At 62.3% G+C, this 55,991-nt stretch carries 52 protein-coding genes, 1 tRNA gene and 2 pseudogenes (2 of these 55 cut by a window edge); 26 read left to right on the forward strand and 29 right to left on the reverse strand.

Features of this window, described 5'->3' with window-relative positions:
* The 3 genes from iolD to ACWUKX_RS18925 all read left to right on the forward strand — a co-directional run.
* On the forward strand, positions 1-1,255 hold the 3' portion of the coding sequence (gene iolD / locus ACWUKX_RS18915) for a 3D-(3,5/4)-trihydroxycyclohexane-1,2-dione acylhydrolase (decyclizing) (protein WP_456008382.1). It extends 593 nt beyond the left edge of the window; 1,255 of the gene's 1,848 nt are visible here — the last part of the coding sequence; its start codon lies off the left edge, out of view; it ends in the stop codon at positions 1,253-1,255.
* 127 nt (positions 1,256-1,382) lie between these two features.
* Positions 1,383-2,282, forward strand: coding sequence for a myo-inosose-2 dehydratase (iolE, locus tag ACWUKX_RS18920; RefSeq protein WP_456008383.1), 900 nt, complete (start codon positions 1,383-1,385; stop codon positions 2,280-2,282).
* 3 nt (positions 2,283-2,285) lie between these two features.
* Positions 2,286-3,101 (forward strand): SDR family oxidoreductase, encoded by an 816-nt coding sequence (locus ACWUKX_RS18925; protein WP_456008384.1) that lies wholly within the window; start codon positions 2,286-2,288, stop codon positions 3,099-3,101.
* A gap of 60 nt (positions 3,102-3,161) precedes the next feature.
* Here the strand turns inward: ACWUKX_RS18925 and ACWUKX_RS18930 are convergent, their stop codons facing one another.
* Positions 3,162-4,037, reverse strand: coding sequence for a MurR/RpiR family transcriptional regulator (locus ACWUKX_RS18930; RefSeq protein WP_456008385.1), 876 nt, complete (start codon positions 4,035-4,037; stop codon positions 3,162-3,164).
* 997 nt (positions 4,038-5,034) lie between these two features.
* Here ACWUKX_RS18930 and ACWUKX_RS18935 point away from each other — a divergent pair.
* From ACWUKX_RS18935 to ACWUKX_RS18950, 4 genes are read left to right on the forward strand one after another with little or no spacing between them, the layout of a single operon-like run.
* The gene (locus ACWUKX_RS18935) at positions 5,035-6,591 is read left to right on the forward strand and encodes an ABC transporter substrate-binding protein (protein WP_456008386.1); all 1,557 of its coding nucleotides are present in this window, start codon (positions 5,035-5,037) and stop codon (positions 6,589-6,591) included.
* Between the two features lie 31 nt (positions 6,592-6,622).
* A complete protein-coding gene (locus ACWUKX_RS18940) occupies positions 6,623-8,425 on the forward strand; it encodes an oligopeptide/dipeptide ABC transporter ATP-binding protein (RefSeq protein ID WP_456008387.1) in 1,803 nt (600 codons plus the stop codon).
* Positions 8,422-9,285: an ABC transporter permease gene (locus ACWUKX_RS18945; protein WP_456008388.1), complete on the forward strand. Its 864-nt coding sequence runs from the start codon at positions 8,422-8,424 to the stop codon at positions 9,283-9,285. Before ACWUKX_RS18940 ends, ACWUKX_RS18945 begins: the two co-directional genes overlap by 4 nt.
* Positions 9,286-10,275, forward strand: a complete 990-nt coding sequence (locus tag ACWUKX_RS18950) for an ABC transporter permease (protein WP_456008389.1) — start codon at positions 9,286-9,288, stop codon at positions 10,273-10,275.
* Positions 10,276-10,285: 10 nt separating this feature from the next.
* Here the strand turns inward: ACWUKX_RS18950 and ACWUKX_RS18955 are convergent, their stop codons facing one another.
* A complete protein-coding gene (locus ACWUKX_RS18955; protein WP_456008390.1) occupies positions 10,286-12,133 on the reverse strand; it encodes a PAS domain-containing sensor histidine kinase in 1,848 nt (615 codons plus the stop codon).
* A 92-nt stretch (positions 12,134-12,225) separates the two neighbouring features.
* On the reverse strand, positions 12,226-12,864 hold the full coding sequence (locus ACWUKX_RS18960) for a response regulator transcription factor (protein ID WP_456008391.1): 639 nt from the start codon (positions 12,862-12,864) through the stop codon (positions 12,226-12,228).
* A gap of 553 nt (positions 12,865-13,417) precedes the next feature.
* Between ACWUKX_RS18960 and ACWUKX_RS18965 the strand changes: the two genes are divergently transcribed.
* From ACWUKX_RS18965 to ACWUKX_RS18975, 3 genes are all read left to right on the forward strand, one after another.
* Positions 13,418-13,555, forward strand: a complete 138-nt coding sequence (locus tag ACWUKX_RS18965) for a hypothetical protein (RefSeq protein ID WP_192357996.1) — start codon at positions 13,418-13,420, stop codon at positions 13,553-13,555.
* A 151-nt stretch (positions 13,556-13,706) separates the two neighbouring features.
* Positions 13,707-14,885, forward strand: coding sequence for a patatin-like phospholipase family protein (locus ACWUKX_RS18970; RefSeq protein WP_456008392.1), 1,179 nt, complete (start codon positions 13,707-13,709; stop codon positions 14,883-14,885).
* Between the two features lie 261 nt (positions 14,886-15,146).
* Positions 15,147-15,509: an SPW repeat protein gene (locus ACWUKX_RS18975; RefSeq protein WP_456008393.1), complete on the forward strand. Its 363-nt coding sequence runs from the start codon at positions 15,147-15,149 to the stop codon at positions 15,507-15,509.
* Positions 15,510-15,848: 339 nt separating this feature from the next.
* Here the strand turns inward: ACWUKX_RS18975 and ACWUKX_RS18980 are convergent, their stop codons facing one another.
* Complete coding sequence (locus tag ACWUKX_RS18980) at positions 15,849-16,472, reverse strand: TetR/AcrR family transcriptional regulator C-terminal domain-containing protein (protein WP_456008394.1); 624 nt, start codon at positions 16,470-16,472, stop codon at positions 15,849-15,851.
* Between the two features lie 81 nt (positions 16,473-16,553).
* Here ACWUKX_RS18980 and ACWUKX_RS18985 point away from each other — a divergent pair, with 81 nt between their 5' ends.
* Positions 16,554-17,573, forward strand: a complete 1,020-nt coding sequence (locus ACWUKX_RS18985; RefSeq protein WP_456008395.1) for an HlyD family secretion protein — start codon at positions 16,554-16,556, stop codon at positions 17,571-17,573.
* 6 nt (positions 17,574-17,579) lie between these two features.
* Positions 17,580-19,289 (forward strand): DHA2 family efflux MFS transporter permease subunit, encoded by a 1,710-nt coding sequence (locus ACWUKX_RS18990; RefSeq protein WP_456008396.1) that lies wholly within the window; start codon positions 17,580-17,582, stop codon positions 19,287-19,289.
* Between the two features lie 394 nt (positions 19,290-19,683).
* On the opposite strand, the gene ACWUKX_RS18995 is transcribed toward ACWUKX_RS18990, so the two are convergent.
* Positions 19,684-20,202 (reverse strand): carboxymuconolactone decarboxylase family protein, encoded by a 519-nt coding sequence (locus ACWUKX_RS18995; RefSeq protein ID WP_456008397.1) that lies wholly within the window; start codon positions 20,200-20,202, stop codon positions 19,684-19,686.
* Between the two features lie 307 nt (positions 20,203-20,509).
* Between ACWUKX_RS18995 and ACWUKX_RS19000 the strand changes: the two genes are divergently transcribed.
* Genes ACWUKX_RS19000 through ACWUKX_RS19015 form a run of 4 tightly spaced genes read left to right on the forward strand, consistent with a single transcriptional unit; the run spans position 20,510 to position 25,848 of the window.
* Positions 20,510-24,121 (forward strand): PAS domain-containing protein, encoded by a 3,612-nt coding sequence (locus ACWUKX_RS19000; RefSeq protein WP_456008398.1) that lies wholly within the window; start codon positions 20,510-20,512, stop codon positions 24,119-24,121.
* Positions 24,118-24,765 carry a response regulator transcription factor gene (locus ACWUKX_RS19005; RefSeq protein WP_456008399.1) on the forward strand — a complete coding sequence of 216 codons (648 nt, stop codon included), beginning with the start codon at positions 24,118-24,120 and terminating at the stop codon, positions 24,763-24,765. The genes ACWUKX_RS19000 and ACWUKX_RS19005 overlap by 4 nt, the downstream gene beginning before the upstream one ends.
* Complete coding sequence (locus ACWUKX_RS19010) at positions 24,762-25,151, forward strand: response regulator (protein WP_456008400.1); 390 nt, start codon at positions 24,762-24,764, stop codon at positions 25,149-25,151. The genes ACWUKX_RS19005 and ACWUKX_RS19010 overlap by 4 nt, the downstream gene beginning before the upstream one ends.
* Positions 25,141-25,848: a response regulator transcription factor gene (locus ACWUKX_RS19015; RefSeq protein ID WP_456008401.1), complete on the forward strand. Its 708-nt coding sequence runs from the start codon at positions 25,141-25,143 to the stop codon at positions 25,846-25,848. Before ACWUKX_RS19010 ends, ACWUKX_RS19015 begins: the two co-directional genes overlap by 11 nt.
* A 248-nt stretch (positions 25,849-26,096) precedes the next feature.
* Here ACWUKX_RS19015 and ACWUKX_RS19020 read toward each other — a convergent pair whose 3' ends face one another.
* From ACWUKX_RS19020 to ACWUKX_RS19055, 8 genes and pseudogenes are all read right to left on the reverse strand, one after another.
* Complete coding sequence (locus ACWUKX_RS19020; RefSeq protein ID WP_456008402.1) at positions 26,097-26,282, reverse strand: hypothetical protein; 186 nt, start codon at positions 26,280-26,282, stop codon at positions 26,097-26,099.
* Positions 26,283-26,350: 68 nt separating this feature from the next.
* A complete protein-coding gene (locus tag ACWUKX_RS19025; RefSeq protein WP_456008403.1) occupies positions 26,351-26,968 on the reverse strand; it encodes a glutathione binding-like protein in 618 nt (205 codons plus the stop codon).
* Positions 26,969-27,030: 62 nt separating this feature from the next.
* Positions 27,031-27,510 (reverse strand): CBS domain-containing protein, encoded by a 480-nt coding sequence (locus tag ACWUKX_RS19030; protein WP_456008404.1) that lies wholly within the window; start codon positions 27,508-27,510, stop codon positions 27,031-27,033.
* 53 nt (positions 27,511-27,563) lie between these two features.
* Entirely contained in the window at positions 27,564-27,986 is a 423-nt protein-coding gene (locus ACWUKX_RS19035) for a cupin domain-containing protein (protein WP_091597564.1), read from the reverse strand.
* Positions 27,987-28,082: 96 nt separating this feature from the next.
* A complete protein-coding gene (locus ACWUKX_RS19040; protein WP_456008405.1) occupies positions 28,083-28,913 on the reverse strand; it encodes an alpha/beta fold hydrolase in 831 nt (276 codons plus the stop codon).
* Between the two features lie 199 nt (positions 28,914-29,112).
* The gene (locus ACWUKX_RS19045) at positions 29,113-29,883 is read right to left on the reverse strand and encodes an SDR family oxidoreductase (RefSeq protein ID WP_456008406.1); all 771 of its coding nucleotides are present in this window, start codon (positions 29,881-29,883) and stop codon (positions 29,113-29,115) included.
* A gap of 336 nt (positions 29,884-30,219) precedes the next feature.
* A pseudogene (locus ACWUKX_RS19050) lies at positions 30,220-30,315 on the reverse strand (NmrA family transcriptional regulator); the annotation flags it as partial.
* 60 nt (positions 30,316-30,375) lie between these two features.
* Positions 30,376-31,161 (reverse strand): alpha/beta fold hydrolase, encoded by a 786-nt coding sequence (locus ACWUKX_RS19055; protein WP_456008460.1) that lies wholly within the window; start codon positions 31,159-31,161, stop codon positions 30,376-30,378.
* Positions 31,162-31,578: 417 nt separating this feature from the next.
* Between ACWUKX_RS19055 and ACWUKX_RS19060 the strand changes: the two genes are divergently transcribed.
* Positions 31,579-32,046: a GNAT family N-acetyltransferase gene (locus tag ACWUKX_RS19060; RefSeq protein WP_456008407.1), complete on the forward strand. Its 468-nt coding sequence runs from the start codon at positions 31,579-31,581 to the stop codon at positions 32,044-32,046.
* Positions 32,047-32,090: 44 nt separating this feature from the next.
* Positions 32,091-32,534 (forward strand): DUF1810 domain-containing protein, encoded by a 444-nt coding sequence (locus ACWUKX_RS19065; protein ID WP_456008408.1) that lies wholly within the window; start codon positions 32,091-32,093, stop codon positions 32,532-32,534.
* Positions 32,535-32,620: 86 nt separating this feature from the next.
* Here ACWUKX_RS19065 and ACWUKX_RS19070 read toward each other — a convergent pair whose 3' ends face one another.
* The 6 genes from ACWUKX_RS19070 to ACWUKX_RS19095 form a co-directional block, all read right to left on the reverse strand.
* Complete coding sequence (locus ACWUKX_RS19070; protein ID WP_456008409.1) at positions 32,621-33,517, reverse strand: pirin family protein; 897 nt, start codon at positions 33,515-33,517, stop codon at positions 32,621-32,623.
* Between the two features lie 2 nt (positions 33,518-33,519).
* Entirely contained in the window at positions 33,520-35,025 is a 1,506-nt protein-coding gene (locus ACWUKX_RS19075; protein WP_456008410.1) for a mechanosensitive ion channel family protein, read from the reverse strand.
* Between the two features lie 99 nt (positions 35,026-35,124).
* Positions 35,125-36,378, reverse strand: coding sequence for a cytochrome b (locus tag ACWUKX_RS19080; protein WP_456008412.1), 1,254 nt, complete (start codon positions 36,376-36,378; stop codon positions 35,125-35,127).
* A 401-nt stretch (positions 36,379-36,779) separates the two neighbouring features.
* A complete protein-coding gene (locus tag ACWUKX_RS19085) occupies positions 36,780-36,986 on the reverse strand; it encodes a (2Fe-2S)-binding protein (protein ID WP_292188178.1) in 207 nt (68 codons plus the stop codon).
* A 51-nt stretch (positions 36,987-37,037) separates the two neighbouring features.
* Complete coding sequence (locus ACWUKX_RS19090) at positions 37,038-37,997, reverse strand: MBL fold metallo-hydrolase (RefSeq protein ID WP_456008413.1); 960 nt, start codon at positions 37,995-37,997, stop codon at positions 37,038-37,040.
* Between the two features lie 558 nt (positions 37,998-38,555).
* Positions 38,556-38,631 (reverse strand) — tRNA-Ile (locus ACWUKX_RS19095).
* A 237-nt stretch (positions 38,632-38,868) separates the two neighbouring features.
* Here ACWUKX_RS19095 and ACWUKX_RS19100 point away from each other — a divergent pair.
* A complete protein-coding gene (locus tag ACWUKX_RS19100; protein ID WP_456008414.1) occupies positions 38,869-39,579 on the forward strand; it encodes an SIMPL domain-containing protein in 711 nt (236 codons plus the stop codon).
* Between the two features lie 272 nt (positions 39,580-39,851).
* On the opposite strand, the gene ACWUKX_RS19105 is transcribed toward ACWUKX_RS19100, so the two are convergent.
* Together ACWUKX_RS19105 and ACWUKX_RS19110 are read right to left on the reverse strand one after the other, a co-directional pair.
* Positions 39,852-40,214, reverse strand: a complete 363-nt coding sequence (locus ACWUKX_RS19105) for a hypothetical protein (protein ID WP_456008415.1) — start codon at positions 40,212-40,214, stop codon at positions 39,852-39,854.
* Positions 40,215-40,506: 292 nt separating this feature from the next.
* Complete coding sequence (locus tag ACWUKX_RS19110; protein WP_095491649.1) at positions 40,507-40,953, reverse strand: YcgN family cysteine cluster protein; 447 nt, start codon at positions 40,951-40,953, stop codon at positions 40,507-40,509.
* 212 nt (positions 40,954-41,165) lie between these two features.
* On the opposite strand from ACWUKX_RS19110, the gene ACWUKX_RS19115 reads away from it, so the two are divergent.
* Positions 41,166-43,217, forward strand: coding sequence for an OmpA family protein (locus ACWUKX_RS19115; RefSeq protein ID WP_456008416.1), 2,052 nt, complete (start codon positions 41,166-41,168; stop codon positions 43,215-43,217).
* Between the two features lie 285 nt (positions 43,218-43,502).
* Positions 43,503-43,631, forward strand: a complete 129-nt coding sequence (locus tag ACWUKX_RS19120) for a hypothetical protein (protein ID WP_456008417.1) — start codon at positions 43,503-43,505, stop codon at positions 43,629-43,631.
* Between the two features lie 18 nt (positions 43,632-43,649).
* Here the strand turns inward: ACWUKX_RS19120 and ACWUKX_RS19125 are convergent, their stop codons facing one another.
* The 3 genes from ACWUKX_RS19125 to ACWUKX_RS19135 all read right to left on the reverse strand — a co-directional run bounded on the left by ACWUKX_RS19125 (position 43,650) and on the right by ACWUKX_RS19135 (position 46,176).
* Positions 43,650-44,516 carry an SDR family oxidoreductase gene (locus tag ACWUKX_RS19125; protein ID WP_456008418.1) on the reverse strand — a complete coding sequence of 289 codons (867 nt, stop codon included), beginning with the start codon at positions 44,514-44,516 and terminating at the stop codon, positions 43,650-43,652.
* Between the two features lie 113 nt (positions 44,517-44,629).
* A complete protein-coding gene (locus tag ACWUKX_RS19130; RefSeq protein WP_456008419.1) occupies positions 44,630-45,295 on the reverse strand; it encodes a response regulator transcription factor in 666 nt (221 codons plus the stop codon).
* Positions 45,296-45,303: 8 nt separating this feature from the next.
* On the reverse strand, positions 45,304-46,176 hold the full coding sequence (locus ACWUKX_RS19135) for a S1C family serine protease (protein WP_456008420.1): 873 nt from the start codon (positions 46,174-46,176) through the stop codon (positions 45,304-45,306).
* A gap of 270 nt (positions 46,177-46,446) precedes the next feature.
* On the opposite strand from ACWUKX_RS19135, the gene ACWUKX_RS19140 reads away from it, so the two are divergent.
* Positions 46,447-47,394, forward strand: coding sequence for a S1C family serine protease (locus ACWUKX_RS19140; RefSeq protein ID WP_456008421.1), 948 nt, complete (start codon positions 46,447-46,449; stop codon positions 47,392-47,394).
* Positions 47,395-47,397: 3 nt separating this feature from the next.
* On the opposite strand, the pseudogene ACWUKX_RS19145 reads toward ACWUKX_RS19140, so the two are convergent.
* Positions 47,398-48,309: pseudogene (locus tag ACWUKX_RS19145) on the reverse strand (arginase family protein).
* A 120-nt stretch (positions 48,310-48,429) separates the two neighbouring features.
* Positions 48,430-48,843 (reverse strand): VOC family protein, encoded by a 414-nt coding sequence (locus tag ACWUKX_RS19150; protein ID WP_456008422.1) that lies wholly within the window; start codon positions 48,841-48,843, stop codon positions 48,430-48,432.
* A gap of 66 nt (positions 48,844-48,909) precedes the next feature.
* Between ACWUKX_RS19150 and ACWUKX_RS19155 the strand changes: the two genes are divergently transcribed.
* Positions 48,910-49,536 (forward strand): TetR/AcrR family transcriptional regulator, encoded by a 627-nt coding sequence (locus ACWUKX_RS19155; protein WP_456008423.1) that lies wholly within the window; start codon positions 48,910-48,912, stop codon positions 49,534-49,536.
* Here ACWUKX_RS19155 and ACWUKX_RS19160 read toward each other — a convergent pair.
* Positions 49,478-50,425 carry a LysR family transcriptional regulator gene (locus ACWUKX_RS19160; protein WP_456008424.1) on the reverse strand — a complete coding sequence of 316 codons (948 nt, stop codon included), beginning with the start codon at positions 50,423-50,425 and terminating at the stop codon, positions 49,478-49,480. The genes ACWUKX_RS19155 and ACWUKX_RS19160 overlap by 59 nt on opposite strands.
* 114 nt (positions 50,426-50,539) lie before the next feature.
* Between ACWUKX_RS19160 and ACWUKX_RS19165 the strand changes: the two genes are divergently transcribed.
* From ACWUKX_RS19165 to ACWUKX_RS19175, 3 genes are all read left to right on the forward strand, one after another.
* Positions 50,540-51,175 carry an FMN-dependent NADH-azoreductase gene (locus tag ACWUKX_RS19165; RefSeq protein ID WP_456008425.1) on the forward strand — a complete coding sequence of 212 codons (636 nt, stop codon included), beginning with the start codon at positions 50,540-50,542 and terminating at the stop codon, positions 51,173-51,175.
* Positions 51,176-51,340: 165 nt separating this feature from the next.
* Complete coding sequence (locus ACWUKX_RS19170) at positions 51,341-52,723, forward strand: 3' terminal RNA ribose 2'-O-methyltransferase Hen1 (protein ID WP_456008426.1); 1,383 nt, start codon at positions 51,341-51,343, stop codon at positions 52,721-52,723.
* Positions 52,720-55,296 (forward strand): polynucleotide kinase-phosphatase, encoded by a 2,577-nt coding sequence (locus tag ACWUKX_RS19175; RefSeq protein WP_456008427.1) that lies wholly within the window; start codon positions 52,720-52,722, stop codon positions 55,294-55,296. The genes ACWUKX_RS19170 and ACWUKX_RS19175 overlap by 4 nt, the downstream gene beginning before the upstream one ends.
* 7 nt (positions 55,297-55,303) lie before the next feature.
* Here the strand turns inward: ACWUKX_RS19175 and ACWUKX_RS19180 are convergent, their stop codons facing one another.
* A complete protein-coding gene (locus ACWUKX_RS19180; RefSeq protein WP_065009209.1) occupies positions 55,304-55,597 on the reverse strand; it encodes an HlyU family transcriptional regulator in 294 nt (97 codons plus the stop codon).
* A gap of 106 nt (positions 55,598-55,703) precedes the next feature.
* On the reverse strand, positions 55,704-55,991 hold the 3' end of the coding sequence (locus ACWUKX_RS19185; protein WP_456008428.1) for a PadR family transcriptional regulator. 381 nt of this gene lie beyond the right edge of the window; the window shows 288 of its 669 coding nt (coding positions 382-669); its start codon lies beyond the right edge, outside the window; its stop codon occupies positions 55,704-55,706.

The following is a 55,991-nucleotide window of genomic DNA, read 5'->3' on the forward strand; positions in this document are numbered from 1 at the left end:
GTATCCGCAAGCCTTCTTCGAACCGACGGTGCATGCGGTGCCGCGCCCCCGGCCCGATCGGAGCCGGCTCGCTGAGGCGACGCGCCTCCTCAAAGGCGCCAAGCGGCCGCTGATTATCTCGGGTGGCGGAGTGCGTTATTCCGGTGCCGAGAAGGTTCTTGGCGATTTCGCCGAAAGGCATGGGATCCCGCTGGCGGAGACGATTGCCGGCAAGGGCGCGGTCACGCACGACCACCCCGCGCATGTCGGACCGATCGGCATCGTCGGCTCAACCTCGGCCAACGCGCTGGCGGCGGAAGCCGACGTGGTCATCGCCGTCGGCACCCGGCTCATGGACTTCACCACCGGATCCTGGAGCGCCTTCTCCGCCGACGCGAAATTCGTCTCGGTCAATGCCGCACGCTGGGATGCCACCAAGCACCGGGCACTCGCTGTCGTCGGAGATGCGCTGGAGACGGTAAGCGAACTCGAGGCTGGCCTTGGTGACTGGAAAGCCGAAAGTGCCTGGACCCAGAAAGGCAAGGTCGAATTCGCCAAATGGAACTCGATGCTCGACGGCTTCCAGAAGCCGACCAATGATCCCGTGCCGACATACGCTCAGGTCGTGGGCGTGGTGAACGCTAAGGCGGGCGAACGTGACCTGCTGATCACGGCGGCCGGCGGTCTGCCGGGAGAGGTGATGAAGAACTGGCGGGTGAAGGAGCCGAACACCTTTGACTGCGAGTTCGGCTTCTCCTGCATGGGCTATGAAATCTCTGCCGGCTGGGGAGCGGCCATGGCCGACCCCTCGCGCACGCCAATCGTCATGATCGGCGACGGCACCTACATGATGATGAACTCCGACATCTATTCGTCGGTGCTCGCCGGCCATAAGATGATTCTCGTGGTATGCGACAATGGCGGCTATGCGGTGATCAACCGGCTGCAGAACGCCAAGGGCGGCGCCTCCTTCAACAACCTTATCAAGGACTGCCGGGTCAGGGAGCCGTTCTCGGTCGACTTCGCCAAGCACGCGGAAGCCATGGGCGCGCTGACACGGCGTGTCGAAAGCCTTGCCGATCTCGGCCAGGCGATCGAATGGGCGCAGACCACCGACCGCACCACCGTCATCACCATCGTCTCCGACGCCTTCACCTGGACGCCCGGTGATGCGTGGTGGGACGTCGGGGTGCCGCAAGTCAGCGACCGCGAACAGGTTCGCGAGGCCCATTCCGCGCAAACCGAAGGCCGCAAACGGCAGCGCATAGGTGTCTGAGTTTGTCGGGCGCCCCGGGGGCGTCCTCTGCCGGAACGATGCGACACTCCCTGAGCATTGTTTCGGCAGTTTTTTTCTTGGCGCCAGCAGTCAGCGGCCTCAGTTGGAATGATGATAGGAGATGAAGATGAGAGCCAAGCTTGGCATCGCGCCGATCGCCTGGTGGAATGATGACCTCCCCGAATTGAGCGACGACGTTTCGCTGGAGGAGTGCCTGCGGCAGGCCCGCGAGGCCGGCTTCACCGGCATGGAGACCGGCCGCCGCTTCCCGATGGACGCGGCCGTGCTTGAGCCCATCCTGAGGCAGCACGGCATGAGCGTCTGCGGCGGCTGGTTCTCCGGTCGCTTGCTCGTCGGCGACATCGATGAAGAGAAGGACCGCATCGCCGCGCAGATGGAGTTGTTCAAGGCAACCAACGCGCCATGCATCGTCTATGGCGAGACGGGCCGCACGATCCAGGGCGAACGCGGAACGCCGCTGGCCATGCGCCCGCGCCTCGATGAGGATCAGATCAAGGCCTATGGCCGCAAGCTCACCACATTCGGCGAATGGTGCGCGGATCAGGGCATGCCGATTTCCTACCACCACCACATGGCCGCGCCGATCGAAAACGAACAGGACGTCGATCTGCTGATGAAGCATTCCGGAGAGGGTCTGCCCCTACTCTACGATGCCGGCCACATGGCCTTTGCTGGTGGCGACGTGCTGCGGGTGGTCGACAAGCACCACGCCCGCATTTCGCATGTACACACCAAGGACATCCGCCAGGCGGTCGTGGACGGGCTCGACCGCAGCCGGGAAAGTTTTCTCGACGCGGTGGTCAAGGGAGCCTTCACCGTGCCCGGTGACGGCTCGCTCGACTTCGAAACGATTGTCAAGCGCTTGGCGAGCCACGGCTACGAAGGCTGGTTCGTCGTCGAAGCCGAGCAGGATCCCGTCAAAAGTCCGCCGCTCGAAATGGCCAAGATAGGGCACAAGGAATTGCTGCGCGTGATGGCCGCGGGTGGCTACACTGTGGAGAGCTAAAGCATGAATCGCATGGATGGAAAGGTTTGCGTTGTCACGGGTTCGACGCAGGGGTTGGGAGTGGCCATTGCGCGCCGGCTAGCGGAAGCCGGCGCTGCCGGTCTCGTCACGCTCGGCCGCAACGAGGCGAAGGGCCGTGCCGCGGCCGAGGCGATCACGCGCGAAACCGGCGTGCCGGTCCACTTTGTCAAGGCCGATCTCGGCAAAGTCGAGGATTGCCGAGGCGTGATGGCGGAAGCCGAGCGCGTTTACGGCAAGATACATGTGCTGGTGAACGCCGGTGCCCGCACGGACCGTGGCACTATCCTCGATACCTCGCCCGAACTCTTCGACGCCCTGTTCGCCGTCAATGTGCGCGGACCGTATTTCCTCATGCAGGAGGCTATCAGGCACATGATCCGCAATGGCATTGAGGGTGCGATCTGCAACATCGGCTCGATCTCGGAACATGCCGGCCAGCCCTTCATCAACGTCTATTGCGCCACCAAATCGGCGCTGGCAACGCTCACCCGCAACACAGCCTTTTCTGTCATGAAGAACCGCATCCGCGTCAACCAGCTGGATGTCGGCTGGATGGCCTCCGACCACGAGCGGGAGTTACAGGCGAGTGAGACGGGCGATCCCAATTGGGAAGCGAAAGCTGTTGCGAACCTGCCCTTCGGCCGGCTGATCGATCCGGCCGAGGCCGCCCGCACCGTCAACTTCCTCGTTTCGGACGATGCCGGGCTTATGACAGGTTCGGTGGTGGACTACGACCAGACGGTCCTAGGCGCTGCATCCGGCCCGATGGCCGTGCCTGAAAAGGCGATGGCGCTCTAGCATTCCGGCATTGATCGACCCGACGGCGGGCGGACCGCGATAGGCAAGCACGCAGCTTGCCTATCGCTCGGTAACCGTCGGGATGCGGGGATTGACCGCGTTGTTCTGAAGCCTGGCCGCCAAGGCCACGGTCAAAGCCTGGGCAAGACACATGGGAGCCGCCAGCGAACGCGAGAAAGTGTATTCGTGCTCCGGCACGGCGAAGAGAACGCGCGCGCTCTTGGCCAATGGCGACAGCGTGCTGTCCGAGATCGCCACGATGGGTATACCTCTCCCCGCGGCTTCCTCCACAACATTGACGACCTCGTTCGCATAGAAACGGAACGACACCGCAAACAGCAGGTCCGTCTTCCGCATCGCGCGGGCCATATGCGTGGCCAGTCCGCCGCCGGGATCCAGGAGCACGCAGCGCTTACCCAGCATGGTCAGTATATAGCGAAGAAGGTCGACGACCGGTGCCGAGCGAAGTTGTCCGATCAGATAGACGACGTCGGCCTTCTCGAGCAGGCTAACGGCTTCTGCCAGATCCTCGGGTTGGATATCGGTGAGCATCTCCTGCAGGGACGCGATGTCACGGACGACCAAGCCGTGCATCAATCCCATCTCGCTGCGATCCGTCCGCTCCCCAAGTTCCTTCTCCAAAGCTTTAACGCGGGCCTCGAAGCCGGGAGCCGCGGTGGACAATCGTTTCTGGAAGAGGCCCTGCAGGTCCTTGAACCCCTCATATCCCAATGCTTGGGCAAAGCGGACGAAGCTGGACGCGTGAACGCCGCTGCTTTCCCCGATCGAGTTCACCGATCGCACCGCGACGTCATTCGGATTTTGGGTGAGGTACAACGCAATTGTCTGGTACGACTTGCTCATCCCGTCATACCGGTCGTGAATCACGCGGATGAGATCCTCATAGTCCTTGGGAGCCTCGACCTTCTGGTTCACGATGCACATCCTTGCAATTTTTATTGCATGATGGCGTCTTTGAAGGTTTTTGCAATGACCGATTGGTCCTCAAACGCTGGTACTTCGCGCTAGATTGTTGCGGCGATATTCGCAATCAGACGCTCAACCCATCCGGTCCGCACGTCATCGCCGCCCTTTGCCGCACGGGCGGACCAGATGCCTTTCCAGCCTTGCGGTAGCTGCGCTATGTGTGGCTGACCGCAATCCGATCGACGAACAGGAGGCAAAACTAGAGGGAGACAACAGGCACAAGATCGTTCTGCCTACCCTAGGGTAGTCAAAATGAGTGTTGTGGATGTAGCGAAGCTCGATTGGCCGCTTTAGAGGGAAGTTGGCCATAAGTAATTGATATTGAAAGATTTTGGTGGGCCCGGAGGGTGTTTTGAAACACTGCAAACTCAACCACTTAGATATCAGTGGGACTTCGCGGCATCCAAATCAGTTCCAATGTTTTTCGATGTTTTTGTCCCACCTACGGCGCTAGATTCCTCCCGATCAAACGCCTCAACGATATTGACAAGGCGCCGGACATTCGGCGCGAGAACCTAAAGGTGATATGCCTCGCTGGATAACGAATCGATTTGCTATGGATGGGCCCGTGCCGACGCGCCGAACCCGAACCGGGTCGTCCTCGCCACCTCGACGTCGGTGATCTGCGCTACGTGAAATTGCAAACGCGATCTGTAGTGAATGCGCGTCTGCAAGCGTCCACATACCTGTCCGGCGGCGGCACGATCTATACCCTGAGGATAGGGTGACCTCTGCTTGATGCTCATAGACCGCGATCAGCGGGCTGAGGTAGCGTGTCGAAAATGTCCGGGTGTCCGCGTCGATGCCAAGCGCCGCAAGAAGACCTTGATGGCATCGGTGGGACGATGAGTTGGACAAGAGTGTGGAATGCCTCGTTGGCCAGGAATTGACTGCGGGTGGCCTTCCCGCAGTCCCTAGTGAAGTACCAGGCCGACGGGAAGCCTTGATGGAAATTTACGCGTTCCGGGCCAAGCGATCTTACAAGTGCAGCTTCGGGCTGCGCATGCTGGGACTCGCTCTCGGTTTGCTGGTCTGGATTGCGCCGGTCTACGCGCAAGAGGTGCTGCGCATACCCTACGTGGCCGATATCGGCACTTTCGATCCGGACAACGGGTTTGAGACCGGCGCGATAAGCGCAATCAACAACGTCTATGAAGGGCTCGTCGAATACGAGCCGGGTTCGACCAGGATTGTCGGTTTGCTCGCCAGGAACTGGGAAATTTCCGATGACGGGCTGACCTACACGTTCCATCTGGCTCGGGGAGTGAAGTTCTACGACGGTACGCCGTTCAATGCGGCGGCGGTCATAAATTCCTTCGAACGCCGCCGCGATCGTGGACTGAACCTGAGCTACTTCCTGGCGAACGTGAAAGACATGAGGGCGCCTGACGATTCCACGGTCGTGCTCACGCTGGGCCATCCTCAGCCTTCTTTCCTCGACGCCCTTGCGAGTCCCTGGGGACCGAAGGTCATCAGCCCGAAAGCGCTTGCCGAGCATGACAATGGCAATTTCGCGACGACCTGGCTCAATGAGCATGCGGCGGGAACGGGTCCGTTTAAACTGGCCGAATTCAAGCGCGGCCAGCGCTATGTGCTCGAACGCAACGACAACTATTGGGGCGACAAACCGTTCTTCCGGCAGATCCAGATTTCGGTCGTGCCCGATATCAGCCAGCAGATACTTCAATTGCAGGCGGGTGCGATCGATGCCGTGCCGATCAACTATCCGTTCGCGCAACTCACCAGCTTGCCGGAGGGTCTGGAGATCACTGCCGCCCCGAGCATGATACCGTACTTTCTCTTCGTTAAGCCGAACTCTCCGCTCGATGACGCGGAGGTCCGCAAGGCCGTTTTGACAGCGATCAACCCGGCGCTGTGGGTCAGGGATGCCTTTGGAGAATTCGCACGCCTGTCGAGGTCGGTTTATCCGAACGTGATGCTCGACCCGGTGAATCCGATCCGGTTCCCGACCGACATCGAGGCAGCGAAAGCGGCGATCACCAAACATGGCGCGGTCAATTTGGTCATTGGCCTCCATAGCGCGGCCCCGAGCTACGGCCGCATCGCCGACCTGATGATAGCCCAACTGGCGTTGATTGGCGTAGAGGCAACGGCTTACGTACTGCCCTCCGGCGCTGCTTACACCTTGAAGGACGACCCAAACCCTCCCGATTTACTGCTCACGATCGCAGGCCCGGACGCCGCTCATCCGGAGAACCAGGCCAAGGTGTTCTTCACAAAAGACGGTTCCCTCAACTTTTTTGGGCGGGTGCTGCCGCAAGCCGATGCCCTCGTGGACCAGGCCGGACAGTTGACCGACGTCAAAGATCGCGACGCTCTCTACGAGAGAGCGGGGCAAATGTATTTCGATGCCGGCATCGTCATCCCGCTTGTCGATGTCAATGATGTGGTTGTCCACGCCAAGGGTCTGAAGGATCTTGGACTCCGTCCCGTGAACCCACCCGGCAACATCGACTTCGCCACCGTCCGCTGGGGGCGCTGAATTCCGGAACCAGGTCAGGCCCGTCACGCACATGGCTAAGCTTTCGCACCGCATGTCCGAACCCGTGACCGAGTCCCTCCTCACCGTCAAAGACCTCTCAGTCATTCTCAGCCGCGAAGGCCGTCCATCCCGCGTCCTTGATGGCATCAGTTTCGACATATTTCCGACCGAGATCATCGCGCTGGTCGGGGAAAGCGGTTCGGGCAAGACAAGCATCGGGCTGACGCTTCAGGGACTCTTGCCGCGCGAATACCTTCCGCAGATTGCAGGCTCGATCCGGTTAGCGGGCATCGAGCTTGTCGGTGCGGGAAGGCGCACCTGGCAGTCGGCCCGCCGCCACCTCGTCCGCGCCATCTCGCAGGACCCGATGGGCGCGCTCAACCCCACGATGACGATCCGCCGCCAGATGCGAGAATCCAATGGGGGGGCCGAGAGATCGATCGAAGACTGGCTCAACCGAACCGGCCTGCCTGACCCGGACCGCATCGCCGATGCGCTTCCGCATCGCCTGTCCGGGGGGCAGCGTCAGCGCGTGTTAATTGCCATGGCGATGATGGCAAGACCGAAGCTGCTCATCGCCGATGAGCCGACCACCGCGCTCGACGTCACCATGCAAGCGCAGATCCTCGACCTATTGCGAGATCTCGCCCGCGATCAGCAGACGGCAATTCTGTTCGTTACGCACGATCTGAGTGTCGCAGCCTCACTGGCCGACCGCATCCTGGTTCTCTACGCCGGACGCATCGTTGAAATGGGCCACATACAGGACGTGGCCCGCAATGCCGCGCACCCATATTCTGCCGGCCTGCTCGCCGCTCGATTCGATCTGGACTCTGATCGACGGCGCCCGCTTCCCACGCTCCCGTCCGAGCGTACGCCCTCCGTAGATGTTGGGAACGCCTGCGCCTACGCGAGACGCTGCCCGATCGCCCAGCCAGATTGCACGGCAATCCGCCCACCGCTGGAGCCTGCTTCCGTCCACGATGGCGCAGTCGCCTGCCTTCACCACGAACAAACCCCACTTCTCTCAGCGCAGCGCACTGATGCGAAACCATGGCCGGCCCAGGCGATCCAGGAGACCGTCGCCTTGAGGCTGTCCAACGTCGGAAAAACATACCCGACGGGCACCCGATTGTTTTGGGGACGGCGTCAACCGCAGCCCGTTCTTAGGTCGGTGAACCTCTCGATCAAGCTTGGCGAGTGCGTGGCCCTGGTGGGGGAGAGCGGCGCCGGCAAGTCTACCCTTTTGAGGATTGCAGCCGGGCTCGTCGTACCCGATAGCGGCACTGTTACACGCTTCGACAAGCTTCCTGCGCAAGTGGTGTTTCAAGACCCCGTAGCGGCGCTGACGCCGTGGCTCACGATCGGCGAGCAGATCGGCGAGCGCCTGCGGGCCATTTCGCTGGACAGCGACTACCGCCGCCGTCGCGTCGGAGAGGCCATGAAGCTGGTCGGCCTCGATCCGGTCCTGATGGACGCGCTGCCGGCCGAGATGTCGGTCGGGCAGTGCCAGCGCGCCGTTTTGGCTCGCGCGATAATCGTCCCCCCAAAGCTTCTGCTCTGCGATGAGCCGATCAGCGCCATGGACGTGTCGCTGGCGGCCACCACCTTGAACCTTCTTAGCGACCTTCGGCGGCGGCTCGACATGGCGATGCTGTTCGTGACTCACGATCTGGCGGCCGCCAGGATCATCGCCGACCGTATCGCGGTGCTGAAAGACGGCGAGTTGGTTGAGATTGCCGATCCAGATGCCATCATTGCCGCACCACAGTCCGCCTACACGCGGTCTCTCATCGCGGCGATGCCGAGCCTGCAGGCGGGAGGCGGAATATGACCGGTAGGCCAACTCCGGACACGCTGCCTGCGCGGCCTCGGTTCAGCTGGCGCGATTTCTTCCGGCGTGCCGGTTGGCTTGAAAGCGTCGGCATTGTCGGCGTGCCTGTCGTCACCGTTGCGGCCGTGCTGGCGCCATGGATCACGCCGTTCGACCCACAACTACGCATCGCCGGGGCCTACCTGCCGCCTTCGGCAGCGCATTGGTTCGGCACCGACGAGATCGGCCGCGACCTGTTCTCGCGTGTTATTCTCGGCGTTCAATATACGTGGCTGCCAGGGCTTGCCGTTATCGGCTTCAGTCTCACCTTGGGCTCCCTGGTCGGACTGATTTCGGGCCTCGCGGGCGGCAAGGTCGATCTGGTCATCGAGCGGATCGTCGATTTGTTCCTAGTCCTTCCATCAACGGTCATCGCGCTCGCTGTCGTGGCCTCTCTTGGTCCCGGGCTCGTCAACACGATGATCGCGATCGCCGTTTTCTGGTGGCCCTGGTACGCGCGCATATCCCGTGATGAAATTCGTCGCCTCAAGGCCCGCCCTCATGTCGAGGCGGCGCGTATCGCCGGGGTCCGCGGTCCGCGCCTGCTGTCGCGTTACTTGTTGCCGGGAGTGGTCCCGGCCTTGCTCGTCGGGGCGTCACTGGATGTCGCAAACATCATCATGACGCTGTCGTTGATGTCGTTCCTTGGCCTTGGACTGCCTGCACCGGCGCCTGAACTCGGGGCGATGACGTCGCGGAGCCTCGACAGTCTCACCGTCCATTGGTGGCTGCCGATCCTGCCGGCCGCGATCATCTTTCTCCTCTGCCTCCTCGCCAACCTTGCGGGCGACGGCATGCGCGCCGCGCTGAGGGGGGCGTAGATGCTGGCATATCTCACCAAAAGCATCCTCGGCGCCATCGTCGTTCTCTTGGTGATGAGCTTCATCGTTTTCGGTCTTCAAAGCATTATCCCCGCCGATCCAGCGCGAGCCATTGCCGGGCCGAATGCTCCGCGGGAAACGGTCGAAGCGATGCGCGAGCAGCTCGGACTGAACGACCCGGCTGTCGTTCAGTACGGGCGCTTTCTATTGCGCCTCGCGCATGCGGATCTCGGGACGTCGGTAAGGACCCGGCAGCCGGTATCTGACGACATACAGCAATATCTTCCCGCCACGGTTGAACTCGGACTGGCGGCGATCGCTTTGGGAGTGGCGCTCGCCGGCGTCATGGCGGCACTTCAGTTCCTGATTCCGGGATCGGGCGGTATAAGGCTCGTTATGGTGGGGTTAGGCTCCACGCCGATCTTTCTGTCCGCCTTACTTCTCGCCTACTTTTTCTGGTTCCGACTCGATTGGCTTCCGGGAGCGGGTCGGCTTGTCTACCGCGACTTTGCAGGCCCTACAGGACTCAACGTCGTCGACGGAATACTGTTCGGTCGGCCCGAAGTCAGCGTCGACGCGCTGCTGCACATGATCTTGCCGGCGCTTGCACTGGCGTTGCCTATCGGCATTGCGGTCGGGCGAAGCCTGAACGGTGCGCTTCACGAGGTGATGAGGCAGACATACATCCGGACCGCGCGTGGCAAGGGTCTCAGCGAGGCAAAGGTGCTGTTGCGCCACGGTTTGCGCAATGCCGCCACGGCCCCACTGTCCATGCTCAGCCTGCAGGTCCGCCTTCTCTTCGGCAATTTGCTTGTTGTCGAGCGCGTTTTCGGGTGGCCCGGTCTGGGCCTTTACACGGTCCAGGCTTTTGCCAGCGCCGATCTCCCCGCAGTGCTGGGCGTCGCCATCGTTTTCGGAAGCTTGTACATCTTGGCAAACACGCTCATCGAGATCGTGCAGTCAATGGCCGATTCGCGGATCAACCTGTGAAAGCGCTCACTCAGGCGCTTCCTGTCGCGCTGGTGGATGTCTTGGTCGAGTCGCCAGCGCGGATGGGGAGGCTGAAGGTTATGGATGCTCCCCCTGTCTCGACATTTTCTGCCCAAACCCGTCCGCGGTGTGCCTCGACAATCGAGTGGCAGATTGCCAGGCCCATTCCCATTCCATCCGGCTTGGTTGTGTAGAACGCATCAAAAATCCGTTCGGGATTGCTAAGTCCGCGGCCGCTGTCTCGCACTTCGACCTCGACTGTTCCGTCATTCTGACGCCGCGACACAATCCGCAGACTTCGCGCGTCGATGTTGACGTCGTGCATCGCTTCGATGCCGTTGCGCACGATGTTCAGGACGACTTGCTCCATCTGAACGTGATCGGCAGCGGTGGCAGGAAGGCCGGGATCGAGTTGAAGGTCCAGCTTGACGCCGCTCGATGCGAGCCTGTCACCAAGGAGATCACACACTTCGCGGATCACCGCGTTCAGATCTATCGGGTGCGGTTTGGCTTCGGTCTTGCTGAACAGCGCACGGATGCGGGTGATCACCTGTGCCGCCGCGTCGGCGTTTCTGATGATTTTTTGGGCGACACGGCTGGCGTGATTGAAGTTTGGCGGATCGGCGTTCAGCCATCTCTGGAAGGCGCCGGTGTTGGCCACGACTGCCTGGAGGGGCTGGTTGAGTTCGTGGGCAATGGACACCGACAGTTCGGACAGGCTGGCGGCACGCAGGGCGCGCGCGAGCCGTTCGTCCGCCAGACGCAGGGATTCTTGGGCGCGGACCTCATCGTCGATGTCGAAGTTGACGCCGTACCAGCGAAGGATAGTGCCGTCTTCGTCGCGTAGCGGTTCGAACCGCGAATCAATCCAGCGATATTCGCCATCCTTCCGACACAGGCGACCTTTGTGCTGGAGTGGCTCTCCACGGGCAAAGGACTTCTCGAACACGGCCTTGACGGCCGCCCGGTCATCGGGATGGAACAACTCCACGTGCGAGGCGAATTGGCGCGGACCTAGCGGTTGCGCCTTAGCCGAGTCTATGCCCGCCCAGTCGACGAACCGCTTGTTGAAGTAGTACGGCAATCCCGCCGGCGTCATCAGCCAGATCATGGTGGGAACTGTATCGACCAGCAGGCGCAGCTCACGCTCACGCTCCCGCAACGCAGATTCGGCCTTCTTCTGATCGTCGATATCCGCCGTGTGGCCGTACCAGCCGGTTATCCTTCCGTGCTCATCGCGCGAAGCAATGCCGGTGTCGCGAAACCATCGATACGTTCCGTCGAACCGACGCATACGGTGCTCGTCGATCACAGGCTCGCCCGTCTGCAAGCTGTGATGCCATCGCGCCATGCTCGCCTCGACATCGTCCGGATGGACAAACTGTGTCCAATGATAATCATCGCCATCCATGATCCGGCGCATCTCATCGGCTGTCACACCTACATACTCAAGCGCCGCGGGACCGACTAAGCGAAGGCGGCCTTCCGCAGAGGCCGACCATCCGAGGCCCGGAATATCGGCAATGCCGGGTCCGGTATCATGGTAGACCCGGTCATAGAAGCTCATCGTCCTGAAGATCTTTATCACGAACCATAGGGCCAACGCCGCGACGACAAATACCGCCAACCGGAGCTCGCCACCTGTGGCCCGCGATTCCGGCGAAAACAGGATTGCGGATGAAAGCAGACCGGTCGCGGCAACGGCCACCACGCCGGCCTCCCAGCCGATGCAGATGCATATGACAGCGACGCCGACCAGCAGAACGTATGGCTCATTGACGAATAATGCCAGCAAGACGCTCGCAGCGCCGATCGCCAATGCGACGGCGCGGCGTTGTTTTGTTGACGTCAGCTCCATTTCGACCTCTCGAGACCGCCTCTGCGTCCCACTCCCTATCGCGGCCGATATCGGAGTCAGTTACGGAGCGCCAATGCCTGATTATAAGCCGTTCAGCGGCTTTCGACCGGAAGCGACTGCCACACATTGAAGAGATGGGAGATGGACCTTGCGTTCATCTTCTTCATCATGTTGCTCCGATGGAGCTTTACGGTGATCTCGCTGATGCCGAGATCCGATGCAATCTGCTTGTTTATCGCACCGGAGACCACAAGGCTCAGCACTTCCCGCTCGCGGGGCGTAAGGGTCTCATAAAGTGCCACGTTCTTGCGCGATACGGTCGATGCCGCTCTTCGCGCGACGTCGTTGGCGATAGCGGTGGACACCGCGTCAAGGAACGTCTGGTCGCGCACCGGCTTGGTTAGGAAATCCACTGCCCCCGCCTTCATCGCCTGGACGCTCATCGCGATGTCGCCATGACCGGTCAAGAATACGATCGGCGTAAGTATGCCTTTGGTTGCTAGGAGATGCTGAAGATCGAGGCCACTCAGGCCCGGCATTCGCACATCGAGAACGAGGCAGCCTGGGCGGTCCGGCAGTTTTGCATCCAGTAGTTCCTGGCCTGAAGAAAACGACATCGTGTCGATGCCGACCGAATTCAGCAACTCCTCCAACGCATCGCGGACCGTTGCGTCATCGTCGACTAAAATTGCTATGGGACTGTCTGTGATTCCTGAAGTTGCCACGCCCATGACTCTCGCCTCGGGGAGATATGCTGAACACGAATTGGCCGCGTTCACCCAGTCAGTATCAACCGCGCTTCTGTCACCCGTCAATCAGGACCTGAGCCTCACGCGAGGCGGCCGGAGCTCGTTCAGCGACCGATAGCCAGCTATGCCCGCCAATTCGTAGTCTCAACGTCAGGTCTTGCGTACCTGTGTCGCGGCGGACAACGCAACACGACAAAGGGTGATCGGACCTAGCGATTTGAATGGCTGACCTAGACCTCGGTATAGGTGCGTGGACCGTCGGTTCCTGCCCTATGTCATTCACCTTCGGAGCAGGACATCGCCGTCGCGGTGATCGGCTGCTGCGCCCTCAAGCGGGTCCCATTGTCCTGGAACTAGCCATGAAAGCCGCATCCATTCCTTGCTCTCGGCGCCTGCCTAGTCGTGCAGTTCCGTGCGCTGGAGTTTTCGTGGATACCGGGCGTCAGGCGCGCCCTCTGGAAACGCGCGCCGAGCCACGATCACAGCGGATAGAACTGCGGTCCGCCGACGTCACCGCAGCGGGGCGATCTCTACCGTGGTATTGCTCGCCCTCATCCTTGGATCAATCGACTACAGCCGCGCCTTTCACATAGCCTTCTCGATGTGGTTCATCACCGACATCGTGTCGGGCAAAAATGAGGAGCATGCTGTCCCGCATGATGCGTCGGGCTGACGGGGAATATCGTGCTGCCAGCGTTGCGCACGGCTGATGGAAATCAGGCTCTTTGCCGAAAGCGAATTGTTCGACCGAAGCGTCGGAGACCCGCGGCTGTCGGATATGCGAACTACTCCGCGTTCACGAAGCCAAGCACGGGAGATCCAGTTTGCGTCCTTTGAAAGTATCGGTGCTCGTTGGGCTGGCAGCACTGGTCGCGACATTCGTTTGGTTCCGGGGTTGCGACACTCGGATCGCCGCCACGGACATACCCGTTGACGCGGCGGAAGCAGAGAAGGCTTCGATCGCCGGCTATGGCGAGATCAGGATATATCGCGACGCTCGGATCGCCGCAGGAGATGTGCGCGACTGGACGCCGGCAACCGAGCCGGATGGCCTCGATGTCCTCATGATCTCCGGCGGCGGTGCGGGAGGCGCCTTCGGCGTCGGCGTGCTTTCGGCGTGGAGCGAGACCGGGACCCGCCCGCAATTTGATGTAGTCACCGGCGTAAGCACTGGCGCCCTAATCGCGCCATTCGCGTTCCTCGGATCGGCTCATGACGGCACGCTGGTGCATCTCTTTACAAGCGGCGTCGCCGACGATCTTGTCGCAACCAAATTTCCCGTGGGCTTGATCGGATCGAGCTTGCTGAGATCCACGCCAATGAGGCGGATGGTCGAGGAGTTCATCACACAAGCGGTCCTGCAGCAGGTTGCAGCCGAGCATCGCAAAGGCCGCCGCCCCCTGGTCCTCACGACGAATCTCGACACCCAGCGGGCCGTCGTGTGGAACATGGGCGCCATCGCCAACAGCGGCCGATTGGACGCGCTGAAGCTGTTTCAGGACGTCATGATCGCTTCGGCGAGCATTCCGGGCGTTTATCCGGCGGTCATGATCGAAGCCGAGTCAGGAGGGCGTCGCTTCCAGGAAATGCATTCCGATGGAGGGTCGACGTCGCAAGTCTTGATACTTCCGCAGGCAATTCTGGCAAGCACGAACCCTCTCGTGCCGGGGAAACACCAAAGTGTCGATTTTCATGTGATCGTAAACAACGCGCTCATACCGGAATTCGCCACCACGCGGAATCGAACGTTGTCCGTGATCGCGAGGGCATATTCCATCCTCCTCAAGTCACAGACACAGAGCGAACTGGCTATCCTTTACAATTATGCCAAACTGACCGGGGCACGTTTCCACCTTGCGACCATTGACGCTCAAGTGCCCTATTCGATGCTCGATCCTTACAACGCCAGCTATATGCAAGCTGTCTATGACCTCGGATACGCCGGGTTGGCGGCTGGCACCCTTTGGAAAGACAGCCCTGTATTCGCCGACAGGCGCCTGTGATCGGCATCCTCAACGTCAGGCTCTGCTCGGCAGGAGCATGTCCGACATTAAGAAGGCGGATTTCCTGCGCCCAGTAACGCTGTGACCCCAACGCTTCGATATTCTCCGCCAGCACCGCGCTCAGCTGCACTAGACCTTAGCATCGCCCGACAGATGCCTGCGTAGAATAGGCTCCTGCGCGGGACCGCGTCATTCTCATCGCATCGGCCGCCCCCGACATCGATGGCGTGGTGCGGAGCCGGACTGGAGAAGGAGACGAAGATGACAAATGAAGTACCGAGCAAGGGGTTGGAGTGGACCAACCTCGTTCTGGGCGCAGGTCTGGCCTGCGCTGCCTTCGCGTTCACCGAGATGCCCGCCGCGGCTTGGAACGCGGGGATCGTCGGCGCGCTGATTGCCTGCTGCTCCGCCGTGGCGCTCTACCGCTACGGAGCATGGACGGAGTGGTCCAATCTCGGCTTGGGGTGCTGGGGCGTAGCCGCTCCGTTCCTGCTCGGCTTCGGATCGGCGCAGGCGGCGATGTGGACGCACGTCTTGGTTGGGCTTTGCGTAGCGACGATCGCCATCATCCAGCTTTCGAGCGGCCGCAAGGCGCAGATGCTTTCCAGGTCCGACGTCAGATAATTTCATGGAAGGCCAGGCACCAGGGGACGGCGCGCCGAACTGTTTCCACGACCGTCCCCTGGGATGCTTCGGCGAGTTGCGCGTGAAAACCCGCGCCGCAAGCCCGAACCGGCAAGAGAACAGATCATGGACCCCGTGAATTCCGAACCAACACTCGAAGAGATGCTAGACGATCCTATCGTCCAGCATTTGATGCGGCGCGACAACGTCTGCGCCGACGATGTGAGGCGGATCGTTCATGAGGCCCGTGAGGCATATCGGCGTCGAGGCCTGCTCGAACGGGGCACGCCGCTCGACTTTTCGCCAAACGGCCCGATGCTGACGGCAACGATTGCCCTTCTACTTCCGGCTGCGTCGAACGCCGTTCAGGAAAATTTCCACAGCAGAAGCAACTACCTCCCGCGCTTCTTCGTCCGACGGCGGGGGCCGGAGCCCGAGAACGACCTGCAGATGCAGGTTGTCGCGGGTCATGCCTACAAAGTGCCCGGCCAGACGCAAGCAATCGTCCGCCTGGATTTCGCCCCGTTCCCTGGCGGCTTCGAGGACCTCGGCGAGCCGGACCGCGGTCCGTCCTGGCCCCTGTTCGTAGAACGATTTCACGAGATCGGGGAAGCGGTTGGCCTCGGTAACGGCAATTCGGTAGATTCCGATCGAAGTGGGAGACATGTAGGCGTCCATGGAATGCCGGCCGAACGCCGTCAGTGTCGCCCGCAGATCGTGGCCTTCTATTTCCTCGATCACCAAGGGCGACAGCAGATTGTCTGCGCTTTCCTTGACGATAGCGGAGAACAGGCCCTCCTTGTTGCCGAACTCATTGTAAATGTTGCGTTTCGATCCGCCGGCGCGTTCGATGATCGCGTCGATGCTCGTCGCGGCGTAGCCTTGTTCGAAAAAGACCTCGGCAGCCGCTTGAAGAAGAGCCTCCCGGCGGCCGTTGCGCCGTGTGGTCCTTACAGCAGCCATTCATCCACTCCAGTCCATCCCTTGACTGGTAACAACCATTACCATAAACGTCAATGGTAACGCCTATTACCGGAGGCCCTCATGCCGCATAGCAGGAAAAAGACGATCGGCCTGCTGCTGTGCCTCTCAGCCGTGGTCGCCCTTGGCGCAGGATGGGCTTGGGCCCGTTCGGATGACACGTCGACCGACAACGCGTACGTCCGCGGGGATGTGACAGGGCTTGCGCCGAAGATCGCGGGCTACGTCACTGCAGTAGAGGTTCGGGACAACCAGGCCGTCCGGGCGGGTGACGTCCTGTTCCGCATCGACGATCGCGACTACCGCGCGCGGCTCGCGCAGGCTGTGGCCAATGTCGAAGCCGCTCAGGCGCGCCTTGGCAATGTCGACGCCGAAGTCCAGCTTCAGCATGCCCTCATCCGGCAGGCCGAAGCCCAGACGCGTTCGGCCGAGGCCGAACTGAACCTCGCGACCAAGGCGTCCGGCCGCCGCCGCGAACTTATTCGTACCCACGCCGTAAGCCAGGCCGAGGTCGACGAAAGCGATGCCGCGCGGTCGAGGGCCGAAGCGGCCGTGGCGGCGGCGTCGGCAGCACTGGAGGCACAGCGGCAGCGCATCGCCGTGCTCGACGCCCAGCGCGAAGCCGCCGTTGCCGCGGTAGCGCAGGCCCGGGCCGCGGAGGAACTCGCTCAAATCGACCTCGACAACGCCGTGGTTCGCGCGCCGGTAGACGGCGTCGTCGGCAACCGTCAGGTTCGCATCGGCCGGCTGGTGGCGCCGGGTGCCTCTCTGCTCGATATTGTTCCGGTCAATGATCTGTGGGTCGTGGCGAACTTCAAGGAAACCCAGATCGAACAAATCCAGCCCGGTCAACACGTCCGCATCACCATCGATGGCTACCCAAACGAGACGTTTGAAGGGATGGTGGACAGCTTTGCGCCCGGCAGTGGGTCTGCCTTCAGTTTGCTCCCCGCAGACAATGCGACAGGAAACTTCGTTCGCGTCGTTCAGCGCGTTCCGGTCAAGATCCGATTTATCGGCAATCCGCTGCCCGGTCGCCTCGTGCCCGGCCTGTCCGCGCGTGTCGAGATTGATCGCGGGTAGAGACTCATGACCGCAGTGGTCATCGCCATCCCGGACCGCAACCGACCAGCAACAGGAGCCCTTCTCGTCGCGGGCATAATACTCGCCACTCTGACAGAGGCGATCGCCAGCACAGTCCTGTCGCTCGGGCGTGGCGATATCATCGGCGACACCTATGCAACTCCCGATGAGTTCGCCTGGCTCGATGTGGGATATACCGCTCCGAAGCTGATCGGGTTCATGGCCGCCGCCTGGCTGATGAACCGCGTCAGTCCACGCTGTCTGATCGTCAGCTCGACCATAGCCATGGGCGCAGCCTGCGCCCTTGCCGCCATCACAACGCAACTGGATCTGCTGGTTGTGCTCCGCGTAATGCAAGGCTTCTCCGGAGGCGTCCTGCTCGTCGCGGGGCAGACGATCATTTTTCTCGCTTATCCGCGACGCCACCAGCCGATCCTTCAGGCCCTGTTCGCAATCGGTTCGGTCGTTGCCCCCGCGACGATCGCCCCAGCCTTTGAGGGCTGGTTGCTCGACAGCCAGTCGTGGATGTGGATCTTCTTCAGCGTCGTCCCGGTGGCGCTGGCGGCCGCCGGATTCTTGCTGCTCGCGGACTGCCCGGCGCCCGTCAAAGCCGGACCCCGCCCGTTCGACTGGCTTGGCTTCTCGCTCCTCTCGACCGCACTGTTCTGCTTCACATACGTGCTCGGCCAAGGCAGCCGATGGGACTGGTTCGAAGAACGTCACATCGTCTGCCTAACGGTGGTCGGCGCAGCCACTCTGCTGGCATTTCTCGGCCAACAAATGATCGCCAAAGGTCAGGGCCTGCTGGACTTCATACCGTTCCGGTCGGACGATTTTTCCTTCGCCTTCATCGTCAGTTTCGTCGCCGGCGCCGCCTTGTTCGGGAGCGCGTTCCTGATCCCGTCGTTCGCCGTGTCCGTCCTTGCGTTCACGCCAACCGACGCCGGCCTGCTCCTGTTGCCGAGCGGCGCACTTTTCATCGGCGCGCTCCTCATCGCTGCTTTCCTCATGCAGGTCCGCCGCATTCCTCCGATCGCCACGGTGCCCTTTGGAATCCTGATGATCATGGTTGCGATGTGGATGCTGTCCGGTTCGACCATCGAAAGCGGCGCGGACGACATGATGCCAGCCATTCTGTTGCGTGGCCTCGGCCTCGGCTTCCTGTTCCTGTCGATCACTCTCATCGCTTTCGGCAAGCTCAACCACCAAAACCTCGCATCCGGCCTAGGCCTCTTCAATACGGGTCGCCAGCTCGGTGGCCTCATGGGTGTCGCCTGGCTGCAGACATTGATCGAGAATAACGTCGCCGCCAATGTCGCGGTGCTCGGCGCCAACGTCACCGCGGGCATTCCCGCGGTCAGCGAGCGTCTGGCAACGACGACAGCCATGCTCGCGGCAAAAGGAATGGATCCCGTGGCAGCTGGCCGGGCAGCGACGAGCCTGCTGGGCAGAGCGGTCGCCGGTCAGTCCACAGTGATCGCCTTCGACACCGCGTTCAATGCAGTCGCGCTGCTGTTCGTGGTTGCCGCGCCCGTGCTGGTCACGATCAAGATCGGCCTCGCCCGATACTTGAGAAACTCGTCCCTGGCGCTGAGGGCGGTTCCGATGCCGATCGCGCCGACGCCCGACATGATCCCGAGCTTGCCGCCTTTGGCCTCGAACGCCCTTGTCGAAGGGAGTCAGAGGCAAATGGAAGACGCACAGTTGCCAGCGTGACAAACGCCCCTGGAAAGATTCTCGCCAGCCAGCCATGTCCTGGATGCCCGCAGTACGGTGTGATCGACTGGCAGCCATGACATGGGCAAGGGCTCGAGGCCGATGAGCTGGCATTGGAATTCGAAATCTGGCCGGCGTGATGGAATGAAACGCGAGACGGCCGAGCTAGCTCGCAGGGCGAGTGTCCGAACAAGTCCAGGTGAGTTCTCGGATTGTCGTGAAATGAGCATAGGAAAGCCGCACTGGCCGCCAGTGGCGCCAAACGCGGCGGAAGCCCGGCCGCAGCGATTCGGCGATACGCATGGTTCTCGATAGCGCGTCCCCGGCGGGTCATTCCGCACCTCCAGGGATCAGCGGCGACACGGCGACAGCCGCGCCGCCGGTCTGTAGCGGGCTAATTGAGCCCCGCCTTGTCCAGGCCATACATTGCATCGGCGGAACCCGGCACGGTCTTGAAGCCGACGTTGAGGCGGTTCCACGAGTTGATCAGCATGACAGCGAAGCTAAGATCGGAGATCTCCTTTTCCGACAGCTGCGTGCGGACGCGCTCATAGATCTCATCGGAAACGCCCTGGTCCGGCAGCTTGGTCAGGATTTCCGTCCATGCGAGTGCGGCGCGCTCGCGTGGGGCGAACAGGGTCGAATCCCTCCACGCGGCCAAGTGGTAGAGGCGCAGTTCGCGCTCGCCGTGCATCTTTGCCTGCTTGACGTGCATATCGAGGCAGAAGGAGCAGCCGTTGAGCTGCGAAGCACGAATATTGACAAGATTGAGGATGGTCTCCTCGATCGAGCTTGCACGGAGAGCCGTGGCAACCCCGGTGAACTTCTTCACGAGTTCCGGAGATTGCTCGGCCCAGTTAACACGGGGCAGCTTGGTCCCGGCCTGCGCCGTCGGTTTGGTGGCGATATTCATGAATGTCTCCTTGAAGGCGGTTTATCGCCTGCAAATCATGCCGGGACGCGCCGGGCCAAGCCATCATCATGCGAGAGGCCATGTCGCCACTCGGCTGGTCTAGGCAGTATCATCCTGAGGGCTAGGCCAGGTATGCTTCGGCCACGCCTCATGGATTTCCATGAGGTGCAGCCGGGGGGACACCGAATTAGAGTGGGCCATGAGTTCGCCAGCCGAGATCATGAGTTCCCCAGCCCAGATATCGCGGAGACGTGCTACACGCAGCGTTGACAATCCCCAGCCCTTCTTTGCCCGGCAGGAGAAACCGATGATGTCCGTCTGGTCGCGCCCGCAATTCCTTCATCTGGGGCTATTTTTTGCGGCATATGTCTTGGGCTGCGGGTTCGCCCAGGCGCTCGCAATCGTCCCCGGAATAACGGTTTCCATTTGGCCTCCGGGCGGCGTTTTCATCGCGACGCTCATCCTCACCTCTCCTTACAGTTGGCCGTGGTGGATACTGGCGGGTTGCCTGGCGGAGATGTTCGCGCAGTTTGTGTGGTTCCACAGTCCGCTGCCTGTGGGCTTTCTAATCTATATCGACAACGCCCTTGGCGCGACTGTCGGCGCAACGCTTGTGAACCGGGCATGCGGGCGTCCGGTTCGGCTTGAAACCTTGCAGGAAGTCCTCGCATTCGTCGTACTAGGCGCTGGAGTTGCGCCGCTCGTCAGCGCGACGGTCGGAAGCGCGACGCTTGCGTGGTTTGGCGTGGAATCGCAAACCTTCACGGCGGTATGGCCGCTGTTTTGGATTGGAGACGCCACCGGAATCCTGCTCGTAGCGCCACCGGCACTGGTCGTGATCCAGTATTGGCGCAGCAAAACCCAACTCTCTCCCGCGCAGCCGGTAGAAGCCAGCGTCCTGGGTCTGATCTTCCTGGGGGTCGCCGCGCTTTCCTTGAGCGACGTCTACCTGCCCACCCCCTACATCATCATGCCGCCCCTTCTTTGGGCCGCGGCGCGCTTCGAGTTCAGAGGCGCCGCCGTCGCCTTGACGCTCCTTGCCCTGATCACGATGACACTTACGATATCTGGAGACAGCCAGTTTGTCGGCGCTCCCGAGTTCCAGAGACAAAGGCAGGTCATGCTGCAGCTTTTCCTGGCAATCTCGGCATTTTCGGCGCTCATCGTGGCGGCCATATCTCGGCAGCGTCAGCTGGCGCTGGTCACATCGCGCGACCGGGAGCGGGAGCTTTCGCAGCTTGTCGATATGGTTCCAAGCCACGTCTGGCGTCTCGCGCCCGACGGCGAGCCGATTTTCTTCAACAAGCGCATGGTAGATTTTCTCGGCCTGGACGTGGCGGATACGATCAAGCCGGGCATGAGCCGCATGACGGCGATGATAGAGGCCGGCGTCCATCCGGACGACAGAGCAGCGTTCTCGGACATGCTCCGCCATTGTCTCGCCACCGGCGAGGTCCTTGCGATGCGGTATCGCTTGCGCCGTCAAGACGAGGTCTACCGCTGGATGTCGAGCCGCGCCGAGCCGATGAGGGACCAGGACGGGCGCATCGTCCAGTGGTACGGGCTCTGTCACGACATAGACGATCAGATGCATGCCGAAGAGGCGCTGCGGCGGAGCGAGCGGCAGCTTCAGGAGACGATCGATGCCGTACCAGTCCGGATCTGGAGCGCAAAGCCTACGGGCGGACCGGTTTACTTCAACAAGCGCTACCAGGACCATTTCCGCTCCGTCATCGCGGATTTCGAAGCTCTCGGAGAGCCGCGCATCGAGCAACTGCTGCAGGAGCTGATCCATCCCGAAGATGCTCCCGAGGTACAGAACACCCTACGGAATTGCTTCGAAACCGGTGGCATGTCCACGATGCGATTTCGTTGGCGCGAACAGCACGGCGCGTACCGCTGGGCGGAGTGCAGGGTAGAGCCTCGGCGTAACGAAGACGGTGAGGTCGTGGAATGGTACGGCGTTTCGCTCGACATCGACGAGGAGGTGCGTGCGCAGGAAGCCTTGCGCGACAGGGAGCGCGAGCTCTCGCAGCTCGTAAATATGGTTCCCGTCCATATCAGGCGTCTGACGCCGAAAGGCGAGCCGACCTTCTTCAACAAGCGCTTGCTCGACTTCTTCGGCTTGAACGACCTGGCCCAACTGGACAAGCCGGACATGAGCCGACTGGCGGCAGCCATAACGACCCTCGTCCATCCGGAAGATGCCGCACGTCTACTGGAGACCGTCCGCCACTCCTTCGCCACCGGGGAGCCCTACTCCATGAAGTACCGCATGCGTCACGCGGATGGCGCGTATCGCTGGGTGGACGGCCGCGGGGAACCGGTGCGGGACCAAAGCGGCGCGATCATGCAATGGTATGCCATTTCCATTGACATCGACGATGAGATGCGCGCGCAGGAAGCGCTGCGCGACCGGGAACGTCAGCTTCAACAGCTCATCGACACCGTGCCCGTGCAGATCTGGTGCGTCACGCCCGGAGGGGAGCCTGCATACATCAACAAGACGATGATGGACTATATCGGCCTGAAGCTGGACGATTTTGATGCCGAGGGAGGATTGCCCAGCGCGATCCAGACCATCGTTCATCTGGACGACAGGGCTCGTTTGCTGCAGGCCTTGACCCACTCCTTCAGCACGGGCGAACCGTTCGAGCTGAAGTTTCGCAACCGCCGGTGGGATGGTTCATACCGCTGGACGGAGGGGCGTGCTGAACCACTCCGTGACGAGAGCGGCCGCATCATCCGGTGGTTCGGCGCCAACGTCGATATCGATGATTTCGTGACTTCTCAGGAAGCGCTGCAAGAGCGGGAGCGCTTCCTCTGGCAACTCGTTGAAACGCTGCCGGCGATGATCGATTGCGCGGCCCCGGATGGCGAGCCGGTCTATCGTAGCCAGCAGCTCCGCGAGTTCCTGGGGTATGAGCTTGAGCGATTGGACGGCACCGGAAAGTCCCGGCTGGCCGGCACGCTTGACGCCGGTGTGCATCCCGATGACTTGGCGGGCGTCAAGGGAGGATATGCTCATTCGTTGTCCACCGGCGAGCCCTATGCGCGCAGGCACCGCCTGCGGCGGTTCGACGGCGAGTATCGCTGGGTCGAGACACGCGCCGCGCCGATGCGCAATACCGAAGGGACTATCGTGCAGTGGAATGTCATCTGCCTCGATGTTGAAAATGAGGTTCGGGCGGAGGAAGAGCTGCGGCTGGCGCAAGAGAGCCTTGCACGAGCGAGTCAGGCCGCGAGCCTTGCTGAGCTCTCTGCTTCCATCGCGCACGAAGTAAACCAGCCGCTGGCGGCCGTGGTGGCGAACTCGCATGCCTGCCAGCGATGGCTTATGGCTGAGCCGCCAAATCTCGAGCGTGCGCAGAAGACGGTGGAGCGCATTATTCGTGACGCAAATGCGGCCGCCGACGTCGTGAGCCGCATCCGCGCTCTGTTCAAACAATCCGGCGAGGCAAGGAGTCCTACGGCGCTCAGTGGCGTTATCGCCGAGGCGCGCAACCTCATGGCCGAGGAAGCGGCGCGGCGGCGCGTCCGCATGGATATCGACGTCGAAAGCGACCTGCCGCTCGTCGCGCTGGACCGCGTACACATCCAGCAGGTTCTGGTGAACCTCATTCGCAACGGCATGGATGCCATGGACGCCGTTACGGGCGGCCGGGTTCTTGAGGTCCGTGTGCGCCGCATAGGCGATGTGGTTCAGACGGAGATCAGCGATCGTGGCGCGGGGATCGAGTTTCCCGACAACATATTCGAACCGTTCTTCACGACGAAGGGGAACGGAATGGGCATGGGGCTCGCGATCTGCCGTTCGATCGTCGAATCGCACGGCGGACGCCTGTGGGCGGAGAACAACGAACCACAGGGGGCGACGTTCGTCTTCACCTTGCCGATTGAAGTGAAAGCGGCGCCATGACCACAGATGACCATATCGTCTTCATCGTGGACGACGATGCGCGCCTGCGGGAGGCGCTGAGCGAGCTGCTGGATTCGCACAGTATCCGCGCCGCTGCGTTCGGATCGGCCAGCGAATACATCGGTGCAAACAAGCCGGACATCCCGGCATGCCTCATCCTCGACGTCGAGCTGCCCGACATCAACGGCCTGGATCTGCAGAGGCAGATATCAAAGGGAGATCATCCGCCGATCGTTTTCATAACAGGGCACGGCGACATCCCGTCCTCCGTCCAGGCGATCAAGCATGGCGCCGTGGACTTTCTCACCAAGCCTTTCAGTGATGGGGATCTCATGGCTGCAATCCAAGCGGCGCTCGCCGAGGATCGGGAAAGGAGGTCCGCACGTGCTGAACTGGTGGCGCTGAAGCAACGCTATCTCGACCTGACGCCGCGCGAACGCGAGGTGCTGCCGCTCGTGGTGAGCGGCCTTCTCAACAAACAGGCAGCCGCTGAACTCGGAATCAGCGAGGTCACGCTGCAGATCCATAGAAGGAACGTGATGCAGAAAATGGCGGCGTCATCGCTCGCCGATCTCGTGCGTATCGCGCAGCGACTGGAGATACCGATCACCCACTCGCGCCGAGCGGGAGGGAACCGGGCGTGACCAAGGGAAGACCTGTCGTGGCCGTTGTCGATGATGATCCAAGGCTACTCGAGTCGCTGGAGGATCTGCTGGAGTCCGCCGGCTATGCGGCCCGCAGCTTCTCGTCAGCGCGATCATTGCTCGTCAGCGGGCTGTCCGGCCTTGACGTGCTCATCACCGACATCGGGATGCCCGGCATGGACGGCTTCGAACTTTGTGATCTGGTGAAGAAGGCGCGTCCGGACCTGCCGGTGTTCCTGATCACCGGGCGCCACGAGATTGCCGATGCGGACAGAGTCCAGGGCGTCAGCGGGTGCTTCCGTAAGCCCTTCGATGCGAAGGTCATGCTGGCAGCCATCGGCAATGTATTGGGCAAATCGAAAAATGGAGATGAACATGAGGGTTGAGCAGCCGCCGCACTTACGGAGATCGGCGCCGTTGTCATCGCAGCGCAGTCGCGAAGCGGAACAGCCCCTTGTTATCATTGTGGATGACGATGCGTCTGTTCAGGAGGCGCTGTCCGAATTGATACTTTCCGCCGGGTTCCAGCATGTCTGTTTCAGCTCGACGCGCGAATTGCTCGATGCCGGCGTACTGGATAGCGCCGGTTGTCTGATCCTCGACGTGCGCATGCCGGGAGCGAGCGGTCTCGATCTGCAGCGGCATCTGGCCCAAAGCGGCAACCCCAAGCCAGTCATTTTCCTGACCGGGCATGGCGACATTCCGATGACCGTCCAGGCGATGAAGGCCGGGGCTGTGGATTTTCTCACCAAGCCGGTGCGGGACCAAACGCTGCTTGACGCTGTTATTGCGGGCATTGCGATGGATGCCGCGCGGCGGGCGGAAGCTGCGGTCGTCAAGCGCAATGTCGAACGCTTTGAGACGCTGACGCCACGCGAGCGCGAGGTTTTGCATCAGGTGGCGCGCGGGCGCCTCAACAAGCAGATCGCCTTCGACCTCGGCATTAGTGAGGTGACGGTAAAGCTGCACCGCGGCAACGTCATGCGCAAGATGGAGGCCGCTTCCATCGGTGAGTTGATCCGGGCATGGGAAACTCTGCCCGCGCCGATGCGCGTGGCCGGCGGGGCGAGGACTGTGGCATGAGCCGATCCCCGCGTCGTCCGACGGGGTTTAGCACGCCTGACCAGGGGCGCGCGGCCAGAGAAGGGCGAAACGGCCGGGAGACCGAACCGGCCGACACGGACGAATAGAGCAAAAGTTCTGGTTAGAGGTGTTCAGTCAGCCGCTCACGTGAGCCCAAGGCCGCCGTCGACGGCCATCACCTGGCTGATCACCCCTGGCACCGCGGCCTGCCGATGCCGGAACTTTCGCCGGTTATGATGACGGCATTGTCATCCAGTGTTGACATGGTCCCGCTCCTGGCCAGCTTCCGGCAAATTGTCGAATTGATGGATGTTCCGCGGGCGCTCCGGAACGAACACCGCGATCAGATCGCTCGCTGGGAAGGTCAGCTCCAACGCCTCGCCGAATTGCACATCCTGGTGCTGGACCTCTGATGCCGGCGCTCGGTCAGCCACCAAGCCGCTCCCATTGGCGTCCAATCGATCGGAACGCCGAAGGCTGCGAAGAGGGGGGCATCGCCGCGTCAGGCGGCGGTGGACGCTTCGCGGTCATTTGCCGAGATCAGCCCCTCGTGCCGCATGGCCTCTTGCACGGCCGGACGGTTCGCCATGCGCTGACGCAGTGCGACCAGCTGCGCGGGAACGGAGACGTCGAAGCGCTCGGCCCATAGCAGCATCACGAAAAGGTAAAAGTCGGCCACGCTGGGCGTTGCGCCAAACAGGTAGTTGCCCGCAAGGCTCTCCGAAAGTATGTCCAGCAGCTTCGAGATCGTCGCTCTTGCCTGTGCCTTTTGGGTTTCGCTGCTTGCATGCCACATCGGCTTGAAGCTGCGGTGCACCTCGGTCGAGATGAAAACCAGCGCTTCTAGCACGCGCGTGCGGCCAAGGTTTCCTGGAATACCGAGCGTTGGATACTCCGTGGCGAGCCAATCGAGGACGGCGATGTTCTCGGTGAGGATTTCTCCGCTGTCCAGCACCAGCGCCGGAACGTAGCCCTTGCGCGTTATAGCATTGAAATCGGCCCCCGATGCCGTCCGCTTGGTCTTCAGGTTGACGCTCTCCCGCTCGAATGGCGCGCCAGCCTCAAGTAGGGCGATGTGATCGGCAAGACTGCAAGCAAGTGGGCTGTAGTATAGTTTCATGTTCATTGTCCTTCTGGGAGGATATTCCTGGAGAAGCAGCGGTATCGCTGCAGGCAAAGCGGCTAGCGGTAGCCGACGCCGGTGACATAATTGAAGAGCATCCGTTCCTGGATTTCTTCCTGCTCAAACAACACTTTCATCGCGTCTCGTATGTCCAATATACCGAGAGGCCTGGCGCCGACGTCGATGACCGGAATATTCTGCAGGCTTCGCGCCGCCATGGTCTGCCATACGTCGTGGACATCGTCACGCGGACTGCAGGAGACGATGGATCTGTTCATCAGGTTGGACACTGGCGGTGTCTTGGACGCTGGGCCGGTGAGATGGCGCACGAGATCGGATTTGCTGAGCACACCCTCCGCGCCTCCGCCTGCATTGCATACCACAACGAGGCCGATGCCAGGCCTGGACAGTGAAAGGGCGGCCGCTTGCACCGTTGCATCCAAGTCGATCACGGCCAGGCGCGACGACGTGAAGGCATGCAGTTTGCCGATGAGCATTGCGCCGTCCTTGGTTGCGTGCCGTGCCGCCAGGCGCTTCAAACGCTCCGGCGGCGCGGCGCTTTCCTGTTCAAACAGGGCGATAGATTCCGACCTTATTCTTCGTAGGGGAGCACAAGTTCGGTCTCGCCGGTGTCGACGATGAAGACAGCCAGCAGCCGGGCGGGGTCAGTCGCGCTGGCATTCTGGCTGACGCGGTGACGATCGCCGGGATATTCGGACCAGCTCTCGCCGGCGCGATAGGTGACCACCGGGCCATCATTGACCTGACTCTTGATCGCCCCTTCGAGAACCGTGGCGTAGATGAAGGCAGATTTGGGATGGAGATGCGCGGGCGAGTTGCCGCCTGGCTCATAGTCGACAAGCACACCTCTCATGCTCTTGCCGGGCACGTTCGGAAGCGGCTGATCATAAACGAGCTTCACGTTTTTGAAAGCGCCAGCCGTATTGTCGGCCAGCGCGGCGGTGGCGATGAACGCCGCGAGAGCGGCGGTGCTGTAGAGTATACTCCGGATCATTTGTCTGGCTCCAGTTTGCGGTTGAGATTGGGGAGATCGCCGGCGGAGGGGAGGACGGCCGGCGATCGGGCTCTCGCCTGAGGGCACGGCGTGAGCCTAGGACCTGATGAAGGTGAGCAAGTCGGCGTTCACCACATCGGCATGCGTGGTACACATCCCGTGCGGAAAGCCCTCATAGATCTTGAGCGTGCCGTTTTTCAGAAGCTTTGCGGATAACGGCGCGGAATCGGCAATGGGCACGATCTGATCGTCCGTGCCGTGCATGACGAGTGTCGGCACGTGGATGATCTTGAGGTCGTCGGTGAAATCGGTTTCCGAAAAGGCCTTGATGCCGTCGTAGTGCGCCTTGGCGCTGCCCATCATGCCCTGCCGCCACCAGTTCTGGATGATGCCCGGGATCGCTTTCGCGCCCGGCCGATTGAAGCTGTAGAAGGGGCCCGATGGGAAATCGATGTAGAACTGTGCGCGGTTGTCGGCGAGCGACTTGCGCAGCCCGTCGAACACTTCGATCGGAAGGCCGCCAGGATTGGCCGGCGTCTTCACCATGATTGGCGGCACCGCGCCGATGAGGACGAGCTTCGCGGTGCGCCCGTTGCCGTGGCGGGCGACGTAATGAGCGGCTTCGCCGCCGCCGGTCGAGTGGCCGATATGGATTGCGTCCCTCAGGCCGAGATGCTCGACCACCGCCGCCGCGTCGGCAGCATAGTGATCCATATCGTGACCGTCGCTTACCTGCGCGGAACGGCCGTGCCCGCGCCGGTCGTGGGCTATGGTGCGATATCCATGCCCGACGAAGAAAAGCATCTGCGTGTCCCAGTCGTCGGCGCTGAGCGGCCAGCCGTGGTGGAAGACGATCGGTTGAGCATCCTTCGGACCCCAGTCCTTGTAGTAGATCTCGGTGCCATCCTTGGTGGTGATAGTGCTCATATCTTTCGATCCTTCTTGAGAGAGGGATGAGTTCGATTCCTGGCCGGCTGTCCCTTGCCCGAGCGCATATTTGGGCAGGCCGGTTGCAATGCCGGCGGCCGCTGCGCCGAGGAGGAGGGCTCGGCGACTTGCCTGAGGCGCAATGGGCAGCTTGTGGTCCATCGTCGTTTCCCTTGCGGGTTGTCTTCAGATGCCGCCGTTACGCCGCAACACCGCTTCGCCGAGACGGGGCGTGGTCGAACCAGTCTTCGAACGGCGTCGAACCGATGCGGGCGCCCGCGCCCGGGACAAGCGAGCGGTCGTCTAGCTCGGTCCCGAAATAGAGCGCATGAGGATCACCGATCACCTTCCTGGGATCGTTGGCGAGCTGCAGAAAACGCAAGACCAGTTCGTTCATGCGGAAGGGCTCGGGGCCGCCGATCTCCATCACGCCGTTAATCGGCTGGGAGAGCGCCACGTCAGCCATCACCTCTGCAACATCGTCTGCGGCGATGGGCTGGAAGTAGGCCGACGATACCGAGACCGTGTCGCCGACGGTTGCCGACTGCACAATGCCGCCAAGGAACTCGAAGAACTGGGTCGAGTGAACGATCGTGTAGGGAATTCCCGACTCCCTGATCAGCTTCTCCTGAGCCATCTTAGCGCGCAGGTAGCCGCTGCGGGGCAGGCGCTCCGCCCCGACTACCGAGAGCGCAATGTGATGCTTCACGCCGGCGGCCTTCTCCGCCGCGAGCAGGTTCTTTCCGGCTGTTTCGAAGAACTCGAGAACGGCCTTGTCCTCGAACGACGGCGAATTGGCGAGGTCGATGACAACCTCCGCCCCGGCAAGAGCCTTATCCAATCCTTCACCGGTGAAGGTGTTGACGCCGCCACTTGGCGACGCCGCCAACACGTCGTGGCCCTTCACGCTCAGCCTTGCGACGGTCTTGGAGCCGATAAGTCCGGTGCCACCGATGATTACGATTTTCATGTCATTCTCCTGTTCTGACTTCGAAAAGATCTACTTGGAATAATGCCGGCGGCTCTAACCGTGCCGGCCCTGAATTCCTCGATGAGAGCGACGCGCGTCCGCGACTCGCTCGACCGCCAGCGCAAGGGCTTGGCTCAAGCGACACTGTCTTCGCAGCCTTCCCTCGCTTGCCCCGACCCCACGACCTCCGAGGCGCTGCCGTAGTAGCCCAAGCCAAAGATGTCGGCTGTGCCATAGGTGGCGCAGGACGGAGGCGGTGTTCTCGAGGAATTCCCGAAGAGGTCTGCCAGCGTGGCCGGGATCATGAGGTGCCGCTGTTGTGAGGGCACGACGTTGCGGCGACGCCGCCACGACGTCGTGCCCCTGTTGACGCAACCTCTCGACGGTCGCTAACCGGATGTACCGAGTGCCGCCAATGACCACGATTTTCATGTCGATGTCTCCTGGGGCTTGCACTTGTTGAATGCAGCCGGCGCGAGGCGGCCGGTTGCGTCACTGTGCCGATGCGGCTTCCTCTATGAGCAAGGCGATCGCTTCTGGACGCGAGACCATCAGCGCGTGCGACCCGCCCTCGACGACGATGGTCTTCACCGAATGCGCGCGCTCGGCCATGAACTTCATGACCGCCGGCGGGATATTCCGATCCGCCGAGCCGTAGATCGCGTAGGATGGAATTGTCTTCCAAGAAGGCGCGCCGGAGGGTTCTGCCAGGGCGGCGTCAGCCACCGGGCGTTGTGTCGCCGCCATCAGGCTGGCCTGCGCTGCCGGCACATCGGCCGCGAACTGCACGTGAAACTTTTCCGGCTGGATGTAGAGGTCCTGTCCTCCATCCGGCCGCGCCACCGGCAGGAGCGCCTCGCCAAGCGTGCTGCCTGGGAACTTCCCCGAAAGCGTGAGACTGGACTCGCCTTTGTCCGGGGCGAATCCGGCCACATAGACCAGCGCTTTCACATTGTTCTTCCCGTTAGCTGCCTCGGTGATGACCGGCCCGCCGTAAGAATGGCCTACCAGGACGACCGGTCCGCCGATGGATCCGATGACGGCCGATACGGCGGCCGCATCGCTGGCCACGCCGCGAAGTGGGTTGGCCACCGCAATGGTCCGGAAACCGTCCCTGTTGAGCTCGGCGATGACGCCGTTCCAGCTCGACGATTCAGCAAAGGCCCCGTGCACCAGCACGATCGTCGGTTTTGCCTGATGGTCCGCGGCCTGCGTCGTCGCGCTGTCCGACACGCAACATGCGTAAACAAGGGCCAGAGCTCTGATGATCTTGTGCACGTGTCTTCTCCTGTGCGGCGGGTCGTCTGATACCGAGAAGAATGCGCCCACTTGGCGCGCGAAAATATTCGACGGACGGTTCGGTCAGGCGATCCGAAAGTCTAGGACGATGCACCCGGGGGAGAGGCAGCTGTAGCCGGTGGTCGGCGCACGGGTAGGTTCCCGGCATCGATCGAACGCATCGCCGGCCGCGCCGACGTTCCCAGGCAGCGCGCCCAAGGTTGGCAGGGAGTGCGCGGCCGACTGGCGTCGGCTGTCAGTACCATGGCGATCAATCCGGCGAAAACTGCAGCGAGACATATACCGCCGTATGGCTCGCCCTCGTCCTCCATCCAATCGACCCGAAAATGCTCCTCAATATAGGGTCCTCACACGACCGGATTGCCAGGTGTCGACCGAACAAAAGAGGGCATGAAAATGTCAGGCGCGGAAACAAGATCAGGCACGGCCGACAATCATGTCTTTGACCGGACTACTGATGTTCCCCTGTCCGACCCGCCGGCAGAGCAGTCGACGGCCGGCATTGTTCATGATCTGGGCAACCTTATTCAGGTCGCTTCATCTGCCCTCTGCAGACAGACGCGGCACAGTCGAGGATCTAAAATGAACGCGAAGGTCACGGAAAATACGCAACAACATCGTTTCGAGCTGCCTATTGCAGACGGAGCAATCGCTGCGGCCTACTATCGTCTCGAGAACGGACGGGTTGTTCTGATCCACACTGAGGTTCCTTCAGAGTTTTCCGGACAGGGGATCGCATCGCAGTTGGCGCATGGCACGTTTGAGCTGCTCCGAAAGACCGGTCGCAAGGCGATCCCGAAATGTCCGTTCATGGGCCAGTTCCTCGTCAAGAACCCGCAATATTCAGACGTTCTCGCCGGATGATCGTGAGCGGAGTTGTTGCTTCGGCAAAGATCGGGTGAGCCGCCATGGATGACGAATACAACCTGCAAAGATTCGTCCACGCACAGGAACCGGTTTACGAAGATGCTATCGGCATCCTGCGTCGGGGAATGATGTGTACTCCCTACATGGAGTTCATGTTCCCCAGGCTGGCCCCCAGCGGAAGCGGGGCCGCGCTTGAGGCTTACGCGATCAGATCGCTCGACGAGGCGAACGCCTATATCTCCTCGCCGCTGCTGGGCGGTCGTTATCGCGAATGCGTCAGCACGCTGCAGAGGCTTATCAACTGCAGCGCCAGCACCGTCTTCGGCGATATCGACGCCGGCAAACTGCACGCGTCGCTGACGCTGTTCTCGGAAGCCAGTTACGACGAGTTCCTGCTCGAGACCATGTTCGACGTCTGGTTCGACGGTCTGCTCGACGAGGACACCATGACCAGGATTCGCTCGATGCAGCGGCAAGTCGCTTAGCTGGCCAAGCACAGAGTTTCCGCCGTCAAGAACCGCGCCTGCGGTCGCATGCTGCCAGGCAGATCAGGGCAAGCGATTTGCCCTGGTCAATCCTCCGGCAGAGGAGTGAATTCCTCCTCCCCCGGCACTTCCGGGAAACGGCGTTCACGCCAATCGGTCTTGGCCTGCTCGATGCGCTCGGTTGAGGAGGATACGAAGTTCCAATAGACGTGCCGCGGTTCGGAAAAGGGCTCGCCTCCCAACAGCATCAGTCGTGTTGAATGAAAGGCCGGCGCCTTGAGCACGATCTCGGCGCCTGGTTCCAGCAATATCAGTTCGGCTTCACGGAACGAGCCCGGCCGGCCGACCATCTCGACCTCGCCGGCGACGACATAGACCGCCCGCTCATGATGTTCGGGCTTAACCTGGTATCGTGCGCCGCTGGTCAGCACGATTTCGGCGAACACCATGTCGGAGAAGGTTCTTACCGGCGAGACCAGACCGTCCGAGGCTCCGGCGATCAAGGTGAATTCGACGCTTCTGGCACACGTCCTCGGTATCTCCGGCTCACTGTAATGGGCAAAATCGGCGGCGGCTTCCTCATCCCTGCAAGGAAGGGCAACCCAGGCCTGAATGCCGAAAAAATTGCTCCCGGACGCTCGAGCCTCCGGCGGCGTCCGCTCGGAATGGACGATCCCCGAACCGGCCGTCATCCAGCTGACTTCACCGGGACGGAGCGCCTGCACCGTACCGAGACTGTCCCGGTGGACGATCTCCCCATCGACCAGGTAGGTCATGGCCGCCAATCCGATATGGGGATGCGGTCCCACGTCCAAACCCTGGCCGGTATTGAACACGGCTGGCCCCATCTGGTCGAAGAGGACAAAGGGGCCGACCATTCGCCCATACCTGGAGGGCAATACGCGCCGTACCTTGAAACCGCTCACAGGTTCACTGGACACCGGCAAAACGATATCTGTGACGCCGGTTTGTCGGATGCTCATGGCTACCTCCCTTCTTGTACGCCCGGTCTGCCGGCGCTCGAAACGCGCCGGAACGGCACTGGGTGAAAGATCGTCTGCATGGCCTTGAGCAGCGCGAATTTCGAATCCGTGTGCTCTTGTCCGGTGCGGCTACCGCCGAGGGACATCCTGGCTGAGAGGACGGCCGCAAGATCTTCGGCCATTTCGGGCCGGTCGAGCAGCAGGGGCGCGAAGCTTTGCTGGTCAATCTCGTAGACCACGACGTGGCTCATTGCGCGCAAGGTCGAGGTCTCGCCAATGCCCGCGAGCAGACCCGTCTCTCCGAAAAAGTCGCCGGGAGCGAGGTGGCCAATCTCCTGCGGATGGGCGTCATCTTCGCCGCGCTCTCGGACAATGATGCCCGTCCGAACAATCATCAGGGAGGGCAGCATCTCTCCCTGTTGTGCTATGATGTCGCCCTTGCGATAGGTGCGCACCGTAACCGTTGCCGCGAGGGCTTCTTTTTCGTTGTCCGTCAACGCCGAGAATACTGGTATGGCATTTATAAGCTTGATCGGCGTGACTTCTGGGAGATTTGCCGTCTCTTCGTTCGGCAAGTCATTCATGAGAATCGAAGAGGAGGGTGGCGTTGCCAGTCGCAAACCCGCGGACTTGGAATGACGGTAGACAAGATCGAAGATTTCGTTCGTCGCTGGAATACGCTGGCCAACATTTGCGACCCGAAAAAACAAATCGACCTCGATCGCCGTCGCATCCAGAGCTTTGATGGCGACCACTGGCGGCGGCTCCCTCAGTATTGTGTTGCTGCTTTGTAAGGCCGCGTTCATGACGTCCGCGACGATCGCCGGCATCTTGGTCGGCGCCAATCTTATCGTGACGGACAGCCCATGGCTCTCCTCAGGGCTGCTGACATTGGTCAGCCCTAGCTTCGCGAGGAAGCTGTTCGGCAGCGCCACCACGTTGTGCGCCAAAGTGAGCAGGTGGGTCGATCGCCAGTTGGTCTCCACGACGCGGCCTTCGGTGCCGTCGCTCAGAACGATCCAGTCCCCAAGCACATAAGGTCGGCCGAGGGTGAGCGCGATGCCCGAAAAGACGTCGCTCAGCGTATTCTGGAGCGCCAGTCCGAGTACGATGGCAAAGACCCCCGAGGTGGCGATCAGCGTTCCGACCGGCGCACCGAAGACGAAAGCCAGGATGGACAGCAGCATCCCAACATAGACGGCGCCGACGACGAGGTCCTGCAGAAGGCGCGCCTCGCGCGGCTTTCGCTCGAACACGAGATAGATGCGGACAAACCCGATCAGCGCCCAGGCGAGGTGAACCCACCACAGCAACTTGGCCGAACCGACGAGGATTGCGCTAGCGGTTGTCTCGGTGCCCCGTGTCGGTTCGTAGGGGAGCACGGCTCCGTCAAACAGCAGGACCGACATGGTAAGGAAGAATGCGATCTGGACAATCAGCCTGGTGGTGGAGAGCCGCCGCGGAATGACGTGCCAAACGACTATGCCGGCGAGACCGACCAGCACCATGTAGAGATGGGGAGCATTCCACCAGCTCGTGACCGGATCCGAATCCATAAAATCCTCGCACAATCCTCGCCTCGGAGCCTGACGAGCGATCTTTCGGTGTTAATCCTTGCCTTTCTCCAGAATCGCTTCGGTTATCGAGTTCGGCAGCCGACGCGGCGTCTCGATCACGCCCAGCAGCGGCATGACGACGAGAAAGAACGCGAAGTAGTAGAGGGTCGACACCTGCATGGCGGGGATATACCAGCCTTCCGCCGGCTTGGACCCCAGCCAGCCAAGGAAGAGGGCGTTGGCGACAAACAGCCAGAAGAACCGCCTGTACCAGGGCCGGTAGACGGCCGAGCGCACCTTCGACGTGTCGAGCCAGGGCACGAAGAACAACACGGCGATGGCGCCGAACATGGCGAGCACGCCGCCGAGCTTCGAGTCGACCGGCCCGATGTTGAAGGTGACGGCGCGCAGGATCGCGTAGAAGGGCAGGAAGTACCACTCGGGCACGATATGCGCCGGCGTCTTCAGCGGGTCGGCGGCGGTGTAGTTGTCTGGATGCCCGAGATAATTCGGCACGTAGAACACGAAGTACGCAAAGGCGAGCAGGAACACCACGGCCCCGAGCACATCTTTCATTGTGGCATGGGGCGTGAAGTCCACGACGTCGGTTTCCGACTTCACGTCGATGCCTGCCGGATTGGTCTGGCCGGCGACGTGAAGCGCCCAAATGTGCAGGATGACGACGCCCGTCAACATGAACGGCAGCAGGTAATGCAGCGCAAAGAAGCGGTTTAGAGTCGGATTGTCCACCGCAAAGCCGCCGAGCAGAAGCTGCTGGATCCATTCGCCGACCAGCGGAATGGCGCTGAAGAAGCCGGTGATGACGGTCGCGCCCCAGAACGACATTTGTCCCCAGGGCAGCACGTAACCCATGAACGCCGTAGCCATCATCAACAGAAGGTTGGTGCAGCCGAGGACCCACAGCAGTTCGCGCGGCGCCTTGTAGGAGCCGTAATAGAGGCCACGGGAGACATGGACGTAGACCGCGATGAAGAAGAACGACGCGCCGTTGGAGTGCAGGTAGCGCAACAGCCAGCCGGAATTCACGTCGCGCATGATCTTGTCTACGGAATTGAAGGCCAGTGTCGTGTCAGCCGCGTAGTGCATGGCCAGCACGACGCCGGTAACGATCTGCGCGGCCAGCATCATCGACAGGATGCCGCCGAACGAATAGGCGTAGTTCAGGTTGCGCGGAACCGGGTAGACGATGAACTGATCATGCACCAGGCGCGGCACCGGCAGGCGGGCGTCGAACCAGCGTCCGATCCTGGTCTTGGGAATATAGGTGGAATGCCCACCGCTCATCGGAGTGCCTCTGGTTTTGAAATTGCCGGCATCGATATCGGCCGGCGCTCCTTGGCCAGCCGCCCTTTAACACGGATGAGCGGGTTCACTCGCGGTCACGAACCTTCCTCGACGGGACGCGTAAGTAGATCGGCCGGACCATCGCGCGAGCAAACCCGTTACCGCCGCGCCTAACCGGCTGCGCCGTCGTGTCGACGGCCCAGACCCTTAGGAAGATCTGCAGCATCCTTGAAAGAACGAATCCGAGCGTCATTTCCGATGCTCCTTGGTTGGATTGTGGAGGACCCAAGCATGCCAGCCTTTCCAGTGTTCGAACTATCATGCCGAGGACGCATGCATCCGATACGTTGGTCTATGGGTTCCTGACTGAAAGGCTGCGCCGGACGGCCGAGGCGGCCGAGTCAGGACTGCGCGCGGCCGTTGCAGGATGCCGCACGAGCGCTGGCGAGCGCCTCGTCAATGATGCGGCGGATAGTACGCGCGCAACGGCCGCACTGGGCGCTGCAGCCGAGACAGCCATAGACCTGGCGGATCGAGCACGTCCGCTCCGCCTTGACGGCGGAGCGGACATCCTGATCGCTCAACACATTGCACGAGCACACGATCATGGCGCGATAAGTCTCGATCCGACCTGGTGCGGCTCTGACCCGACAAGCGGGTCAGTAGTCCCAGACAGCCGGTACGCAACGAAAGACATCGCCGTCCACCGCCACATGGCAGATAGACGGGAATGGCAGGTGAGTGGCCACCAGCGGCTCACGGGTCGCGGCCAGCTCCCGCAAAAGATTGATGCGGACGCGGGCCGCCTCCTCAGGGTCGTGTTCGAAGCCGTTGTGCCAGTCGGGTTGGTCGAACCCGACCTGGAACACGGCGTCGCCGGCGAAGGTCAGCCTATCGCCGCCGGACGCCAGGCGGACCACGCTGTGCCCCGGGGTGTGGCCGCCAGTGAGCGTGACAACCACCCCCGGCGCCACCTCGTGCTCCGTCTCAAACGGCCGCAACTGGCTGCGGTACTCGTTCACGAACCGCTTGGCCGCCCGCCGAAGCGCATCCGGGAACCCCGTGGGCATGGAGGCGCGGGAGAAATCGGGCGACTCCCAGAACTTGAGCTCGGCGGCCGCCACGTGAATCCGCAGATCCGGACGCAGCTGGTCCCTCACCCCGTCGATGAGCAGCCCGCCGATATGGTCCATATGCATATGGGTCAGCACCACGTCGGTGACGGATGCGAGATCGATGCCGGCTGCCTCCAGTCGCGAGACCAACCGCCCGGCCCTCGGCAAGTGCAATTCCGGGTCCATCCCCAGCCCGGCGTCCACGAGTACGGTCCGGCCGCCACTGCGTACGACGACCACGTTCAGCGGCCACTCGAGTACGTCCGGCGGCAGGAACATGTCGTCCAGCCAGGCCGCCCGGACGGCCGGGTCGACGTTGTATGCCATAACCGGGGCTGGTATCGGCAGCACTCCATCGCTGATCACCAGCACGTCGATGTCGCCGACCCGCAGCGCGTAGCGCGACGGAACCAATTCGGGCTCCGGTCTACCGTTGCTGTGCTTGGCGTTCAGGCTGTCGGCGCAATGCTGGATCGAGGGATGTGAAATGTTGTCCAGGGTCATGTTTGTCTCCTGCTGACCACGGCCGGATCGGCCACCTCCGCCGCTGGCGCCCGTGGATTTGGCATGAGCCTCCATGGACCGCCACCTAGCGTCTACGGAGGAAGTTGCACCGCCTCGGCCTGCGCCACCATCGGACGGAAGCACCGGTCAGGCGATGCGAAAGTCTATGGCAGACCCGTTGCGAGCATGGGTGATATCCCGCGAAAGTCGGAAGACGCCGCTTTGAGCAGCGAGCAACGGCTGTGCCTCTCGCCTGCTGGCAGTACGCCCAGCTGTGTTGACCCAGCTTACTTGCCGCCGCGGCATTCTCGATCGGTCGCGCCAACCATCCCATTCGCACGTCGTTACCGCCTTTTGCCGCACTCGTCGCCCAAGGGTCTTTCCAGCCTTGAAATAGCTGGAGACTGACGAACAGGACGACAATAGAATTTAAGAGCAGGCATGACTCGCCCTTCCCGCTCATGGATTGAGTCGATGCACCTGACTCCTGGGGCATAGAATCTAGATTGGCCCACTTCTAAGCGAAGTTGACCATAACTGGTTGATATTGAATAATTTTGGTGGGCCCGGAGGGACTCGAACCCCCAACCAAGCGGTTATGAGCCGCCGGCTCTAACCATTGAGCTACAGGCCCCACACGCGGCTGGATTAATGTTTTTCCCCGAATCGCACAAGGCTTTCCGAACTGGCTGGCCGAGATCGTCCAAATCAGCCCATATTCAGACATTAGAGCGACATGCGTCCACTTAGACGCGCAAAGTACGCTCTAACGCTTTGAATCTACGCATCGTGCTTTCCGAAATCGATTCCGATTCTTGGGCCGATGCGGTAGTCGACAAGCGCGACTGGATCGCAGACCGAGGAGATTTTTATGACCAGATATCTTTTGCCCTTGGCGCTCGCCGCCGCAATCGCGTTTCCGGCGATGGCTGGCGCGGCCGATTCGCCGCCCCCGCCCCGCATCGTCGTTACCGGCGAAGGCGAAGCGACCGCGGCCCCCGACCTGGCGCTGCTGACGCTGAGCGTCATGCGCGAGGCCAAGACCGCGCGTGCCGCGCTCGATGCCAACAACGACGCCATGGCCTCCGTGATCGCCGCTATGAAGTCGGCTGGCATCAAGGAGCGCGACCTGCAGACAGCCGGCATCCAGATCAGCCCGCGCTACAACTACACCAACAAGCCGGACGGCAGCCAGGAAGCCGAACTCATCGCCTACCAGGTGACAAACACGCTTTCGGTGCGCATCCGCGACATCGACAAAACAGGCGAGATTCTCGACAAGGCGGTGTCGCTAGGCGTCAACCGGGGCGGCGGCATCTCGTTTTCCAACGAGGATCCGGCCGCAACTCTCACCGAAGCCCGCAAGAAGGCGGTCGCCGACGCCATGGCCAAGGCAAAGACGCTGGCTGAAGCCGCCGGGGTCAGCATCGGGCGGGTGCTGGAAATCACCGACCAGAATGTCGCGCCGCCGCCGATACCGATGAACGCCAAGGCCTTCGACGCGGCCCGCGAATCGGTTCCAGTGCAGGCCGGGGAGAATTCCTACACGGTACAGGTCACTGTCACTTTCGAGTTGAAGTGACCGCCGCCCCGTGAACGGTTTGGCCTTTGCTGCATCAAAAAACCCCGGAGGACTGGTCCTCCAGGGTTTTTTCGAGCCGCACCCTTCCGTCCTGGCGGAGAGGGGCTCCGCTACTCAAGACCGACCTTCGCAGAAGGTCGTGTCTCCGGACTGATCTTCGGAGAAGGTCATGCCCCAAGCTGATCTTTCGAAGAAGATCATGCCCCAAGCCGACCTTCGAAGAAGATCATACTACCAAGCAGGCCGTTGCCGGCAGGCAACGTGCCGAAGGTCTACCGGTAGAGGACCGGGCAGCCGCGCTCATTGGCGAACACGATCACCACGCGGTCACCGTATTGGCGGCCCGCGACTTTAACCGTGCGGCGGCTGACGTCGATAATACGCGCGCGGCGCAGACCCATGCGCTCGGCCTTATTGAGGGCACGGTTCGGCGAGCAGGACCGGCGCCAGTCGCGTTCGCGGCGGCGTTCGCGATAGAAACCATCGTCATCGCCGGTATAGACGCCGACGCGCGGATCGTCGTTGTTGCCGAAGCCGAGATAGATGCTGTCTGCCTGGGCGGTGGCGGGGATAGCGGCAAGCGTGCCGAGGCCGATAAGCGCCGAAAGGGCCGCCGTCTTGATCGTGTTGAACATTGTCTCTCTCCTTGTTCAGGGCTTCCGCCCTTCTTTATCGAACCGGTGTGTCTTGCTCGAACCAATGTGTCTTGGTCGAACCGATGGGGAAGAGAATGCGCCTGCGTATCTGAACTTTTTACGAACCAGCCGTTCATATTGGGTTCATGTGGCAACAAGAGGTAATTTCGCAGTTTCTCCGCTTTCCGGTTCCGAACAAGCTTTCCGATTCCGAACAATCTGGCCGGTTCTGAACAATCTGGATAGAAAACGCCCTGTCGCGCAGCCGGTTCCGGTCCTGGCCTCAAGGTCCCTAAGGCTCGTCGTCCAGCATGTGTTCGAAATAGTCGTCCGGCTCGGCAAGATCGGTCTCGCTGGCGCTGACCCGGCCGCGCATCGAGATGCCGGCCTCATGCACCGTCTCGGCACTCCCCGACACCAGCCTGTGCCACCAGTAGAGATCGTGGCCCTCGGCGACCAGCCGGTAGGCGCATGTCTTGGGCAGCCAGCTGATAGTGCGCACATTCTGCGGCGTCAGCCCGACGCAGTCCGGGACGCGCGCCAGCCGGTTGGCATAGTCCGAACAGCGGCACGTTTCGGCGTCGAACAGCCGGCAGCCGACGCTCGTCCAGTAGATCTCGCCGGTGTCTTCGTCCTCGAGTTTCGACAGGCAGCATTTGCCGCAGCCGTCGCAAAGCGATTCCCACTCGGCCGGGGTCATCGCTTCGAGCGTCTTGGTTTTCCAGAACGGCGTTTCCATTGACGGGATGTGGCCCCCGCTGGTGTCAAGGTCAAGCACCGCGACAGACGCAAAGCCGGCCGGCACCATAGGCCGGCACCATAGGAATGACACGAAGTCGCCTTCAAAACGCCGGCCAATCGCCGTTCGTGGCCGTTAATGCCTGCTAACCGGAACCAATCCGGTTGATGAACAGTTTGGGCCGGGATGGGACGCCAAAAGGAGGATTTTTAATGAAACGCCAACCACGGATTCTGGCAGGCACGGCACTTGGCCTGCTGATGGCGTCCGCGCCGTTGGGCGCATTCCCGTTGCAGGGCAGCGCCGCGTTCGATTCTTTGCAAGGCATGACGGCCCCACTGATCCTGGCGCAGTCTAACTGCCCCGAAGGCGAGTCGGCGGAAGGCTGCGCGCAGCAGGCGGAACCGGAGCAGAAGTCTCGCAAGAAACGCGAGCGGCAGGCTGAATCGGCTCCCACTGAGCAGGCCGCGCCTTCCGGGGACGAGGGCAATCAACGCAGGAAGAAGCGCGAGCAGCAGCAGACTGAATCAGCCCCCGCCGAACAGGCGGTCCCGGCCGAAGAGCAAAAACCGCGCAGAAAAAAGCGCGACCAACAACAGATCGAAGCAGCCCCGGCCGAACAGGCCGCCCCGGCCGAAGAGCAACAACCGCGCAGGAAGAAGCGCGACCAACAGCAGATCGAAGCAGCCCCGGCCGAACAGGCCGCCCCGGCCGAAGAGCAAAAACCGCGCAGGAAGAAGCGCGACCAACAGCAGATCGAAACGGCACCTGCCGAAGAGCCTGCCGGACAGGCGGCGCAAGGCGAGAAGGTCGCACCTGCAAATAACAACGAGCAGGTCAAGCCGCGCAAGAAGCGGGACCAGGATCAGCAGATCGAGGCTGCGCCAGCCGAACAGGACACGCCCGCCGGCGAGCAGGCCGAGCCGCTTCCAACCGACCGGCAAGCGGCTCCGGCTGAGGGCGAAAAGCCCCGGGATCAGGCTAAGGAACGTGGCAAGAAGCCTGTAACGGGTGAGCAGCCCTCAACCGATGAGCAGCCCGCCGATGGCGAGCAGGCTGCGCCGGCCCAAGGCGAAGCTCCGGTCCAGGGCGAAGCGTCCGATCCAAACGCGGCTCCCGTATTCGACAGCCAGAAGGATGCCAGGCGCAAGCGCAAGGGCGGCAAGGACAACGCGCAAGAGACGGGCGGTCAGAACGCGGGTGGTCAGCCCACCCAGCAGGACGGCGAGCAGGCGGAAGCTCCGAAGCCGGCTCCGGTCGACCAGGGGCCGCCGCCCACTGACGACAGGGCAGCCCAGCAGGAGCTCAAGATTGAGAGGATGGTTCCGGTGACGGAGGAAAAGGGCAAACGCGTTGAGCGTGCGCCCGACGTCGAGGACATTCGCCGCCGTCCGCGCCCGCGAGGGGTCGACGTCGTCAGGGAACTCGGCGACCGCGTTATCCTCCAGTTCAACAACCAGACGATCGTCGAAAGCGACGACGCCCCGCGCATGCACCGTGGCGCCAGGAACGTCTACTATGAGGAGCTGTCGGGCGATCGCACCCGGGAAATCGTCGAGCGTGACAACGGAATCCAGATCGTCACCATCCGCAACCGCTACGGCGACGTCGTCCGGCGCTCACGCATTGCGCCCGACGGACGCGAATATGTGCTGACCTATGTCGACGAGCGGCACTATGACGACGATCGCGACTGGCGCGATCCGGGCGACGACCTGCCGCCGATTCGGATCGATATTCCGCGCGAGGAGTACATTCTGGATTCCGAAGAGGTCGAGGATCCGGACGACTACTATGCCTTCCTCGAACAGCCGCCGGTGGAGAGGGTGCAGCGCCTCTACTCGATCGACGAGGTCAAGCGCTCTGCCCGTGTGCGCGACATCGCCCGCCGCATCGACCTCGACACGCTGAACTTCGAATTCGGTTCAGCCTCGATCCCCGAGACCGAGGTGCAGAAACTCGAAGGCGTCGCCAGTGCCATGGAGAAGCTGCTGGAGAAGAACCCGGCGGAAACCTTCCTGATCGAAGGCCATACCGATGCCGTTGGCAGGCCGGAGGCGAACCTCGCCCTGTCCGACCGTCGCGCGGAGGCGGTCGCAGAAGCCCTGACCAACGCCTTCAACATCCCGCCGGAGAACCTGACGACACAGGGCTATGGCGAGGAGTACCTCAAGGTCGACACGTCGGAGCCTGAGCGCGAGAACCGTCGCGTCGCCATCCGCCGCATCACCTCGCTGGTGGCGCCGGTCGCCAGTGCGAATTAGGCATGGTCCCGAACCGAAGGTCAGCGACGCAAAGGGCGAAAACCGGTTTTCGTAAAGACCATGGCCAACTTAAAAAGCAACGATTCCAGAAACCTGAACTGGTTTCTGGAATCTATACGGGAAGACGTAGCCCACCCCGGTTTCACCGGGATGGGCAATTTCCGGCAATGAGCCGAGGTTGAAGGAGAATGTACGTCGCGATTTAACCAGGCATTGAATCGCGAGGTCGTCCACCCCAGATTCTGAGTAGGGCTTCCCTGCCCTGTCCCGACTCCAGCGGGACACATGAGCCCCGCCGGTACCCCCTCGCCGGCGGGGTTTTTGTTTCCGGCTTCGATTGAACAGGACGCGCCGATGCTGGCCTATATCGACCGGCTGATGGGCCTGGGCAAAGTCGACAAAGCCGAGGATTGAGAACGGCGTCCGTGCCGGTCAGTAAATACTTTTGATGTTGATTTCCGAATTCGCGAACACCTCGTCGGGCACGAAGAAGTCGCCGGCAAGCGGGCCTGTTGCATCTGGCGCATAGATCGAAAAATCGCTGACGCCCTCGGCGCGCAGCACCTCCTCGTCGATGTAGAAATTCCCGGTGGCTTCGCGCGACCGCCTGAGCAGGATCGCATGCGCGGCGTCGGCCATGATGTCGGGCGAACGGCTCATCGCCGCCACCGTCGCCCCGCCCAGGAGATTGCGCACCGCTGCCGTATCGATCGTCGAGATCGGCCACAGCGAATTGACGGCGATGCCGTCCCTGGCGAACTCCGCGCTCATGCCCAGCGTGCACATCGACATGCCGAATTTGGCCATCGTATAGGCGACATGGTTCTTGAACCATTTGGCCTTCATGTCGAGCGGCGGCGCCAGATTCAAGATGTGAGGATTGTCAGCCAACTTCAGGTACGGAATGCACATTTTGGAAACCAGGAACGTGCCGCGGGTGTTGATCTGGTGCATCAGATCATAGCGCTTCATTTCGGTTTCCAGCGTACCGGTGAGTTGGATGGCGCTGGCATTGTTGATGCAGACGTCGATGCCGCCGAATTTCTCGACGGTCCGGGCGACCGCCTCGGCCACCTGCCCCTCCTCGCGTATGTCGCACAACATCGGCAAGGCCTTGCCGCCGGCCTGCTCGATCTCCTCAGCCGCCGTGTAGATCGTACCCGGCAGCTTTGGATGCGGCTCGGCGGTCTTGGCCGCGATCGTCACATTAGCGCCGTCGCGCGCAGCGCGCAGTGCGATCGCCAGCCCGATGCCGCGCGACCCGCCGGAGATGAACAGCGTCTTTCCCTTGAGCGACATGTCTTCCGCCTCCTTGCAACATCACAGGCGTGATCCTTGCGCGGCGGTTGCGTGCCGCGCAAGGCCCAACACGCCGCATGTGAGTTACGCTGCGTAGGCTTTGGAACGACAAATTAGACCAGCACCAGGCCTCGCCGCATGGCGATGGCGATCGCGTCGGTGCGGTTGGCCGCTCCTAGCTTGATTAGGATCGCCGCGACGTGGAACTTCGCCGTGTGCACGGAAATGTTCAAGCGCCGCGCGATCACCTTGTTGGGCGCGCCCTCGGCCAAAAGCGCCAGCACTTCGCTCTCGCGCGGCGAAAGCGCCGGCCGCTCGGTCCTGTCGTCGACCGGCTCCTCGTCGAAGAGGTCGTCGTCATGGAAAGCGAAATCGTCATGCCGATCGGACAAGGGGCGGCCCTCGCCCGAAATCCGGTAGCCAGCCGCCGCCAGCCGCGCGGCAGCAGCGATCAGCAGATCGTCCGCTGCCGCCGGCAGCACGGCAAACACGGTATCGGCGGGCCGCTGCCGCCTGCCTCGTTGAGACAAGAGCACCTGGGGCATCGCCGGATCGGTGGCCGCACCTTCCAGCCCTCCGCCCTCCAGGGCTTCTCTTTCCAGGCTATTGTCATCGACGACCGCGACATCGGCTCTGTCGCCGCTATCGCTGTTGCCGGCCACAATCGGCAGCAGATCGTCAGTCGCGGCAAGGGCCGTGGACAGGTGTTCGGCACGTACGGCGTCATCGAGCGCGATCAGCACCGTCAGCCGCCGCCCCGTGATCCCGTGACTTGCCATCGATCTTCTCAGTTCAGCGGCTTTTCGCCGATAGTCAGCACGACATCGCGCCGTTCGCCGCCGCGTGCCACGCCGAGCGTCACCGACGCGCCGGCGCTGTCCGGCCCGAGCCTGCGGATCAGGTCGAGCGGGCCATGCGCGGCTTCGCCGTTCCACGACACGATGATGTCGCCAAGATGCAGGCCGGCGGCCTTCGCCGGGCCATTGTCGTCGAGGCTCATCACCATCGCGCCGTGCGTGTCGCCGTTGCGGATCGGATGCAGGCCGGCGCCGAGATAGCCGCGCGCGACATGGCCCTTCTCGCGCAGCGTCGCTGCCGCCCGCTCGATCGTCTCGTAAGGCATGACCAGCGCCCGCCGGCGCGGCCCGAACAGCAGCATGCCGATCAGTGCGCCCTTGGCGTCGAGCACCGGGCCGCCCTCGAAACGGCCGCCGGCATTGACGGCCAGATTGATGCGCCGGTCGATCGTGCCGCCGCGCATCGAGCGCCAAGCCGGACCGACCTCACCGACCGTGCCGAATGCGGCGAGCCCCGCGCCGTCGCTATTGCCGATGGCGATGGCGAGATGGCCCGGCCGCACCGTGCCTGCCTTGGCCAGCGACGGCACGTCCGGCGCGCCGGTCGGCTTCAGAAGGGCCGTCCCAGTGGATGGATCGCGGCCGACCAGCTCAGCCTTCACCTTGTCGCCCGAAGAAAGCGTCAGTTCGATCTCCTCGCCGGCCTCCACCGCCTCCTCGGCAGCGATAAAATAGCCGTCGCGCCAATGGAAGGCGGTCGCGGTGCGACGCTGATGCGTGGCGAAGCTCGCTGTCGCCGGCGCCGCTGCGGCGGCGATATCGGCGATGGCGTCGGAAAATGCGCTCAGATTGAAGTCGCTCATGTTGGTCTCCTGGGTTTTTATCGCATCGGCCCGAAAATCGGTATCGATTTTCGGAAAGCACGATGCGAGAACTCAAAGTCTTAGAGCGTACTTTGAGAGTCCAATGGACGCTCGTCGCTCTAACCCAGATATCGCTCGGCAGCGCGTTCGCGGGTACTCGCCTGACGGCTAGTTGGCGTTGGACTGGCCATCTGGTCAGGTCGCGGCCGATCCGGCCGCTCCGCACATATAGGCATCCTTCATCTTGCTCTAAAGACACGGAGCCCTGCCATGTCCCTCCCCGCCCAGCAATTGCAATTCGACGATGCGCTGCTCGATGATTATTCGGCAACGGTCGCCGATGCCGTGGACCGCATCGGTCCCGCCGTCTGCCGCATCGAGCGCATCGGTGGTGCCGGCGGCCAAGGCTCCGGCTTCGTCCTCACGCCGGACGGGCTGGTCGTCACCAACTTCCACGTCGTCGGCGATGCCCGCACCGTCCGCGTCACCATGCCGGACGGCGTCTCCAGAGAAGGCCGTGTTCTCGGCCGCGACCCCGACACCGACATCGCACTGGTGCGTGCCGGCGGCAGCTTTGCCGATATCGCGCCGCTCGGCGATTCCAAGCGTCTGCGGCGCGGCCAGATCGCCATTGCCATCGGCAACCCGCTCGGCTTCGAATGGACCGTCACATCAGGAGTCGTCTCGGCGCTCGGCCGCTCGATGCGCGCCTCCACCGGCCGGCTGATCGACGACGTCATCCAGACCGACGCAGCACTCAACCCCGGCAATTCCGGCGGACCGCTGGTGTCGTCGGCGGGCGAGGTCATCGGCGTCAATACCGCCATGATCCATGGTGCGCAAGGCATCGCCTTCGCGGTTGCCTCCAACACCGCCAATTTCGTCATTTCGGAGATCATCCGCTTCGGCCGCGTCCGCCGCGCCTTCATCGGCGTCTCGGCCGACACGACAAACCTGCCGCGCCGCGCCGCCCTGCTGTCGCAGGTGTCGAGCAGCACGGCGGTGCGCCTGCGCAGCGTCGAGGCGAACAGCCCGGCGGCCAAGGCCGGGCTCAGGGAAGGCGACATCATCGCCGCCATCGACGGACGCCCGGTCACCGGCGTCGACGATCTGGTGCGCCTGCTCGACGCCGAGCGCATCGGCCGCGAGACGCTGTGCACGGTGGTGCGCCGCACCGGCATTACTCAGGTCACGGTGATGCCGGTGGCGCGAAGCTAACGATTATCGCGACGCATAGATCTGGCCAAGCAGCGAAACCAGCAGCACGGCCAGCTCTCCGGTCGGATCGAGGTCAGGATCGAAAATGGTCATGTCCATTCCGGTGCAGCGCGGATCCGCTACCAGCGCCGCGAGAATGGCGACGAGATCGTTGGGATCGATGCCGGGACTGCCTGGTGAATCCACCGCCGGCATCACCGTCTGATCGAGCGCATCGACGTCGAAATGCACCCAATAGGGCCAGCCGGTTCGCGCCAGCGTGGTCCAGGTCTTTTCCAGGACCTTTGCCGCGCCAAGCTATCGTACGGCAAAGACGTCGATCAGCGTCATCGCGGTCGAATTGATGTCAGGCCAGGCGAAGTCGGGGTCGCGGTTCTCGCGTTCGCCGATCTGAATCACCTGTTCGTCCGCAACAAGGGGGCTTGCGATTTCAGGCCAGTCGGTCAGCAACGGCTCGCCACGTCCGGTGGCGAGCGCAAGGTCCATGCCGGCGACCGAGCCGAGCGAAGCGTTGATGTCGTAGTTGCCCGGATGCCGGAAATCGCTGTGGCCGTCGACATGGACCAGCGCCAGCGGACCAGATCGCCGTGCAGCAGCCAGTGCGCCAAGCAGGACCGCGCAGTCGCCGCCGACGACCAGCGGGAATTCGCCTCGTCCCAGCGCGCCGGCAACAACTTCGGCGAGTCCGAGGTTGAAGCTGCGTATCGCGTTGCCGTTGCGCAGCCGGGTGCCTGGCTGCGGCTCCGTGCTATAGGCGGGCCGATCAAGATCAACGACTTTGGCGGGCGCAAGCGTCTCGATCAAGCCGGCTTCGGTCAATGCCTGCGGCGCACGCCACGTCCCCGGTATATGATCTGGTCTCAGCGGGCGGAGGCCAAGGTTTGAGGGTGCGCGGACAAGGCAGATTTCACGCATGGAATGGGCCCAAGGTTGCCAAGCTCACCATAGACCGCGAATGCCCGCCCGGTCACGCGGCCCGAGCCGTCCCCTCACCTCTGCCGACAGTTCCTGCCAGGAGCCGTCGTTCAGGCCCCGTCACCCCTCAACAAACTGCGCCAGGAACTCCGCGCTCGGCGGGATCGGCTTAATCACGTCGATCAGCACGCCATTGGGGTCTTTAGTGATGAAATGACGCTGGCCGAAGGGTTCGTTGCGCAAGGACCGCAGGACCGGCAGGCCGGCGGCCAGGATCCGTTCGTAGACCGCGTCCGGATCCTTGACCTCGAAATTGATCAGCAGCCCCGACGTTCGGCCACGCCCCTCCTCAGGTATCGTCTCGTGGTCGCCTTGGACGATGCCGAGATTGACCCGGCGATCCTCGGCCGACTGCAGATGCACATACCAGTCGCTCGCAAACAGCGGCTTGAAACTGAAGTGCTTGATATAGAATGCCTTCGTGCCGGCAACGTCGCCCGTCATCAGCACCGGATAATAGCTCGTCGTCTTCATCTTTCCTTCTCCCGTCAGATAACATACAGTCTGCATGTAAATTTTATTAACATACAGGCTGCACGTATGCAACAGAAACCCGCGCGCCGCTCCAACCGCGATCGCACCGAAGCGACGCGCGCCGACCTGGTCGCCGCGGCGCGAAAACTGTTCACCGAGAAATCCTATGCGGAGACCGGCACGCCAGAGATCGTTGCAGCGGCCGGCGTCACGCGCGGCGCGCTCTACCACCACTTTGCCGACAAGCAGGCGCTGTTTGCCGCGGTGATCGAGCAAGAGGCGGCAGCTGTGGCGGAAGAGATCGAGCGCGCCTCGCCGCCCTCACTGTTTGCCCGTGACGCGCTGATCGCCGGTTCCGACGCCTACCTTGCCGCCATGCGCGCACCCGGCCGCACCCGGCTGCTGCTGCTCGACGGACCGGCCGTGCTCGGCCGCGCCGCGATGGACGACATCGATAACCGCCACGGCAACCGTTCCTTGCGCGAGGGCCTCGTCGCGGCGATGCGCGCGCAGACCATGACGAGATTGCCGGTGGAGGCACTCACCGCGCTGCTTGCCGCCGCCTTCGATCGGGCGGCGCTCGCTATCCAGGCCGGCGCCGACACCGGCCCCTATCGCGAGGTACTTGTCGCCCTTATCGATGGACTGTCTCCGACTCATCCTCAGGCACCTGGCCCGGCTCGAACTCGTTGAAGCAGCCGAGCTGCCGTTTGAACTGATCGATCAGCCAAGCTGCCGCGGGTTTCGGGCTGCGGTCGGTGCGATGCATGGCAAACAGCGGCGAATGCACCTCGCTGTAAGGCTCGAGGTCGAGTTCCACCAGCCGGCCACTCGCCAGATCATCGGCGATCAGCCATCTCGGCAGCCCGCCCCAACCCAGCCCCTCACGCATCAGCACGTGCTTGGTTCTGACATCCGTCAGCCGCCATGTACGATAGGCGTACACGCCGTAGTCGCGTCCGCGCGTCCGCTCCGACTGGTCGGAGACGACAAGCTGGATGTGTTCGCGCACCTCCTCGAGCGATACCGGTCTGGGAAGCAGTGCCAAAGGATGATCGGGCGCCGCGGCGGGCACCAAGGTGAAGAACCCGATCCGCAAAAGGTTGACATCGGCCTCGCCCAGCATGCCGCCGACGCCGAGATCAGCCTGTCCGCTGACGACATGGTCGAGCGTCAGGCCAAGCGTGCCGACATGCAGGCGCAACGCCACGGTTGGAAACTGCGCCTCGAACGCTTTCAGAACCCGAACCAGCACCGGCGACGGCAGCGTCACGTCGACCGACATCACGACTTCCGCTTCCAGCCCTTGTCGGTGGCCGTCGACCCGCGCACGAATGCGCTGCAGCACACCAACCATGCGACGCGCATCCTCCAGCGTCGCCCGGCCGACATCCGTGAGCTGGGGCTCGCGCGTGCCGTCGCGCTCAAACAGTTTCAGCCCAAGCTGCGCTTCGAGATTGGCGATGGCGTAGCTGATGACGGACTGCGCCCGGTTGAGCTTGCGGCCGGCGGCCGAGAAACTGCCGGTCTCTGCGACCGTCACCAGAATCTGAAGTTGATCGAGCGTCGGGTTGGGTTGCATGTAGGCATCCATCTAATGCTTGGATGGATCGTATAGAAAATTTACCAGTTTTTCAAATGGGTCCGTGACCTCATATCTGGCGGGACAATTTCATCCAACCCTGGAGAGCCCGCCATGTCCATTCTTCTTGTCACCTCGAGCCCGCGTGGCAACGCCTCGCACTCGACCCGCATCGCCACCGAATTCGCCGAGAAGCTCGTTGCCGCCGATCCGTCGGCCAAGCTTGTCGTGCGCGACCTCGTCGCCAACCCGCTGCCGCACATCGATCCGGACTATTCAGCCGGCATCTACACGCCGGCTGAATCCCGTACCCCGCGCCAGGCCGAGGTCGTCGGCGTGTCCGACGCCGTGCTCGACGAGCTATTCGCCGCCGACACCATCATCCTCGCCACCGGCTTTATCAATTTCGGCATCTCGTCGACCCTGAAATCCTGGGTCGATCACGTCGCCCGTTCCGGCAAGACCTTCGCTTATGGCGAGAATGGCCCGAAGGGCCTGGTCACCGGCAAGAAGGTCTACATCGTCCTCGCCTCGGGCGGCATCTATTCGGAAGGCGCTGCCGTGCAGATGGACCACGCCATCCCTTATCTGCGCAGCGTGCTTGGCTTCATCGGCATGACCGACGTCGAAGTCATCCGCATCGAGGGCGTCGGCATGGGCCCCGAGGCCGTCTCGGCCGCTCTGGCCAAGGCGTCAGCCAAGGTGGATGCGGCGGTGGCCTCGACCGCAGCAGTCGCCGCTGCCGCGTAGAACGCGAACAACTGGTATCAGAACCGAAAAAGGCAGGCGCCGCGCGCCTGCCTTTTTTGCGATCTGCTAGCGCGGCTGCGCCCGAGTCAAAGTGTTGGATGGCTTTTACCAGGATAGCCGCGCGACACCATTGGTTATTCCGCTTGTCTGCGCTATCGGTCGCCGATGTTCCTCTCCGTCGCCACAACGCATCGTCCGGCCACAGATCTCGGCTTCTTGCTGCACAAGCATCCCGATCGTCTGCACGAGACCGACCTGTCCTTCGGCAAGGTGTGGCTGCTCTATCCCGAGGCGACTTACGAGCGTTGCGAGGCTGCACTACTGCTCGACGTCGATCCGATAGGGCTCGTCCAGGGCAAAGGTCAGGCAGAAGGCCTGCTGGACCAGTATGTAAACGACCGGCCCTATGCGGCATCGTCCTTCCTGTCGGTGGCGCTAAACAAAACGCTGCGGACCGCTATGACCGGCATATCAAAGGAGCGTCAGGAATTGGCCGACAGCGACCTGCCGCTGGAGGCGGTGGTGACACCGCTGCCGATGCGCGGCGGTGAGGCTCTGGTTCGAGGCCTGTTCGAACCTTTGGGGTGGACCGTCAATCTAACCCCGATAGGGGATGTCGGGTCTGGTGCAAGCGGCCCGCGATACGGCCACCTGAAGTTGACCGGCACTGGCCGGCTAAGTGCCCTGCTGAACCACCTTTATGTCCTGATCCCTGTGATGGACGACGCCAAGCACTACTGGGTCGGCGAGGCTGAGATCGACAAGCTGCTATCCAAGGGCGAGGGCTGGCTGGAAAACCATCCCGCCAAAGACCTGATCGTACGCCGCTATCTGCGCAATCGCGGGGCTTTGGCCCGTATCGCCCTGGAGCGATTGGCTCCCGAGACGGCCGGCGAGGCGCTGCCTCCTGAAGTCCGCGTTGCGCCCGAGGAGGCGCTGGAGGTGCCGATCCGGTTGAACGATTTGCGTATGGACGCTGTGGTTCAGGCCATTCGAGCCACCGGCGGAACCACTATTGCGGATTTGGGATGCGGCGAAGGCAAGCTACTCTATCGGCTTGTGCGCGAACGATGGGTCCACAAGCTGTTTGGACTTGATCCTGCAGTCCGCGAACTGGAATGGGCTGCCAAGCGTCTCCAGCTGAACGAGTTCGGCGGGCCGCCCGAGGGTCGGGTCACGCTGCTACATGGATCGCTGACGTATCGGGATAGACGCTGGGCCGAGGCCGACGTTGCGGTGCTGGTCGAAGTCATCGAGCATCTCGACGAGGACAGGCTACCTCTGGTCGAACGCATCGTTTTCGGCGAGACGGCGCCCAAGTCGGTGATCGTGACCACTCCGAATGCGGACTACAACGTTCTGTTCGCCAACCTGGCCCCTGGCGCCTTTCGCCACCCGGACCATCGCTTCGAATGGAGCCGCGCTCAGTTCGAAGCCTGGGCGGCAAAAATCGGTGAGACCTATGGCTATGCCGCCGTCGTCAGCGGCATAGGGGCCGAGGACCCCGTCCTTGGGGCGCCCACGCAGATGGCGGTGTTCACGCGATGAGAGGGCCCGACAAGACTGATCTCACCATCCCTGACTTCGCTCTGGTTGTGCTGATCGGCTCGACCGGATCGGGCAAGTCGACCTTCGCCGCCAAGCATTTCCTGCCGACCGAGATCATTTCCTCGGATCGCTGCCGCGGGCTCATTACCGACAACGAGACTGATCAAGACGTCTCGGCCGATGCCTTCGATCTGGTGCGCGAGATCGCCGGCAAACGGCTCAAGCACCGCAAGCTGGCCGTCATCGACGCCACCAATGTGCGGGCGGCCGACCGCAAGGCCTGGGTCGAACTGGCGCGCAAGTGGCACGCTCTGCCAGTCGCTGTGGTCATCGATCCTGGTGTCGATGTCTGCGTCGCGCGCAACGCGTCGCGCCCCGACCGGCCGTTCGGGCCCGGGGTGGCCCAACGCATGACGACCGAAATCCGCAAGGGTCTCGGCGGCCTGCAACGCGAGGGCTTCCGCCAGGTCTGGAAGCTTACCAGCGAGGCCAGCATCGACACCGCCAAGGTCTCGCGCCAACCGCTGTGGACCGACAAGCGCAACGATCACGGTCCGTTCGATATCATAGGCGATGTCCACGGCTGCGCCGATGAGCTTCAGATCCTGCTCAGTCGACTCGGCTACAGCGTCGCTTGGTCCGAGGATCGCGACGAACGGACAGTTGCCGTGACCCCGCCGGAGGGCCGCAAGATCGTCTTTGTCGGCGACCTCGTCGATCGCGGCCCCAACGCGCCCGATGTCCTGCGCATCGCTATGAGCATGGTCGCAGCCGGTACTGCCTACTGTGTCCAAGGCAATCACGAACGCAAGCTCGGCCGATGGCTGGAAGGCCGCAAGGTCACGGTCGCCCACGGCCTTCAGCAAACGATCGACCAATTGGACGCTCAGGATCGCGGTCTGCGAGAGGCCCTGCCGGCCTTCCTCGACGGCCTGCGCAGCCATGTCTGGCTGGACAGCGGACGCCTCGCCGTCGCTCATGCCGGCCTTAGGGAAGAGATGATAGGACGCGGCTCCGGCGCCGTGCGTGAATTTGCGCTCTACGGCGAGACCACAGGCGAGATCGACGAATTTGGCCTGCCCGTACGAGCGGATTGGGCCATGGCCTATCGTGGCAAGACGGCCGTGATCTACGGCCACACACCGGTGCTGTCGGCCGAGTGGGTCAACAACACCCTGTGCATCGACACTGGCTGCGTATTCGGCGGCAAACTGACGGCTTTGCGCTGGCCCGAACGCGAACTGGTCGGTGTCCCGGCAATCCAGACCTGGTCGGAACCGATGCGTCCGCTGGGCGGGTCCAGGCCGGACAAATCGGCGCAGGCCGATGCCGACGGGGTACTCGACTACCAGGATGTCTCCGGTCGCCGTTGGATCGAGACCGAACTGAGAGGCCGGATTGTCGTAGCCGAGGAGAATGCTTCGGCAGCGCTGGAGGTGATGAGCCGCTTCGCGCTGCCGCCGCAATGGCTGATCTATCTGCCGCCGACGATGTCGCCGTCAGAGACGAGCAGCCTAGGCGGCTGGCTGGAACGTCCTGAGGACGCCCTCGCTTACTACCGCGAACGTGACGTCGCTCAGGTGGTGTGTGAGGAGAAGCACATGGGCTCGCGGGCAGTGATCGCGCTGTGCCGGGACGCGCAGACGGCGCGTAACCGCTTCGGGACATTGGGCGATGAAACCGGCGCGATCTGGACCCGGACCGGACGCTCCTTTTTCAACGACCCTGCCATGACGGAAGGCCTGCTCGCCCGTCTCCGCGCCGGCGTCGAAGCAGCGGACCTGTGGGAGGAATTAAACAGCGACTGGCTGCTGCTGGACACCGAGATAATGCCCTGGTCGGCCAAGGCCAGCAGCTTGATTGAAAGCCAGTATGCGCCGGTGGCAACGTCCTCGGCCGCCGGCTTCCAGGTCAGTCGCGAGGCGTTAGCCCGTGCGATGGCGCGCGGCGTCGATGCAACCGCCCTCAACGCCCGCCTTGAAGACCGGGCTTCGCGTGCGGCCAAATATGCCATCGCCTGGGCGCCCTATGTGTGGCCGGTCTCGGACATCGACGGCCTGAAGGTTGCGCCGTTCCACCTGCTCGCCAGTGAGGGACGTGTTTGGTTCGACCAGGACCACATTTGGCACATGACCCTTGCAGACCGTCTGGCTGCGGGCGATGGCGTGGTAACGCGCACGCGATGGCGCACGGTTGATCTGGCCGACGCCAGCGCGTGTGCGGAGGCCGTCGCCTGGTGGGAGGCGCTGACGGGCTCGGGTGGCGAAGGCATGGTGGTTAAACCGCTCGACTTCATCAGTCGGAGCAAGAAGGGACTCATCCAGCCGGCGCTGAAAGTCCGCGGCCGAGAATACCTGCGCATCATCTATGGCCCCGAATATGATGCGCCGGACAATCTGGTCCGCCTGCGAGAGCGAAGCCTGGGCGGCAAGCGAAGCTCGGCGCTCAGGGAATTCGCGCTCGGCCACCAGGCGCTGAAGCGATTTGTCGCCAAACAGCCGCTTCGGCGGATTCACGAGTGTGTTTTTGGCGTGCTGGCGCTGGAGAGCGAGCCAATCGATCCAAGGCTGTAATGAGGATCTACCCGAACATCTTCTCGCCCTGCTCGTCGACGAGTTGGATGCCCTTCTTGATCGAGATGTCGACGGCGTCGTCGAGCCCGGCAAAACGGTCGGCGCGGATGAATTTGTGCTCCTTCATCACGCCGTCGATCTCCTTAGAAACTACGCCGCAGGTCTGGTATTGGCCTTCCGCCTTGTAGGGCGTGGCGCTGATCAAAAATCCCTTGTGCTCGATCTGCTTTGCCGGTGCAGCACTCTTTGGTTCGCCCGCGTCACCGCCGCCACCGCCGAAAAGACGTTTCAGAAAAGACATGGGAGCGCCCTCCAACGGCAATCATCCTGCATCACATAGCGTGGTGCAGGATGATTTCACTAGCGGTCCTTAGGCAAACGGGCAAGGGCCGCATCCGGCCCGGACGTCAATCGCGCGACAGCGCTTCGAGGGCTTCGGCCGCCCCTTTCAATATTGCGATTGCCTCGGCCTGTTTTTCAGCGGGCGCGTCGACGATGTCGCCGAGGGCTGCGCGCAGCCGCTGGCGCACGGCGCGGAATTCGTTGCGCTTTTCCGAACGGCCGCGGCCGCGACGTCCGCCATCCTCGTCCTCGTTCCAGCCGAACCAGTCGCGCGCCTTTGCCATCTTGCGGCCGAAACGCTCGAGATGGTCGAGCACATGGTCGATCATCTCGCGATTGTCATTGAGATGCGT

The organism is Mesorhizobium sp. f-mel (assembly GCF_053850215.1).

Excerpts from the sequence above, each read along its gene's own strand:
- iolE (WP_456008383.1), top strand. The coding sequence starts at position 1,383 with ATGAGAGCCAAGCTTGGCATCGCGCCGATCGCCTGGTGGAATGATGAC.
- ACWUKX_RS18925 (WP_456008384.1), top strand. The coding sequence starts at position 2,286 with ATGAATCGCATGGATGGAAAGGTTTGCGTTGTCACGGGTTCGACGCAG.
- ACWUKX_RS18935 (WP_456008386.1), top strand. The coding sequence starts at position 5,035 with ATGGAAATTTACGCGTTCCGGGCCAAGCGATCTTACAAGTGCAGCTTC.
- ACWUKX_RS18940 (WP_456008387.1), top strand. The coding sequence starts at position 6,623 with ATGGCTAAGCTTTCGCACCGCATGTCCGAACCCGTGACCGAGTCCCTC.
- ACWUKX_RS18945 (WP_456008388.1), top strand. The coding sequence starts at position 8,422 with ATGACCGGTAGGCCAACTCCGGACACGCTGCCTGCGCGGCCTCGGTTC.
- ACWUKX_RS18950 (WP_456008389.1), top strand. The coding sequence starts at position 9,286 with ATGCTGGCATATCTCACCAAAAGCATCCTCGGCGCCATCGTCGTTCTC.
- ACWUKX_RS18955 (WP_456008390.1), bottom strand. The coding sequence starts at position 12,133 with ATGGAGCTGACGTCAACAAAACAACGCCGCGCCGTCGCATTGGCGATC.
- ACWUKX_RS18960 (WP_456008391.1), bottom strand. The coding sequence starts at position 12,864 with ATGGGCGTGGCAACTTCAGGAATCACAGACAGTCCCATAGCAATTTTA.
- ACWUKX_RS18975 (WP_456008393.1), top strand. The coding sequence starts at position 15,147 with ATGACAAATGAAGTACCGAGCAAGGGGTTGGAGTGGACCAACCTCGTT.
- ACWUKX_RS18980 (WP_456008394.1), bottom strand. The coding sequence starts at position 16,472 with ATGGCTGCTGTAAGGACCACACGGCGCAACGGCCGCCGGGAGGCTCTT.
- ACWUKX_RS18985 (WP_456008395.1), top strand. The coding sequence starts at position 16,554 with ATGCCGCATAGCAGGAAAAAGACGATCGGCCTGCTGCTGTGCCTCTCA.
- ACWUKX_RS18990 (WP_456008396.1), top strand. The coding sequence starts at position 17,580 with ATGACCGCAGTGGTCATCGCCATCCCGGACCGCAACCGACCAGCAACA.
- ACWUKX_RS18995 (WP_456008397.1), bottom strand. The coding sequence starts at position 20,202 with ATGAATATCGCCACCAAACCGACGGCGCAGGCCGGGACCAAGCTGCCC.
- ACWUKX_RS19000 (WP_456008398.1), top strand. The coding sequence starts at position 20,510 with ATGATGTCCGTCTGGTCGCGCCCGCAATTCCTTCATCTGGGGCTATTT.
- ACWUKX_RS19005 (WP_456008399.1), top strand. The coding sequence starts at position 24,118 with ATGACCACAGATGACCATATCGTCTTCATCGTGGACGACGATGCGCGC.
- ACWUKX_RS19015 (WP_456008401.1), top strand. The coding sequence starts at position 25,141 with ATGAGGGTTGAGCAGCCGCCGCACTTACGGAGATCGGCGCCGTTGTCA.
- ACWUKX_RS19025 (WP_456008403.1), bottom strand. The coding sequence starts at position 26,968 with ATGAAACTATACTACAGCCCACTTGCTTGCAGTCTTGCCGATCACATC.
- ACWUKX_RS19035 (WP_091597564.1), bottom strand. The coding sequence starts at position 27,986 with ATGATCCGGAGTATACTCTACAGCACCGCCGCTCTCGCGGCGTTCATC.
- ACWUKX_RS19040 (WP_456008405.1), bottom strand. The coding sequence starts at position 28,913 with ATGAGCACTATCACCACCAAGGATGGCACCGAGATCTACTACAAGGAC.
- ACWUKX_RS19045 (WP_456008406.1), bottom strand. The coding sequence starts at position 29,883 with ATGAAAATCGTAATCATCGGTGGCACCGGACTTATCGGCTCCAAGACC.
- ACWUKX_RS19060 (WP_456008407.1), top strand. The coding sequence starts at position 31,579 with ATGTCAGGCGCGGAAACAAGATCAGGCACGGCCGACAATCATGTCTTT.
- ACWUKX_RS19065 (WP_456008408.1), top strand. The coding sequence starts at position 32,091 with ATGGATGACGAATACAACCTGCAAAGATTCGTCCACGCACAGGAACCG.
- ACWUKX_RS19070 (WP_456008409.1), bottom strand. The coding sequence starts at position 33,517 with ATGAGCATCCGACAAACCGGCGTCACAGATATCGTTTTGCCGGTGTCC.
- ACWUKX_RS19075 (WP_456008410.1), bottom strand. The coding sequence starts at position 35,025 with ATGGTGCTGGTCGGTCTCGCCGGCATAGTCGTTTGGCACGTCATTCCG.
- ACWUKX_RS19080 (WP_456008412.1), bottom strand. The coding sequence starts at position 36,378 with ATGAGCGGTGGGCATTCCACCTATATTCCCAAGACCAGGATCGGACGC.
- ACWUKX_RS19085 (WP_292188178.1), bottom strand. The coding sequence starts at position 36,986 with ATGATCGTGTGCTCGTGCAATGTGTTGAGCGATCAGGATGTCCGCTCC.
- ACWUKX_RS19090 (WP_456008413.1), bottom strand. The coding sequence starts at position 37,997 with ATGACCCTGGACAACATTTCACATCCCTCGATCCAGCATTGCGCCGAC.
- ACWUKX_RS19100 (WP_456008414.1), top strand. The coding sequence starts at position 38,869 with ATGACCAGATATCTTTTGCCCTTGGCGCTCGCCGCCGCAATCGCGTTT.
- ACWUKX_RS19105 (WP_456008415.1), bottom strand. The coding sequence starts at position 40,214 with ATGTTCAACACGATCAAGACGGCGGCCCTTTCGGCGCTTATCGGCCTC.
- ACWUKX_RS19110 (WP_095491649.1), bottom strand. The coding sequence starts at position 40,953 with ATGGAAACGCCGTTCTGGAAAACCAAGACGCTCGAAGCGATGACCCCG.
- ACWUKX_RS19115 (WP_456008416.1), top strand. The coding sequence starts at position 41,166 with ATGAAACGCCAACCACGGATTCTGGCAGGCACGGCACTTGGCCTGCTG.
- ACWUKX_RS19120 (WP_456008417.1), top strand. The coding sequence starts at position 43,503 with ATGAGCCCCGCCGGTACCCCCTCGCCGGCGGGGTTTTTGTTTCCGGCT.
- ACWUKX_RS19125 (WP_456008418.1), bottom strand. The coding sequence starts at position 44,516 with ATGTCGCTCAAGGGAAAGACGCTGTTCATCTCCGGCGGGTCGCGCGGC.
- ACWUKX_RS19130 (WP_456008419.1), bottom strand. The coding sequence starts at position 45,295 with ATGGCAAGTCACGGGATCACGGGGCGGCGGCTGACGGTGCTGATCGCG.
- ACWUKX_RS19135 (WP_456008420.1), bottom strand. The coding sequence starts at position 46,176 with ATGAGCGACTTCAATCTGAGCGCATTTTCCGACGCCATCGCCGATATC.
- ACWUKX_RS19140 (WP_456008421.1), top strand. The coding sequence starts at position 46,447 with ATGTCCCTCCCCGCCCAGCAATTGCAATTCGACGATGCGCTGCTCGAT.
- ACWUKX_RS19150 (WP_456008422.1), bottom strand. The coding sequence starts at position 48,843 with ATGAAGACGACGAGCTATTATCCGGTGCTGATGACGGGCGACGTTGCC.
- ACWUKX_RS19155 (WP_456008423.1), top strand. The coding sequence starts at position 48,910 with ATGCAACAGAAACCCGCGCGCCGCTCCAACCGCGATCGCACCGAAGCG.
- ACWUKX_RS19160 (WP_456008424.1), bottom strand. The coding sequence starts at position 50,425 with ATGCAACCCAACCCGACGCTCGATCAACTTCAGATTCTGGTGACGGTC.
- ACWUKX_RS19165 (WP_456008425.1), top strand. The coding sequence starts at position 50,540 with ATGTCCATTCTTCTTGTCACCTCGAGCCCGCGTGGCAACGCCTCGCAC.
- ACWUKX_RS19170 (WP_456008426.1), top strand. The coding sequence starts at position 51,341 with ATGTTCCTCTCCGTCGCCACAACGCATCGTCCGGCCACAGATCTCGGC.
- ACWUKX_RS19175 (WP_456008427.1), top strand. The coding sequence starts at position 52,720 with ATGAGAGGGCCCGACAAGACTGATCTCACCATCCCTGACTTCGCTCTG.
- ACWUKX_RS19180 (WP_065009209.1), bottom strand. The coding sequence starts at position 55,597 with ATGTCTTTTCTGAAACGTCTTTTCGGCGGTGGCGGCGGTGACGCGGGC.